This window comes from Pseudomonas rosaeacicularis (assembly GCF_057128745.1).
Genome location: NZ_JBSKHT010000011.1, coordinates 171,951 through 227,945 on the forward strand (window position 1 = coordinate 171,951; position 55,995 = coordinate 227,945).

General features: G+C 59.5%; 53 protein-coding genes (2 of these 53 running past the window's edge). 28 read left to right on the plus strand and 25 right to left on the minus strand.

Features of this window, described 5'->3' with window-relative positions; translation table 11 throughout:
• The 9 genes from ACWKWM_RS15985 to ACWKWM_RS16025 all read left to right on the plus strand — a co-directional run.
• A protein-coding gene (locus ACWKWM_RS15985) for a CoA-acylating methylmalonate-semialdehyde dehydrogenase (RefSeq protein ID WP_483847063.1) crosses the window boundary here: on the plus strand, positions 1–1,121 show its 3' portion. It extends 379 nt beyond the left edge of the window; 1,121 of the gene's 1,500 nt are visible here — the last part of the coding sequence; its start codon lies beyond the left edge, outside the window; it ends in the stop codon at positions 1,119–1,121.
• Positions 1,122–1,356: 235 nt separating this feature from the next.
• Entirely contained in the window at positions 1,357–3,294 is a 1,938-nt protein-coding gene (gene iolD, locus ACWKWM_RS15990) for a 3D-(3,5/4)-trihydroxycyclohexane-1,2-dione acylhydrolase (decyclizing) (protein ID WP_483847064.1), read from the plus strand.
• A gap of 229 nt (positions 3,295–3,523) precedes the next feature.
• Positions 3,524–4,543, plus strand: a complete 1,020-nt coding sequence (locus tag ACWKWM_RS15995) for a Gfo/Idh/MocA family protein (protein ID WP_483847065.1) — start codon at positions 3,524–3,526, stop codon at positions 4,541–4,543.
• Between the two features lie 278 nt (positions 4,544–4,821).
• Positions 4,822–5,022 (plus strand): hypothetical protein, encoded by a 201-nt coding sequence (locus ACWKWM_RS16000; protein ID WP_483847066.1) that lies wholly within the window; start codon positions 4,822–4,824, stop codon positions 5,020–5,022.
• A 73-nt stretch (positions 5,023–5,095) separates the two neighbouring features.
• Positions 5,096–6,025 (plus strand): sugar ABC transporter substrate-binding protein, encoded by a 930-nt coding sequence (locus tag ACWKWM_RS16005; protein ID WP_483847067.1) that lies wholly within the window; start codon positions 5,096–5,098, stop codon positions 6,023–6,025.
• A 70-nt stretch (positions 6,026–6,095) separates the two neighbouring features.
• A complete protein-coding gene (locus ACWKWM_RS16010) occupies positions 6,096–7,652 on the plus strand; it encodes a sugar ABC transporter ATP-binding protein (protein WP_483847068.1) in 1,557 nt (518 codons plus the stop codon).
• 64 nt (positions 7,653–7,716) lie between these two features.
• Positions 7,717–8,739, plus strand: coding sequence for an ABC transporter permease (locus tag ACWKWM_RS16015; protein WP_483847069.1), 1,023 nt, complete (start codon positions 7,717–7,719; stop codon positions 8,737–8,739).
• Between the two features lie 314 nt (positions 8,740–9,053).
• Positions 9,054–9,458, plus strand: a complete 405-nt coding sequence (locus ACWKWM_RS16020; RefSeq protein ID WP_483847070.1) for a TraR/DksA family transcriptional regulator — start codon at positions 9,054–9,056, stop codon at positions 9,456–9,458.
• Positions 9,459–9,878: 420 nt separating this feature from the next.
• Positions 9,879–11,348, plus strand: a complete 1,470-nt coding sequence (locus tag ACWKWM_RS16025) for a T6SS phospholipase effector Tle1-like catalytic domain-containing protein (RefSeq protein ID WP_483847071.1) — start codon at positions 9,879–9,881, stop codon at positions 11,346–11,348.
• A gap of 28 nt (positions 11,349–11,376) precedes the next feature.
• On the opposite strand, the gene ACWKWM_RS16030 is transcribed toward ACWKWM_RS16025, so the two are convergent.
• On the minus strand, positions 11,377–11,616 hold the full coding sequence (locus ACWKWM_RS16030; RefSeq protein ID WP_483847072.1) for a DUF2789 domain-containing protein: 240 nt from the start codon (positions 11,614–11,616) through the stop codon (positions 11,377–11,379).
• Between the two features lie 339 nt (positions 11,617–11,955).
• Here ACWKWM_RS16030 and ACWKWM_RS16035 point away from each other — a divergent pair, with 339 nt between their 5' ends.
• Positions 11,956–12,423 (plus strand): hypothetical protein, encoded by a 468-nt coding sequence (locus ACWKWM_RS16035; protein WP_483847073.1) that lies wholly within the window; start codon positions 11,956–11,958, stop codon positions 12,421–12,423.
• Between the two features lie 104 nt (positions 12,424–12,527).
• Here ACWKWM_RS16035 and ACWKWM_RS16040 read toward each other — a convergent pair whose 3' ends face one another.
• From ACWKWM_RS16040 to ACWKWM_RS16065, 6 genes are read right to left on the minus strand one after another with little or no spacing between them, the layout of a single operon-like run.
• Positions 12,528–12,893, minus strand: a complete 366-nt coding sequence (locus ACWKWM_RS16040; protein WP_483847074.1) for a Na+/H+ antiporter subunit G — start codon at positions 12,891–12,893, stop codon at positions 12,528–12,530.
• Positions 12,890–13,168, minus strand: a complete 279-nt coding sequence (locus ACWKWM_RS16045; RefSeq protein WP_483847075.1) for a K+/H+ antiporter subunit F — start codon at positions 13,166–13,168, stop codon at positions 12,890–12,892. The genes ACWKWM_RS16040 and ACWKWM_RS16045 overlap by 4 nt, the downstream gene beginning before the upstream one ends.
• Positions 13,165–13,653, minus strand: coding sequence for a Na+/H+ antiporter subunit E (locus ACWKWM_RS16050; RefSeq protein ID WP_483847076.1), 489 nt, complete (start codon positions 13,651–13,653; stop codon positions 13,165–13,167). The genes ACWKWM_RS16045 and ACWKWM_RS16050 overlap by 4 nt, the downstream gene beginning before the upstream one ends.
• Positions 13,650–15,329 carry a monovalent cation/H+ antiporter subunit D gene (locus ACWKWM_RS16055; RefSeq protein ID WP_483847077.1) on the minus strand — a complete coding sequence of 560 codons (1,680 nt, stop codon included), beginning with the start codon at positions 15,327–15,329 and terminating at the stop codon, positions 13,650–13,652. The genes ACWKWM_RS16050 and ACWKWM_RS16055 overlap by 4 nt, the downstream gene beginning before the upstream one ends.
• Positions 15,326–15,670, minus strand: coding sequence for a Na+/H+ antiporter subunit C (locus tag ACWKWM_RS16060; RefSeq protein ID WP_483847078.1), 345 nt, complete (start codon positions 15,668–15,670; stop codon positions 15,326–15,328). Before ACWKWM_RS16060 ends, ACWKWM_RS16055 begins: the two co-directional genes overlap by 4 nt.
• Entirely contained in the window at positions 15,670–18,585 is a 2,916-nt protein-coding gene (locus ACWKWM_RS16065) for a monovalent cation/H+ antiporter subunit A (RefSeq protein ID WP_483847079.1), read from the minus strand. Before ACWKWM_RS16065 ends, ACWKWM_RS16060 begins: the two co-directional genes overlap by 1 nt.
• 427 nt (positions 18,586–19,012) lie before the next feature.
• On the opposite strand from ACWKWM_RS16065, the gene tusA reads away from it, so the two are divergent.
• Positions 19,013–19,267, plus strand: coding sequence for a sulfurtransferase TusA (gene tusA, locus ACWKWM_RS16070; protein WP_483847080.1), 255 nt, complete (start codon positions 19,013–19,015; stop codon positions 19,265–19,267).
• Between the two features lie 128 nt (positions 19,268–19,395).
• Positions 19,396–20,538: a 4-phosphoerythronate dehydrogenase PdxB gene (pdxB, locus tag ACWKWM_RS16075; protein ID WP_483847081.1), complete on the plus strand. Its 1,143-nt coding sequence runs from the start codon at positions 19,396–19,398 to the stop codon at positions 20,536–20,538.
• Positions 20,539–20,676: 138 nt separating this feature from the next.
• Here pdxB and ACWKWM_RS16080 read toward each other — a convergent pair whose 3' ends face one another.
• Positions 20,677–20,853, minus strand: a complete 177-nt coding sequence (locus ACWKWM_RS16080) for a PA1571 family protein (protein ID WP_483847082.1) — start codon at positions 20,851–20,853, stop codon at positions 20,677–20,679.
• Between the two features lie 278 nt (positions 20,854–21,131).
• Here ACWKWM_RS16080 and ACWKWM_RS16085 point away from each other — a divergent pair, with 278 nt between their 5' ends.
• A complete protein-coding gene (locus ACWKWM_RS16085) occupies positions 21,132–22,910 on the plus strand; it encodes an ABC transporter transmembrane domain-containing protein (RefSeq protein WP_483847083.1) in 1,779 nt (592 codons plus the stop codon).
• A 186-nt stretch (positions 22,911–23,096) separates the two neighbouring features.
• Here the strand turns inward: ACWKWM_RS16085 and ppnP are convergent, their stop codons facing one another.
• Positions 23,097–23,381: a pyrimidine/purine nucleoside phosphorylase gene (gene ppnP / locus ACWKWM_RS16090; protein WP_483847084.1), complete on the minus strand. Its 285-nt coding sequence runs from the start codon at positions 23,379–23,381 to the stop codon at positions 23,097–23,099.
• An 82-nt stretch (positions 23,382–23,463) separates the two neighbouring features.
• The gene (locus ACWKWM_RS16095) at positions 23,464–24,012 is read right to left on the minus strand and encodes a 3'-5' exonuclease (protein ID WP_483847085.1); all 549 of its coding nucleotides are present in this window, start codon (positions 24,010–24,012) and stop codon (positions 23,464–23,466) included.
• Between the two features lie 341 nt (positions 24,013–24,353).
• Here ACWKWM_RS16095 and ACWKWM_RS16100 point away from each other — a divergent pair, with 341 nt between their 5' ends.
• Positions 24,354–25,163, plus strand: coding sequence for a substrate-binding periplasmic protein (locus ACWKWM_RS16100; protein ID WP_483847137.1), 810 nt, complete (start codon positions 24,354–24,356; stop codon positions 25,161–25,163).
• 115 nt (positions 25,164–25,278) lie between these two features.
• Here the strand turns inward: ACWKWM_RS16100 and ACWKWM_RS16105 are convergent, their stop codons facing one another.
• Entirely contained in the window at positions 25,279–25,446 is a 168-nt protein-coding gene (locus ACWKWM_RS16105) for a DUF2897 family protein (protein ID WP_483836037.1), read from the minus strand.
• 121 nt (positions 25,447–25,567) lie between these two features.
• A complete protein-coding gene (eat, locus tag ACWKWM_RS16110) occupies positions 25,568–26,932 on the minus strand; it encodes an ethanolamine permease (RefSeq protein WP_483847086.1) in 1,365 nt (454 codons plus the stop codon).
• A gap of 373 nt (positions 26,933–27,305) precedes the next feature.
• On the opposite strand from eat, the gene pyrF reads away from it, so the two are divergent.
• On the plus strand, positions 27,306–28,004 hold the full coding sequence (gene pyrF, locus ACWKWM_RS16115) for an orotidine-5'-phosphate decarboxylase (RefSeq protein WP_483836202.1): 699 nt from the start codon (positions 27,306–27,308) through the stop codon (positions 28,002–28,004).
• 98 nt (positions 28,005–28,102) lie between these two features.
• On the opposite strand, the gene ACWKWM_RS16120 is transcribed toward pyrF, so the two are convergent.
• Positions 28,103–29,230 (minus strand): glycerophosphodiester phosphodiesterase, encoded by a 1,128-nt coding sequence (locus ACWKWM_RS16120; RefSeq protein WP_483847087.1) that lies wholly within the window; start codon positions 29,228–29,230, stop codon positions 28,103–28,105.
• 434 nt (positions 29,231–29,664) lie between these two features.
• On the opposite strand from ACWKWM_RS16120, the gene ACWKWM_RS16125 reads away from it, so the two are divergent.
• From ACWKWM_RS16125 to ACWKWM_RS16140, 4 genes are all read left to right on the plus strand, one after another.
• Complete coding sequence (locus ACWKWM_RS16125; protein ID WP_483847088.1) at positions 29,665–30,600, plus strand: 2-hydroxyacid dehydrogenase; 936 nt, start codon at positions 29,665–29,667, stop codon at positions 30,598–30,600.
• A gap of 51 nt (positions 30,601–30,651) precedes the next feature.
• Complete coding sequence (locus ACWKWM_RS16130; protein ID WP_483847138.1) at positions 30,652–31,410, plus strand: SDR family oxidoreductase; 759 nt, start codon at positions 30,652–30,654, stop codon at positions 31,408–31,410.
• A 436-nt stretch (positions 31,411–31,846) separates the two neighbouring features.
• Complete coding sequence (locus tag ACWKWM_RS16135) at positions 31,847–32,536, plus strand: fumarylacetoacetate hydrolase family protein (RefSeq protein ID WP_483847089.1); 690 nt, start codon at positions 31,847–31,849, stop codon at positions 32,534–32,536.
• A gap of 97 nt (positions 32,537–32,633) precedes the next feature.
• On the plus strand, positions 32,634–33,533 hold the full coding sequence (locus ACWKWM_RS16140; protein WP_483847090.1) for a helix-turn-helix transcriptional regulator: 900 nt from the start codon (positions 32,634–32,636) through the stop codon (positions 33,531–33,533).
• A 155-nt stretch (positions 33,534–33,688) separates the two neighbouring features.
• Here ACWKWM_RS16140 and ACWKWM_RS16145 read toward each other — a convergent pair whose 3' ends face one another.
• Entirely contained in the window at positions 33,689–35,080 is a 1,392-nt protein-coding gene (locus tag ACWKWM_RS16145) for a GntP family permease (protein ID WP_483847091.1), read from the minus strand.
• Between the two features lie 133 nt (positions 35,081–35,213).
• Positions 35,214–36,521: a histidinol dehydrogenase gene (gene hisD / locus ACWKWM_RS16150; protein WP_483847092.1), complete on the minus strand. Its 1,308-nt coding sequence runs from the start codon at positions 36,519–36,521 to the stop codon at positions 35,214–35,216.
• 187 nt (positions 36,522–36,708) lie between these two features.
• On the opposite strand from hisD, the gene ACWKWM_RS16155 reads away from it, so the two are divergent.
• Positions 36,709–37,773, plus strand: coding sequence for a LacI family DNA-binding transcriptional regulator (locus ACWKWM_RS16155; RefSeq protein WP_483847093.1), 1,065 nt, complete (start codon positions 36,709–36,711; stop codon positions 37,771–37,773).
• Between the two features lie 22 nt (positions 37,774–37,795).
• Here ACWKWM_RS16155 and ACWKWM_RS16160 read toward each other — a convergent pair whose 3' ends face one another.
• Positions 37,796–38,704, minus strand: coding sequence for a LysR family transcriptional regulator (locus ACWKWM_RS16160; RefSeq protein ID WP_483847094.1), 909 nt, complete (start codon positions 38,702–38,704; stop codon positions 37,796–37,798).
• 62 nt (positions 38,705–38,766) lie between these two features.
• Between ACWKWM_RS16160 and ACWKWM_RS16165 the strand changes: the two genes are divergently transcribed.
• Both ACWKWM_RS16165 and ACWKWM_RS16170 read left to right on the plus strand, forming a co-directional pair.
• Positions 38,767–39,477 carry a CTP synthase C-terminal region-related (seleno)protein gene (locus ACWKWM_RS16165; protein WP_483847095.1) on the plus strand — a complete coding sequence of 237 codons (711 nt, stop codon included), beginning with the start codon at positions 38,767–38,769 and terminating at the stop codon, positions 39,475–39,477.
• Between the two features lie 5 nt (positions 39,478–39,482).
• A complete protein-coding gene (locus tag ACWKWM_RS16170; protein WP_483847096.1) occupies positions 39,483–39,809 on the plus strand; it encodes an antibiotic biosynthesis monooxygenase family protein in 327 nt (108 codons plus the stop codon).
• On the opposite strand, the gene ACWKWM_RS16175 is transcribed toward ACWKWM_RS16170, so the two are convergent.
• Positions 39,791–41,368 (minus strand): MFS transporter, encoded by a 1,578-nt coding sequence (locus ACWKWM_RS16175; protein ID WP_483847097.1) that lies wholly within the window; start codon positions 41,366–41,368, stop codon positions 39,791–39,793. The genes ACWKWM_RS16170 and ACWKWM_RS16175 overlap by 19 nt on opposite strands.
• Positions 41,369–41,519: 151 nt before the next feature.
• Between ACWKWM_RS16175 and ACWKWM_RS16180 the strand changes: the two genes are divergently transcribed.
• On the plus strand, positions 41,520–42,005 hold the full coding sequence (locus tag ACWKWM_RS16180) for a MarR family winged helix-turn-helix transcriptional regulator (protein ID WP_483847098.1): 486 nt from the start codon (positions 41,520–41,522) through the stop codon (positions 42,003–42,005).
• Positions 42,006–42,149: 144 nt separating this feature from the next.
• Here ACWKWM_RS16180 and ACWKWM_RS16185 read toward each other — a convergent pair whose 3' ends face one another.
• A complete protein-coding gene (locus ACWKWM_RS16185; RefSeq protein WP_483847099.1) occupies positions 42,150–43,070 on the minus strand; it encodes a DMT family transporter in 921 nt (306 codons plus the stop codon).
• Positions 43,071–43,169: 99 nt separating this feature from the next.
• Between ACWKWM_RS16185 and ACWKWM_RS16190 the strand changes: the two genes are divergently transcribed.
• Positions 43,170–44,051: a LysR substrate-binding domain-containing protein gene (locus tag ACWKWM_RS16190; RefSeq protein ID WP_483847100.1), complete on the plus strand. Its 882-nt coding sequence runs from the start codon at positions 43,170–43,172 to the stop codon at positions 44,049–44,051.
• A gap of 114 nt (positions 44,052–44,165) precedes the next feature.
• Here the strand turns inward: ACWKWM_RS16190 and ACWKWM_RS16195 are convergent, their stop codons facing one another.
• The 3 genes from ACWKWM_RS16195 to ACWKWM_RS16205 form a co-directional block, all read right to left on the minus strand.
• Positions 44,166–45,584: a short-chain fatty acid transporter gene (locus tag ACWKWM_RS16195; protein WP_483847101.1), complete on the minus strand. Its 1,419-nt coding sequence runs from the start codon at positions 45,582–45,584 to the stop codon at positions 44,166–44,168.
• Between the two features lie 271 nt (positions 45,585–45,855).
• The gene (locus ACWKWM_RS16200; protein WP_483847102.1) at positions 45,856–46,512 is read right to left on the minus strand and encodes a CoA transferase subunit B; all 657 of its coding nucleotides are present in this window, start codon (positions 46,510–46,512) and stop codon (positions 45,856–45,858) included.
• 106 nt (positions 46,513–46,618) lie between these two features.
• Positions 46,619–47,323, minus strand: coding sequence for a CoA transferase subunit A (locus ACWKWM_RS16205; protein WP_483847103.1), 705 nt, complete (start codon positions 47,321–47,323; stop codon positions 46,619–46,621).
• A gap of 129 nt (positions 47,324–47,452) precedes the next feature.
• On the opposite strand from ACWKWM_RS16205, the gene ACWKWM_RS16210 reads away from it, so the two are divergent.
• The 4 genes from ACWKWM_RS16210 (at position 47,453) to ACWKWM_RS16225 (ending at position 51,269) form a co-directional block, all read left to right on the plus strand.
• Positions 47,453–48,367, plus strand: coding sequence for a LysR family transcriptional regulator (locus ACWKWM_RS16210; protein WP_483847104.1), 915 nt, complete (start codon positions 47,453–47,455; stop codon positions 48,365–48,367).
• A 219-nt stretch (positions 48,368–48,586) separates the two neighbouring features.
• Positions 48,587–49,957 (plus strand): GntT/GntP/DsdX family permease, encoded by a 1,371-nt coding sequence (locus ACWKWM_RS16215; RefSeq protein WP_483847105.1) that lies wholly within the window; start codon positions 48,587–48,589, stop codon positions 49,955–49,957.
• Positions 49,958–50,240: 283 nt separating this feature from the next.
• The gene (locus tag ACWKWM_RS16220) at positions 50,241–50,516 is read left to right on the plus strand and encodes a hypothetical protein (protein WP_483847106.1); all 276 of its coding nucleotides are present in this window, start codon (positions 50,241–50,243) and stop codon (positions 50,514–50,516) included.
• A 150-nt stretch (positions 50,517–50,666) separates the two neighbouring features.
• Positions 50,667–51,269, plus strand: coding sequence for a LysE family translocator (locus ACWKWM_RS16225; protein ID WP_483847107.1), 603 nt, complete (start codon positions 50,667–50,669; stop codon positions 51,267–51,269).
• Between the two features lie 106 nt (positions 51,270–51,375).
• Here the strand turns inward: ACWKWM_RS16225 and ssuE are convergent, their stop codons facing one another.
• From ssuE to ACWKWM_RS16245, 4 genes are all read right to left on the minus strand, one after another.
• The gene (ssuE, locus tag ACWKWM_RS16230; protein ID WP_483847108.1) at positions 51,376–51,960 is read right to left on the minus strand and encodes an NADPH-dependent FMN reductase; all 585 of its coding nucleotides are present in this window, start codon (positions 51,958–51,960) and stop codon (positions 51,376–51,378) included.
• Positions 51,961–52,458: 498 nt separating this feature from the next.
• Entirely contained in the window at positions 52,459–53,544 is a 1,086-nt protein-coding gene (locus ACWKWM_RS16235) for a polysaccharide biosynthesis/export family protein (RefSeq protein WP_483847109.1), read from the minus strand.
• Between the two features lie 206 nt (positions 53,545–53,750).
• A complete protein-coding gene (locus ACWKWM_RS16240; RefSeq protein WP_483847110.1) occupies positions 53,751–55,163 on the minus strand; it encodes an undecaprenyl-phosphate glucose phosphotransferase in 1,413 nt (470 codons plus the stop codon).
• 12 nt (positions 55,164–55,175) lie between these two features.
• Positions 55,176–55,995 carry the 3' portion of a glycosyltransferase family 4 protein gene (locus tag ACWKWM_RS16245; protein WP_483847111.1) on the minus strand. Its footprint extends 398 nt past the window's final position, so the window shows 820 of its 1,218 coding nt (coding positions 399–1,218); its start codon lies off the right edge, out of view; the stop codon is at positions 55,176–55,178.

Consider the following 55,995-nt stretch of genomic DNA (forward strand, 5'->3'; position numbering starts at 1 on the left):
ACAATATCGGCGGCGGCATCGACAACTGGAACCTGCGTCAGCCGCTGGGCGTATGTGCGGGTGTCACGCCGTTCAACTTCCCGGTGATGGTGCCGCTGTGGATGATCCCCATGGCGCTGGTCACTGGTAACTGCTTCATCCTCAAGCCCTCTGAGCGTGATCCTTCCGCCAGCCTTTTAATGGCCCGCCTGCTGAAAGAAGCCGGTCTGCCGGACGGGGTGTTCAGCGTGGTGCAGGGCGACAAGGTGGCGGTGGATGCGCTGTTGCAGCACAAGGGTATCGAAGCGATTTCGTTTGTCGGCTCGACGCCGATTGCCGAATACATCCATCAGCAGGGTACGGCTGCCGGCAAACGCGTTCAGGCGTTGGGCGGGGCGAAAAACCACATGATCGTCATGCCCGATGCCGATCTGGATCAGGCGGCTGACGCGCTGATCGGCGCCGCTTATGGCTCGGCGGGCGAACGCTGCATGGCGATTTCGATTGCCGTGGTGGTGGGCGATGTCGGGCAGAAGCTGATCGACAAACTGCTGCCGCGCATCGACGCGCTGAAAGTCGGCAACGGCATGAACGCCGATTCGGACATGGGCCCGCTGGTGACGGCGGTGCACAAGGCCAAGGTCGAGGGTTATATCGATCAGGGCGTGAAGGAAGGCGCGAAACTGATCGTCGACGGGCGCAATTTCTCGGTGCCGGGGGCAGAGAAGGGCTTCTTCGTCGGCGCGACGCTGTTCGACGACGTGACGCCTGAGATGAGCATCTATAAAGAAGAGATTTTCGGTCCGGTGCTGGGGATCGTCCACGTGGCGGATTTTGCGGCGGCAGTGGAGCTGATCAACGCCCACGAGTTCGGCAACGGCGTGTCGTGCTTCACCAGCGACGGCGGCATTGCTCGGGCGTTTGCGCGCAACATCAAGGTGGGGATGGTGGGGATCAACGTGCCGATTCCGGTGCCGATGGCCTGGCACTCGTTCGGGGGCTGGAAACGCTCGTTATTCGGCGATCACCATGCCTACGGCGAAGAAGGCTTGCGCTTCTACAGCCGCTACAAAAGCGTGATGCAGCGCTGGCCGGACAGCATCGTCAAAGGCGCGGAATTCAGCATGCCGACCGCGAAATAACCGGAACGGCGTTTTGTAGGAGCCAACTTGTTGGCGAGATATACAACGCGGTCTGCCTGATGCCCCGCCTCGCGAACAAGTTCGCTCCTACAGACACCGCAGCGTCCAATGACTGTTTCTGTAGGGGCCAACTTGTTGGCGAGGCGATTTACCAGTCGGCCCACAAAGCTGCCTCGCGAACACGTTCGCTCCTGCAGAGTTGCTTCCTCACCTCCAATAACAACAAGGTGCGAGCATGACCACGACACGTTTGACCATGGCTCAGGCCCTGGTGAAGTTTCTTGATAACCAGTACGTCGAAGTCGACGGCGTGCAGAGCAAATTTGTTGCCGGCGTCTTTACCATCTTCGGCCACGGCAACGTACTGGGGCTGGGTCAGGCGCTGGAGCAGGACAGCGGCGACCTGATCGTGCATCAGGGCCGCAACGAGCAGGGCATGTGTCACGCCGCCATCGGTTTCGCCAAGCAACACCTGCGGCGCAAGATCTACGCCTGTAGTTCCTCGGTCGGCCCCGGCGCCGCCAACATGATCACCGCCGCTGCCACGGCCTCGGCCAATCGCATTCCGCTGTTGCTGCTGCCGGGTGATGTCTACGCCAGTCGCCAGCCTGACCCGGTGTTGCAGCAGATCGAGCAGTTCCACGACTTGAGCATCAGCACCAACGACGCCTTTAAAGCCGTGAGCAAATACTGGGACCGCATCAATCGCCCTGAGCAGTTGATGAGCGCCGCGCTGAACGCCATGCGCGTGCTGACCGATCCGGCCGATACCGGCGCCGTGACCCTCGCGCTGCCGCAAGACGTGCAGGCCGAGGCCTACGATTACCCCGACAGTTTTCTGCAAAAACGCGTGCACCGCATCGATCGTCGCCCACCGAGTCAGGCCATGCTCGACGACGCCTTGACGCTGCTCAAAGGCAAGCGCAAACCGTTGCTGATCTGTGGCGGTGGCGTGCGCTATTCAGGGGCCAATGAAGCGTTGCAGGCATTCGCCGAGCGCTTCGACATTCCGTTCGCCGAAACCCAGGCCGGCAAAAGTGCCATCGTTTCCGCTCACCCGCTGAACATGGGCGGCATCGGCGAAACAGGGAGTCTGGCCGCCAATACACTGGCCAAGGAAGCTGACCTGATCATTGGCGTCGGCACCCGCTACAGCGACTTCACCACCGCCTCGAAATGGCTGTTCCAGAACCCCGACGTGCAGTTTCTCAATCTCAATGTCGGCGCTTTCGATGTGCAGAAAATGGACGGCGTGCAATTGCTGGCCGATGCAAAAGTCGCGCTGCAATTGCTGAGCGATGCGCTGGAAAAAAATGATTACCGCGCGGCGTGGGGCGATCAGCCTAGAGAAGCCAAAGCGGCACTGGAGGCTGAGGTCGACCGGATATATGCGATCGAATACCAGACCCAGGATTTTGCCCCGGAAATCAACGACCACATGGACCCGGCCGTGCTGCGCGAATTCATCGAACTGACTGGCTCCTGCCTGACCCAAAGCCGGGTGCTCGGTGTGCTCAACCAGCGCTTGCCGACGGACGCAGTGATCGTCGCCGCAGCCGGCAGTTTGCCGGGGGATTTGCAGCGGGCCTGGCGCAGCACCGGGGTCGATACTTATCACGTTGAATACGCCTATTCGTGCATGGGGTATGAGGTGAATGCAGCGTTGGGCGTCAAGCTGGCCGCGCCTGAACGTGAGGTGTTTGCGCTGGTGGGCGACGGCTCATACATGATGCTGCACTCGGAGCTGGCGACTTCGATTCAGGAGCGGCGCAAGATCAACGTCGTGCTGCTGGACAACATGACGTTCGGTTGCATCAACAACCTGCAGATGGGCAACGGCATGGACAGCTTCGGCACCGAGTTCCGCTTCCGTAATCCTGAGACCGGGCTGCTGGATGGCGACTTCGTGCCGGTGGATTTTGCCATGAGTGCAGCGGCCTATGGCTGCAAGACCTATAAAGTGAGCAATGAGGCCGAGCTGGAAACGGCGTTGATCGATGCACAAAAGCAGACTGTTTCTACGCTGATCGACATCAAGGTCCTCCCCAAAACCATGATCCACGGCTACCTGTCGTGGTGGCGGGTGGGTGTGGCCGAGGTCTCGACCAAGGGCGCGACGGCTGAGGTTTATCAGCGGTCACAGACTGAGCTGGCCAAGGCGCGTCAGTATTGATACGAACCTGTTGGAGCGATCGGGCGGAGATCCGACTTGCCCGCGAAGTTAGCACCGCGGTTAGCCTGATGCCCCGCGTCCTCAGCTTCGCGGGCAAGCCTCGCTCCAACAGGGCTGCGGCGTGACGCGACAATTGTGGGAGCGGACAGGTCCGCTCCCACGGGATTGCGGCCTGGCGCAATTAATCGGGGCGAGATTAGACCCCAATTGAATGAACAAGGAGAGACAGATGAAAATCGGATTGGTCGGCTACGGCAAAGGCGGGCGGTATTTCCATGCGCCGCTGATCGCCAGTTTGCCCGGCGCGACGTTTGCTGGCGTGGTTACGCGTTCGCCGGAACGGCGCCAGGAGCTGTCCCGGGATTACCCCAAAGTCCCCGCGTTCGACACACTGGCCGACATGGTCGCCGCCGGTATCCAGGCAGTGGTGATTTCCACGCCCCTGGCGTCTCGTGAAGCATTGATCCTGCAAGCTATCGAACTCGGTGTGCCGGTGGTCAGCGACAAACCGTTCGCCCACGATGCCAAACAGGCGCAAGCGCTGGTGGACGCTGGCGCACGACAAAATGTCCCGCTCGGCGTTTACCAGAACCGGCGTTGGGATTCGGACTTTCTGACCGTGCGCAAACTCATCGACCAGGGCGCGCTGGGCAGCATCACCCGCTTCGAGTCCAGGGTCGAGCGCTACTCGCCCAACTCGGTGGGCAAACCCAGCGGCGGCGGAATGTTGCGTGATCTGGGCAGCCATCTCGTCGATCAGGCGCTACTGTTGTTCGGGCCGGTGAAGCGGGTGTATGCCGAGCTAGAGTTCGCTGCCCCCGATCAACCGGTCGATCACGGGTTCTTCGTTTCGCTGACCCACGAAAACGGCGTGATCTCGCACCTCTGGGGCAATTGCCTGCAGAACGCCCAAGGCCCCAGATTCCGCATTAATGGCTCGCTCGGTTGCTATAGCGTCGACGGTCTGGACGGGCAGGAAGACGCCGCGCTTGCCGGTCTCTCACCCAAATCCGAAGGCGAGCGTTGGGGCGTTGAGGAACATCGCCGCTGGGGCTGGTTCGAGCAGGGCGACCACCGCGAGCGCATACCGTCCGAGCGCGGCTGCTGGACCGAGTTCTACCGGTTGTTTCAGGAGGCAATCGAAAATGGCGGCCCGCTGCCGGTGGATGCGCGAGAAGCGGTCAAGTCTGCGGTGATACTGGATGCGGCACGTACGAGCGCAATGGAAGGGCGGGTGATCGAGTTGTGAATCGCCTGTCTGTGGGAGCGAATTTATTCGCGAGAGATGCAGCAGGCGCGGCAGATGAGTGGGGCGCGCCAACGCTTCGCGAATGAATTCGCTCCTACAGGGTATCGGTTTTCTTGAATAGAAATTAATTCTAAAAGCTGTTGAAATGGAAATTATTTTCCAATAGAGTCATTTCCAGGTTGCCGACTATCGACGTCCAGACCTGATGTCGGAGCCTTCCAACGCCAGGCCAGACGGACGACACAAAAACAAGAAAGCCAAAAAAACAGGTACCGTCGATGAACATGTTCAGATATGCCAATAGCCTCAAACCCTCCATTGCCGTCTTCCTTGATAGAGCCCTCGAAACCGTCGCCCGCGTGCTGTGTGTCCAAAGCCACGGCGTGATGGTATGCGGCCCTTACGGTGCCTCGGTCGCGCATTTCTCCAATCCGCACTTTTCCAAACCGCTGCCTTCGAGCCACGAAAGCACGCTCTGAAAACCACGTTTTGAACAATCAGCAGTCGCTACCCAATTCACTACAACAACAAGAATTTGGAGACAGACCGTTCATGAATATCAAGCTTCGTTTCACCTCCCTGGCCTTGGCACTGATGCTGAGCAGCGGCGCGACCCTGGCCGCTGATCTGAAAATTGGCGTGGCCATGTCGCAATTCGACGACACCTACCTGACTTACATGCGCGAAGACATGGGCAAGAAAGCCAAGGACATGGGCGGCGTTGACCTGCAATTCGTCGATGGCCGTAACGATGTGAACAAGCAGCTCGATCAGGTGCAGGAATTGATCGGCAAGAAAGTCGACGCCCTGATCGTCAATCCTGTAGACACCGCTGCCACCGGACGCATTACCAAGCTTGCTACCGCTGCCGGGATTCCATTGGTTTACGTCAACCGCCGCCCTGATGATCCGAAGTTGCCAGCGGGCGTCGCCTCGGTGACTTCCGACGACAAGGAAGCAGGCCGCCTGCAAATGGAATACCTGGCCAAGAAGATGGAGGGCAAAGGCACCATCGTGATTTTGCTGGGTGAGCTGTCCAACAACTCGACCCGCGACCGCACCGAAGGCGTGAAGGAAATTCTGAAAAAATACCCCGACATCAAAATTGCCGAAGAGCAGGAAGGTGCCTGGGGACGGCAAAAAGGCATGGACATCACCAACAACTGGCTGACCCAGGGGCGCGACTTCAGCGCGGTGGTTTCCAACAATGACGAGATGGCCATCGGTGCATCGATGGCGCTGAAACAGGCCGGTAAGAAACAGGGCGACGTATTGGTTGCTGGCGTCGACGGTACGCCCGACGGCTTGAATGCGGTGAAGAAGGGCGATCTGACGGTTTCGGTGTTTCAGGACGCCAAAGGTCAGGGTGAGGGCTCCATCGACGCTGCCGTGAAGATGGCCAAGAAGGAGGCCTTGCCTGAGCAGGCTATCGTGATCCCCTTCAAGTTGATCACGCCTGAAAACGTCAGCACCTTCAAATAACAACCGACGTTACGGGGGCGAGCGCTCATGGCTTCGTCCCCGGCCGCTGTCGACACAGGAGCCCGTGATCATGTTTGCTTCAGCTACTGATTCCCCCACCGCCAGAGCCGACGCCGCCGCGCTGGGCGCCGAGTCGCCTTACCTGCTGGAAATCGTCAACGTCAGCAAGGGGTTTCCTGGCGTAATCGCGCTGGACAACGTGCAACTACGGGTCCGTGCGGGCAGTGTGCTGGCATTGATGGGCGAGAACGGGGCAGGCAAATCGACGCTGATGAAAATCATCGCTGGCATCTACCAGCCGGACACCGGCGAGATTCGTCTTCGCGGCAAACCGGTCACCTTCGACACGCCGTTGGCAGCCCTGCAATCGGGCATCGCCATGATCCATCAGGAACTCAACCTGATGCCGCACATGACCATCGCCGAGAACATCTGGATCGGCCGTGAACAGCTCAACGGCTTTCACATGGTCGATCACCGGGAAATGCATCGTTGCACCGCCGCGCTGCTGGAGCGCCTGCGCATCAACCTTGACCCCGAGGAATCGGTGGGCAACCTGAGCATCGCCGAGCGGCAGATGGTCGAGATCGCCAAGGCGGTGTCTTACGATTCGGACGTGCTGATCATGGACGAACCGACCTCGGCAATCACTGAAACCGAGGTCGCGCACCTGTTCTCGATCATTGCCGACCTGCGCGCTCAGGGTAAGGGCATCATCTATATCACCCACAAAATGAATGAGGTGTTCAGCATCGCCGATGAAGTGGCGGTGTTCCGTGACGGCGCCTACATCGGCCTGCAACGTGCTGACAGCATGGACGGCGACAGCCTGATTTCGATGATGGTCGGCCGCGAAGTGACGCAGCTGTTTCCCGAGCGCGAGACGCCGATCGGCAAGCGGGTGCTGTCGGTGCGCGATCTGTCGCTCAATGGCGTGTTCGACGGCGTGTCGTTCGACCTGCACGCCGGGGAGATTCTCGGCATCGCCGGGCTGATGGGCTCTGGCCGGACCAACGTCGCCGAAACCATTTTTGGCATCACCCCCAGCACCCGGGGTGACATCCAGCTGGACGGCGTGAGCGTGCGGGTCAGCGATCCGCATTTTGCGATTGAGAAGGGGTTTGCTCTGCTGACCGAAGATCGCAAGCTCACCGGTCTGTTTCCCTGCCTGTCGGTGCTGGAAAACATGGAAATGGCCGTGCTGCCGCATTACGCAGGCCGCGGATTCGTGCAGCAAAAAGCCTTGCGCGCCTTGTGCGAAGACATGTGCAAGAAGCTGCGCGTCAAGACGCCTTCGCTGGAACAGTGCATCGACACGCTGTCAGGGGGTAATCAACAGAAAGCATTGCTGGCGCGCTGGTTGATGACCAATCCCCGCATTCTGATTCTCGACGAGCCAACGCGCGGCATCGACGTCGGCGCCAAGGCCGAGATCTATCGGCTGATTGCCTTTCTCGCGAGCGAGGGCATGGCGGTCATCATGATTTCCTCGGAGCTGCCGGAAGTGCTGGGCATGAGCGACCGCGTTCTGGTCATGCATGAAGGCGAGCTGATGGGCACCCTGAACCGCGCCGAAGCGACGCAAGAGCGGGTGATGCATCTGGCGTCGGGCCATTCCGTTCACTGACATTGCTGTGCGCCTGACCTGCTCAACGGCACACACCCGAGAAGAATAAGAAGGACGCATGAAAATGAACGCGATTCTGGACAACAAACCTGCCACGGCGCCCAGCAAGCACAAGCGCCGGCTGCCAACGGAACTCAGCATCTTTCTGGTTCTGATCGGCATCGGTCTGATTTTCGAACTGTTCGGCTGGATCGTCCGCGATCAAAGCTTTCTCATGAATTCCCAGCGCCTGGTGCTGATGATCCTGCAAATGTCGATCATCGGGCTGATCGCCATCGGCGTGACGCAGGTGATCATCACCACGGGTATCGACTTGTCATCGGGCTCAGTGCTGGCGCTTTCGGCGATGGTGGCGGCGAGTCTGGCCCAGTCTTCGGAATACACCCGGGCGGTATTTCCGTCGTTGACTGATTTGCCGGTGTGGATACCGGTGATCGCGGGACTGGGCGTCGGGCTGCTGGCAGGGGCGATCAACGGCAGCATCATTGCCATTACCGGTATTCCGCCATTCATCGCGACGCTGGGCATGATGGTCTCAGCCCGTGGCCTGGCGCGCTTCTACACCTCAGGGCAACCGGTAAGCATGCTCAATGACTCCTATACCGCGATTGGCCAAGGCGCGATGCCGGTGATTATCTTTCTGGTGGTGGCGGTGATTTTCCACGTCGCCCTGCGCTATACCAAATACGGTAAATATACCTACGCCATCGGCGGCAACATGCAGGCGGCGCGCACCAGCGGGATTAACGTCAAACGGCATTTGGTGATCGTCTACAGCATCGCTGGTTTGCTGGCCGGGCTGGCTGGCGTAGTCGCCTCGGCGCGGGCGGCCACCGGGCAGGCTGGGATGGGGGTGTCCTATGAGCTGGACGCCATCGCGGCAGCGGTGATCGGCGGCACCAGCCTGGCAGGGGGCGTGGGGCGCATCACCGGGACCGTTATCGGTGCGCTGATTCTGGGGGTGATGGCCAGTGGTTTCACCTTTATCGGCGTTGATGCCTACGTGCAGGACATCATCAAAGGGCTGATTATCGTGGTGGCGGTGGTGATCGACCAATACCGCAACAAACGCAAACTCAAACGCTGAAGTTTTGGATGCGCAGCGAAAAGGGCCTTAGAGGCCCTTTTTGTTTTGCAATGGGTTTGAACCGACGCAGTGGTGTCGAGTCAGAGGCTGGCTTGTGCTATGGGTTGAGGGCTCGAAACCTCGCCCGGCCGGGATTGCGACTGCTACTTGAGCGAATCTTGTTCAATTATGTTGCCGAGCAGAGACCCCGGCCTTAGACTGCCGCCCCTCGTAAATTGAGTGCCGGGTGGCGCTTGGAGACTATGGCGCTTTACGGCTACGCTGAGCCGCTCCTTTAATTCGCCTTAATGCACGTTTTTTTTATAGAGAAATCAATGACCAAGGAAAAGTTGCTGGCGATGCCGGCCGATGATTACATGAACGCCGAGCAGCACGCTTTCTTCGTCGAGCTGTTGCAATCCATGAAAGTCGAAATCCATGCGCGGATCGAGCAGAGCCGTATCGCTATCGAGAGCCTGGATTCCCCGGCTGATCCCGCTGACGCGGCTTCTGTTGAAGAAGAACGTCACTGGTTGGTGAATGTGATCGACCGTGATCAACGCATGCTTCCGCAATTGGAAATGGCGCTGTCGCGTATTGGCGACGATTCGTTTGGCTGGTGCGAAGACAGCGGCGAGGCTATTGGCCTCAAGCGCCTGCTGATCAGTCCTACCACCAAATACTGCATCGAAGCGCAAGAACGCCACGAGCAGATCGACCGTCACCAGCGTCAGGCTTGATGTGTCTCATCTGACTGCCTTAGGGCAGTCGGATGTTCGCTGGATCTCCCGGGTCCGGTTATCAATTCGTTGTCCGCCGCAGCACTCACTCAGTTGTTGAGACCGTTTTAACAGTGGTCCAGTGCTCGCTTTTGCATACACGCTCACACTACTTGAAGTTTTACTGACCCGCCGGCCGGGTGTTGCAGTGGCTTCAAGCAATCGTCTATTCCAGTGCAGATCGTTACCTTTAATTGTCATAATTCTATGTAATGTAAGAAATCTCTCCAATGCATGTTTATGATTTCACCAATACGTGTGGGACTTGTCTGAAGTGCTGATGGTTAGCTTGACGTTTCTCTAGTAATCCGCAAGCTGTATTAAATATGACTGGATGTTATTCAGTTTCTTATTGGCTACAGTTTGTAAGGTGCACTAAGGATGAAAAGATTTCCCGTTACTAAAACGTCAGAAGTGTCAAATAACGGCCTGCTCGCAGTGACATTGCGTATCGGCGTGTTTTTCGATGGCACCGGTAATAACCGAGTCAACAGTCAGATCGGCTCCGATTGCCGTGCAATGGCTGAGACCTACAACAATGCGCATATCCTGGAATGCGGCGGTCGGCATTCGGACCCCGGCAGCAGTTACAGCAGTGCGCTGACCAATATTGCCCTGTTGGCGGATCTCTACCGGCAACAACCTATCGCCAATAATTCCGGTAGCGGGCTGAAGGCTTATCACTCGATATATGTCAGCGGCATTGGCACAACCTCAGGCGGTCGCGATTCTGTTATATCCGGACAAAGTATGGGGCGTGGCCATACTGGCGTGGTTGCGAAAGTTGCCAAAGGCGTCAAAAAAATATCAAAGGTCATGTCGGAATTTGCTGCTCATAATCCGGGCTGTGTGATTGCTGCACTTGAACTTGACCTGTTTGGGTTCAGCCGTGGTGCCGCCGCTGCACGTCATTTGGCAAATGAAGTTTTGAAACAACATAAGGGACTGCTGAACGCCGTTGTTGAACAGCGCAAATTGCCTTTGAGCCCGCAGTTCAAGTGGGCCAATGGTTGTATCAGCCTGAAGTTGATCGGGCTGTTCGATACCGTGGCAGCGATTGGGGGCGTTGCGGATATGGGCAACGTCAGTGACTCGATCAACAAAAGAGTCAATCTGTTCCTGCCGCCCGGCTGCGCTGACGAAGTTATTCATTTAGTGGCAGGGGATGAACTGCGGCGCAACTTCTCACTGAACAGTATCGCGCCTGGCTGGACCAGAGAGATTACCGTGCCCGGCGCGCATTCCGACGTCGGGGGCGGCTACGCGATGCAAGCTCAGGAAAATGTCTTGCTGACCCGCCCTCGGCGCAGCCTGGTCAGCTTGCGCACCCTCAGTGAAGACACAGACGCCTGGCGCGAGACTCAGGCCGAACTCGCTGGTATGGATGCCCTGCAGTGGCTCGACCCTCGGGATGCCGATGGCTGCATGCGCGTGACGTGCTGGGAAAGTCACAGCCAGTCGGTACGCGGCATGAAGGAGGTGTGGGCGGCCGTGAGTCTTGAACGAAGGGTATTTGGGAATCTTTGCGGAGTGTACCTGCGCTTGATGCATGCGCTGGCCACTGAACAGGGCGCGCCGTTCGGGCCAATACCCGACGCCATGCTCTCGAGTGTGCCTCCAGAATTGCGAGGTATTGCCAGCAAGTTGATCGAACAAGGCCAGGCCGGGAACATTTCGCTGACGGAGCACGAAGCGCGTGTGCTTTCGCGCGGCTACATTCACCGTTCTGCGCACTGGAAGGCGCTGGCGGGCAAGTCCGGTCAGTGGAGCGACAGTCTGTTTGTCCATGCGCCTGCGGCGGGGGGCCGGTTAAGATTTCCAAACTGCGGACAGCCAGGCTATCCGCAGTAGCTGATTAACGGCGGCGTCGGTCAGACAGTTATTTGGCTTCGTGTAGCAGCACGTTTAGCTCGTCCACCACCGGCGCCCACTCGGCATCCAGCATCAGTTCGCCCTTGAGAAACTTCTGCTGCTGGGGCGACCAGAAGTCAGCTTCGGAGACTTTTACGTCATCAGGCAACGGACCATTTTTGTCTACAAACGCATCGATGCTGGCCTGATCCGAATCCAGGCCCAGTTGTTCGAACAAGGTTTCAAGTGTCGGCGTTGTGAGTTCCATGTCATCTCCTCGTCGGGCTTGCGGCCCGCACTGGCGTATACGGTATGTTCAGCCCTGTGTTGCATGTGAGTCGGCGCCTTCACGAGAGTTCTATGCAGTTACGGTCTCCTGAGTCACAGAGCAATACGCTCAGGCACTGCGACCACGTCTCGATAAAGACCTCACAGCGTGCAAAACCGAGCTATAAAGGACGAAAGGTATATATCGCGGATAGACTGCGAGCCGGTAGAATCCGTTCGTGCCCGCGCCCGGCACTCGGGGCGCATCGTTGGATCGCTTTCCTTTTTGTTGCCTGGCGCCATGGCCGGGTGGGTTTTTTTCAGGTTGGGAGTTTGCACATTGGCAGTAAGTAATCTGGATACCCATGCTCTTTTTGTACTGGGTGATCTGCGCGCGCAGTTGGTTAAACAGTTCCAGGCCCGTTTTGTTTATGTTCTGGAGCAGTCCCCTGATGGCATTTATATGTCGGAAATCGACACGGACACCGCGTTGGTTGTCGACGACAAACCGCGCCTTGAGCTCAAGGTCGGCGATCATTTCCGCGCCGCCGTGTTGCCCAGCCGGGAAGGCGGCAAGTTCGAATTGAAGTTTCGCGAAATCAAAATGTCCGTTTACGGTCTGGGTGAATACGCCTACGTCGACACCCCAGACGGCCACGGCATTGTGTTCAAGGAGTCGCACACCATTTTCATGGTATTTGCGGCCAAAGAGCAGATTGTCACTGGTTTGAGCAAGATCTTGAAAACCGCATCGGCCAAGGCTGCCAAATGGCGCAAGGGCGAGCTGGTGTTCAAACCCAGCGAGTAAGTGATTGAATCTGTAGGAGCGAATTCATTAGCGAGGCGGCATACCCGACACTGCGCAGCGCGGCTTCTCGCCAACAAGTTGGCTCCTACAGAAAACATCGATATTTAATTCCCTTCCTGCTGCCCGTCACTCACTTCGGGCGGCACGTCGTCGCCTGCCATGCGCTTGCGGAACAACGCGGTTCTGGCCAGCAGCAGCGTTGTGACCGGCACGGTGATCGCCAGCAGGATCGGAATCAGCCACGCGTGGATGACAGGGCCGGACTTCAGGCCCGAGAAATACACGATCGAAGCCAGCGCCACGCACCAGGCGCCCAGGGTCGAAGCGAGGGCGGGAGGGTGCATGCGCTGGAAGAAATCTTTCATGCGCAGCAAACCGATTGCACCGGTCAGCGCGAAGAGACTGCTGAGGACCAGCAGGGCCGCAGTCAGCACTTGTGCCCAGAACGGCACAGCGTCCACGCCATTCATTCGATCACCTCGCCACGTAGCAGGAATTTGGCCAGCGCGAACGAGCCGACGAAGCCGAACAGCGCGATCAACAGCGCCGCTTCGAAATAGGTGTCGCTGGCATAACGAATCCCCAGCACCAGCATCGTGAGCATCGCCAGGATGTATAGATAATCCAGCGCCAGTACCCGGTCTTGCGCGGACGGCCCCTTGAACAGGCGAATCAGCGTCAGCACCATCGCCATCGCGAAGATGAACAGGCTGACCAGGATTGCATTGGCAAGCAGGGCGCTCATTGGAAGATCTCCATCAACGGGCGTTCGTAGGCCGATTTGAAGTGCGCGATGAAGGCCGCCTCATCGTCCAGATCAAACACATGCATCAGCAGTACGCTGCGGTCCAGCGCCAGCTCCGACCAGACAGTGCCCGGCACCACTGTGGTGATCATCGACAGCGCTGCCAAGCCATTGGCGTCGCGCAGGTCCAGCGGGACTTTGACGAAGGCCGAACGCGGCGGCTTGTGGCCGGCGCGCCAAACTGTCCATGCCACCGACAAGTTGGACACAATCACGTCGCGCCCCACCACAAAGAACAGCTTGAGTGCCACGCCCGGTTTGCGCATCCGCACCGGCAACGGTCGCAGTGGCGCGAACATCAGCGGCGCCAGGAAGGCCAGCAGGGCGCCGAGCAGCACATTGCCCGGGCTGACGGAAAGATTGAGCACCAGCCACAACGCCCACAATGACAGCGACAGCAGGGGCGCCGGAAACAATCGCTTCATGGCGACACCTCCGGACTCAGGCTGGCGGGGCCGGGCAAAGTTTTCGTGGCCATCACCGAAAGCACGTATTGCCTCGGATCATGCAGCGCGGCGGCAGTGTCCTGGGTGTAGTGCAGCAACGCCTGAGCCTTGAACGTCATCACCATGCACAGCCCGAGCAGGATCGCGATGGGCAGGCATTCATAGCGACGCAACAACGGCGCCGGGCGCTCGTGGGGTGTCCAGAAGCGCTGAATGCCGATGCGGGCGAACGACAGCAACGCTGCCATCCCGGAGAAAATCAGCAGCGCGATCAGTGCCCAGCTCGCAGCACCAATGGCTTCGTCTTGAGCGACATCCAGGCCCAGTGGATTGAGCAGGGCACTGATCAGCGCCAGCTTGCCGAGAAATCCCGACAGGGGCGGCAGTCCGATAATCAACAGCGCGCAGACCACGAAGCTCAAGCCAATAAACGCCATCGTCCACGGAATCACTTGGCCGACCACCGCTTTTTGTTCGTCATCCAGGTTCGTGCCCGGCACAGGGTGCAGCGCCTCCATGGCCTTGGGCAACTGGTCAGCGTCGTCCTCAAGCGGGATCTCGTTGGCCGAACGCGAGCGTTCGACCAGCTCGGCCAGCAGAAACAACGCACTCAATGCCAGGGTCGAGCTGACCATATAGAACAGCGCGCCGGCGGTCAGGCTCGGCTGGGCAAAACCGATCGCCGACAGCAGAATCCCCGCCGACACCAGAATGCTCAGGCTCGCCATACGCTCCAGACGTTGCGCGGCGATGATCGACACGGCGGCCACCAACAACGTCGCCATGCCGCCGTAGATCAGCCAGTCGTCACCGAAGAACGCCGAGGCACCCGCTTGCCCGGAGAACAGCAGCGTCCACAGACGCAACAGGGTGTAGGCGCCGACTTTGGTCATGATCGCGAACAGGGCCGCAACCGGCGCGCTAGCCGCCGAATAGGCTGGCACCAGCCAGAAGTTCAGCGGCCACATCCCGGCTTTGGCCAGGAAAGCGACGGCCAGAATGGCAGCGCCTGCGTGCAGCAGTCCCAAATCCTTGTCGGCCACCAATGGGATTTTTACCGACAGATCCGCCAGATTCAACGTGCCGGTGACGCCGTAAATCAGCGCCGCTCCGATCAGAAACAGCGAAGACGCCAGCAAGTTGATGGTGATGTAGTGCAGGCCCGCCGAGACCCGCGCGCGTCCGGAGCCGTGCAGCATCATGCCGTAAGAGGCAGCCAGCAACACCTCGAAGAACACGAACAGGTTAAACAGGTCAGCGGTCAGAAACGCGCCGTATAAACCCATCAGCTGAATCTGGAACAGCGCATGGAAGCTGGCACCGGCCCGATCCCAGCGTGCCATGGCAAACAGCAGCGCGCAGAAAGCGATGATCCCGGTGAGCACCAGCATCAGCGCTGAAAGGTGATCGACCACCAGCACAATGCCGAACGGCGCTTCCCAGTTACCCGGCAGGTACACGCCAATGGAGCCGGTGGTGCCGGATTTTTGCACCCACATCATCAGCGTGACTGAAATCGCCAGGCCCAGCGCGGTGGACGCCAGGTTGATCTGCGCCTTGAGCGGGCGGTGTTTTTCCCCCAGCCAGAGCATCAAGGCCGCGGTAAGGACAGGCAGCAGAATCGGCGCGACGATCAGTTGATTCATCCACGTCATTCGCTGGACTCCCGACCGTCCACATGGTCGTTGCCGGTCAAGCCGCGTGACGCCAGCAACACCACCAGAAACAGCGCGGTCATGGCGAAGCTGATGACGATCGCGGTCAGCACCAGCGCCTGTGGCAGCGGGTCGGTGTAATTGAGCAGGTCCTGGGGCACGCCGTTTTTGATGATCGGCTCTTTGCCGATAAACAGGCTGCCCATGCTGAAGATGAACAGGTTGACACCGTAAGACAGCAGGCACAGGCCCATGACCACTTGAAAGGTCCGTGGCCGCAGAATCAGCCAGACGCCCGAGGCCGCGAGGATTCCAATGGCAATGGCGATGACTTCTTCCATCAGACAGCTCCTTGCACGTTGATAGGTTTAGGCAGCGACGTCGGCCGATGGCTGCGCACGGACTGGTGCGCCAGCGCGGTGAGGATCAGCAGCGTCGAACCCACCACCACGGCATACACGCCGATGTCGAAGAACAGCGCGCTGGCGACATGGATATCGCCTAGCAGCGGCAGGTTCAGGTGTGCTGTGTGGGTGGTCATGAACGGATAGCCCAGCACCATCGAGCCGATCCCGGTAGCCAGTGCAAAGAACAGCCCGGTGCCCATCCAGCGCAGCGGACGCAGACTCATCTGCGCTTCGACCCACTGGGTGCCGGCGACCATGTACTGCAGGATGAACGCCACCGACATCACCAGGCCTGCGACAAAGCCGCCGCCGGGCTGGTTGTGTCCGCGCATAAACAAATACATCGAGACCATGAAGGCCACGGGCAACAGCAAACGCACTAGCACCGCCGGGACCATCATGAAACCCAGCGCCGTGTCGCTGGCGCTGCGCGGGTTGACCAGATCGGTGACCACGTCCCGCGCGAGCAAGCGTTGTTGCGCCGGCAGCGGGATGCTTTCCTTTGGTGGGCGAAAACGCCGCAGCAGGGCGAATACGGTCAGTGCTACCACCGCCAGCACGGTGATTTCGCCGAAGGTGTCGAAGCCGCGGAAATCCACCAGCATCACGTTGACCGTGTTGGTGCCGCCGCCCAGCGCCAGCGCGCGACTGAGGTAAAACTCGGATATGGCGTTGGGCGTGGGTCGCGTCAGCATGGCGTAGGACAACAACGCCATGCCGCCGCCAACGCCCAGGGCAAGGACGAAATCGCGAATCCGCCGGGCGCGGGCTCGATTGCGCGAGCGCGGGCCTTCGGCGTTTTCGTTGCGTCGCGGCAGCCAGCGCAAGCCGAGCAGAATCAGTACGGTGGTCACTACTTCGACCACCAATTGGGTGAGGGCAAGGTCCGGCGCGGAAAACCAGACGAAGGTGACGCAGGTCATCAAGCCGCAGACGCCGACCATGGTCACTGCTGCCAGACGGTGATACTTGGCTTGCCAAGCGGCGCCGATGGCGCAGGCGATGGCGATTAGCCAGAGAATCACGAACACGCCGGAGCCCGGAATCTTCGGCCGGTCACCCCAAGTCAAGCCGCTGGAATACATCGGGATGAAGCCTGCGACCAACGCGGCGAACACCATCAGAAACAGCTGCGCCTGCAAGCGGCGCGTGGTCAGCAACCGCTCGAAACGCTGCGCCAAGCGCATGAATATCACCAGCGAACGCTCGAACAGGCGCTTGCCGTTCAGGCGCGATACCAGCGGCGGCCCGTTGAAACGTTCACGCTTGAGCGGTTTGCGTAGCAGCAGATAAAGCACGATCCCTGCGCCCATGGCCACCAGACTCATGATCATGGGTGCGTTCCAGCCATGCCAGATCGCCAGGCTGTATTCGGGTAATTCTCCGCCCACCACTGGCTGCGCGGCTGCGGCCAGCAAGGGACCGACCGATTGCGCCGGAAACACCCCGACGATGAGGCAGGCCAATACCAGAAACTCAACCGGGGCGCGCATCCAGCGTGGTGGTTCGTGCGGGGTGTGCGGCAGGTCGGTGGCTTTAGGGCCGAAAAACACATCCACCGTGAAGCGTAGGGAATAGGCGACGCTGAAAGCCCCGGCGATCGTGGCGATCACCGGCAGGGCCATCTCGACCCAATCGGTGGCGCTGATGAACACCGTCTCGGCGAAGAACATCTCTTTGGACAGAAAGCCGTTGAGCAGCGGCACACCCGCCATGGAAGCGCTGGCGACCATCGCCAGCGTCGCGGTGTAAGGCATCAGCTTTATCAGCCCGCTGAGTTTGCGGATGTCTCGGGTACCGCTTTCGTGGTCGATGATCCCTGCAGCCATGAAGAGGGACGCTTTGAACGTGGCGTGGTTGAGGATGTGAAACACCGCCGCGACGGCAGCGAGAGGGCTGTTGAGCCCCAGCAACAAGGTGATCAGCCCCAAATGGCTGATGGTGGAATAGGCCAGCAGGCCTTTGAGGTCGTTCTGGAAAATGGCCGAGTAGGCGCCGATCACCAGGGTGCAAGCCCCGGCACCGCTGACGATCCAGAACCACTGCTCACTGCCGGACAACGAGGGCCAGAGTCGGGCCAGCAGAAATACCCCGGCCTTGACCATGGTTGCCGAGTGCAGATAAGCCGAGACCGGTGTCGGCGCCGCCATCGCGTGGGGGAGCCAAAAGTGGAAGGGGAATTGCGCGCTTTTGCTCAGTGCGCCAATGAGAATCAGCGTCAGCAATACCGGGTACAGCGCATGGGCGCGGATCACGTCGCCCGATGCCAGTACGCGGTCCAGGTCATAGCTGCCGACCACGTGGCCGAGCAACATCATGCCCACCAGCAACGCCAGACCGCCTGCGCCGGTGACCATCAGCGCCATATAAGCGCCGCGTCGCGCATCGGCCCGGTGGTGCCAGTAGCCGATGAGAAGGAAGGAGAAAACGCTGGTCAGTTCCCAGAAAAACACAATCTGGATCAGATTGCCGGACAGGACCAGCCCGAGCATGGCGCCCATGAACGCGAGGAAAAAGGAGAAAAAGCGCGGCACTGGATCGTTCGGTGACATGTAATAGCGGGCGTACAGCGAGACCAGGGTGCCGATGCCCAGCACCAGCATGGAAAACAGCCAGGCAAAGCCGTCCAGGCGCAGCGAAAAGTTCAGGCCCAGGCTGGGCAGCCAGAAGAACTCTTCGCGGATTACCCCGCCGTGGGCAATCTGCGGATACCACAGTGCCACCTGAACCGCGCCGATCAAGGCGATCAGGCCGGCCAGAATGGATTCACTGTTGCGGGCGTTATGCGGTAGTACCGCTGCGATACAGCTGCCAATGAACGGCAGAAGCAGTAGAACTATCAGGGACATAGGCTTCTAATCTGCGGAGAAATGTCAAGGATCATACGTGGCACATCCGGGATCACCAAATGCCAAGGTGTCGCAGAATCCTACAAAGAACAACGCCTTTCACTGTAGGAAATTTCCATGGGGGCCACTGCGCAGCCCATCGTCGGCAAACGGAACGCCGCCCGGCCGAACTCCTAGGCCCTCCGGGCAGAAGCAGCGTTGCGATAGTCTGATGGATCAACCGGCCCTGTTGGATTTTCGTTGCGTCAGGTGCAACCCAGGCGTCTGGATTTGGGGCCGCTGCGCCCTTGTCATGAGAAAGACAGTTGCTACGCCCGTTGGTCAGAAACGGGATTGCGCAAGCCTCACTCCTGCAAAGTGCGACGTTCAGTCGTTTGGCGGCCGTCATCATTTAGGCGACAATGCCCGCCAGTTTTTGGAGCCACTTATGACTGAATCCATCGAACGCCTTTCTGCCGATGCCGTCCTGGACGCCAGCGGCCTCAATTGTCCTGAGCCGGTGATGATGCTGCACCAGAAGATCCGCGACCTGCACGCAGGGGGCTTGCTCAAGGTCATCGCCACTGATCCTTCCACCCAACGCGACATACCCAAATTTTGTGTGTTCCTGGGCCACGATTTGATCGAGCAAAACGCAGCCGACGGTGTGTACCTGTACTGGATTCGCAAAAAGCAGGATTGACCGCCCCGCGACGCGTCAGAAAAATCCACAGCTAGGGGGCAGCCCGCCCACGTCCCGATTCTCTGAGCGGTCGCACTGGCCCGTCGCGGCGCCAGCGCCTACACTGCCGCGACTTCAGGGAGCCCATCATGCGCATAGTTGCTGACGAAAACATTCCACTGCTCGACGCCTTTTTCGAAGGGTTCGGCGAAATCCGCCGTTACCCTGGCCGCACCATCGACCACGCCGCCGTGGCCGAGGCAGACATCTTGTTGGTGCGCTCAGTCACCCACGTCAGCCGTGAGCTGCTTGAAGGCAGTCCGGTGCGTTTCGTCGGTACCTGCACCATTGGCACCGATCACCTTGATCTCGATTACTTCGCCCAGAGCGGCATTCAATGGTCCAGTGCACCCGGCTGCAATGCCCGTGGCGTGGTGGATTATGTGCTCGGCAGCTTGCTCACCCTGGCTGAAATCGAAGGCGTGGACCTGCGCCAGCGCACTTACGGTGTGATCGGGGCAGGGCAAGTTGGCGGGCGCCTGATCACGGTGTTGCGCGCATTGGGCTGGAACGTGCTGGTCTGCGATCCGCCGCGTCAGGCGGCGGAAGGCGGGGATTACGTCAGCCTGGAAGAGATCATCCAGCATTGCGATGTCATCAGTTTGCATACGCCGCTGACCAAATCCGGCGACCTGCCGACCTGGCACCTGTTCGATCGCGCGCGTCTTGAACAACTGAAGGAAGGCACCTGGCTGATCAATGCCGCTCGTGGGCCGGTGGTCGACAACAAAGCGTTGCGCGAAGTGTTGCTGGCTCGCGAGGACCTGCAAGCGGTGCTGGATGTCTGGGAAAAAGAGCCCCACGTTGACGTCGAACTGGCGGAGCTGTGCGTTATTGCCACGCCGCACATTGCCGGCTACAGCCTCGATGGCCGGCAGCGCGGTACCGAGCAGATTTATCAGGCGCTGTGTGCGCACTTCGGCACAACACCTGAACTACGCCTGATTGATCTGCTGCCCAAACCCTGGTTGGCGCAGGTGACGCTGGATGCAGAGACTGATCCGATGTGGGCGTTGAACATGTTGTGTCGTGGTGTGTATGACCCTCGGCGCGATGACGCTGACTTCAGGCGCAGTCTGGTGGGCAGTGCCGACAGTCAGCGACTGGCCTTCGATGCCTTGCGCAAACATTACCCGCCCCGCCGGGAGATCGAAGGTTTGCCGGTCAGCCTCAATGGTGAGTCCGAGGCGTTGCGCCAGATCGTCACCGCTGTGGGCGGCGTAGCTCTGTAGGAGCCAACTTGTTGGCGAGGCGGCCGAGGGGATGGATCTGTCTTGACGCTTGACGCCTCGCGAACACGTTCGCTCCTACAGATTTGGGCAGACAGAAAAAACCCGGCACGCGGGCCGGGTTTTAAATGAGGTGTCGCATCAATCTTGTTTTTCAGGTTTGACCCAGGCCTTCTCGCACTCCTGACACGCGACCTGCACCATTTCCTCGGTAATCAGAACTTCTCTGCCGTCCTCGTCGAGGATCGCGCCCCCGACATTCAGGTTCGGGTTGGCTTGGACCGCGGGTACGTGATTGCTGCTTTCATGCAAGCTCATGGCCTGTCTCCTCATCAGGTTTTGCGCTTTGAAACTACTTTACGTTTGATGACCGCACCTCAACGTCTGTTGGCGCTTCAAACATTAATTCAGTTCACCAGAATTGCCGGAAATCCACCATCCCGGCATTAGATCAATCGTGTCTAGCGAGCCTGCCGTGCGGTCATAACTCAACTGACTGAGTTAATTTCTTCGAGTTCAGCGCAAGCCGACGAGCGTGTCTTGCTCTACGGGGTGTAGGCTCTGCGTTCGAGTCATTTTCCAGGGCAGTCCTCGTTATGGTTTCAGTGCTTTCCGGTCGCCAGCGCCATGCCATTCGTCTTGCGCTGCGAATGATCGCGCCTTACCGCAAACAGGCGATTGGCGCGCTGGTGGCGCTGATCGTCACGGCTGGCATCACCCTGTCCATGGGCCAGGGCATTCGGTTGATGGTGGATCAGGGTTTCATGACGCGCTCGCCCACCTTGCTCAACGAAACCATTGGCCTGTTCATGTTGCTGATTCTGGCATTGGCCATCGGCACGTTCGCGCGGTTTTATTTGGTGTCTTGGATAGGCGAACGGGTAGTGGCAGACCTGCGCAAGCAGGTGTTCGATCATCTGGTTAACCTGCATCCCGGCTTCTATGAGAACAACCGCAGTTCGGAGATCCAGTCTCGGCTGACCGCAGACACCACGTTGTTGCAATCGGTGATCGGCTCGTCGCTGTCGATGTTTCTGCGCAATGCGTTAATGGTCATCGGCGGGATCATCCTGCTCTTTTTCACCAACCCCAAACTCACCAGCATCGTGGTGGTGGCGCTGCCGCTGGTGGTCGCGCCGATTCTGATCTTTGGCCGTCGCGTGCGCAGTTTGTCGCGGGAGAGCCAGGACCGGGTGGCCGATGTTGGCAGCTATGTGTCCGAGGCGCTGGGCCAGATTAAAACCGTGCAGGCCTATAACCATCAGGCGCAGGACAAGCAGCGCTTCGGCAAGACCGCCGAAGTTGCCTTCGAGACCGCGTGCAAGCGGATTCTGCAGCGCTCATGGCTGATTACACTGGTGATAGTGCTGGTGTTGGGCGCGGTGGCCGTCATGCTTTGGGTGGGCGGCATGGACGTGATCGCCGGGCGCATCTCCGGCGGCGAGCTGGCGGCGTTCGTCTTTTACAGCCTGATTGTCGGCAGTGCGTTTGGCACCCTGAGCGAAGTGATTGGGGAGCTGCAACGCGCAGCGGGTGCGGCCGAGCGTATTACCGAATTGCTGCAGGCGCGCAGTGAAATCACCGCACCGACCAGCAATCTGCTGCAATTGCCGGCGCGGATCAGCGGGCATCTGGCTCTGGAAAACATTACGTTCGCCTATCCCTCGCGGCCTGAGCGCAATGCCATTGATGGCCTGAGTCTGGTCATCGAACCTGGGGAAACGGTGGCCTTGGTCGGCCCGTCTGGCGCAGGCAAATCAACCTTGTTCGACCTGCTGCTGCGATTTTACGACCCGCAGCAGGGGCGGGTGCTGATTGAGGGGCTGCCCGCTGATCGCCTGGACCCGCTGGACTTGCGGCGCTGCTTTGCCTGGGTTTCGCAGACCCCGGCGCTTTTTTTCGGCAGCGTTGAGGACAACATCCGCTACGGCAATGCCAACGCCACCCTCGAGCAGATCGAGGCCGCAGCGAAGATCGCTCATGCCCACGAATTCATTCAGCAGTTGCCCAAGGGTTATCAGACCCATCTGGGCGACAGTGGCATGGGTTTGTCCGGCGGCCAGCGTCAGCGACTGGCGATTGCCAGAGCGTTGCTCGCCGATGCGCCGATTCTGTTACTGGACGAGGCGACCAGCGCGCTGGATGCGCAAAGTGAACACTTGATTCAGCAGGCGCTACCGACGCTGATGCAAGGCCGCACCACGCTGGTGATCGCCCATCGGTTGGCGACGGTGCAGAACGCCGATCGCATCGCAGTGATCGATCAGGGCCGTTTGATGGCGGTAGGCACGCATCAGCAATTGATCGCCAGCAATCCGCTGTATGCGCGGCTCGCGGCGCTGCAATTCAATCAGGGGGTGGAGGAGGTGGTGTAACGATTGCGCAGTTTGATTCTGCGCGGTTCCTGTAGGAGCCAACTTGTTGGCGAGACGGCCAATGCGGTGCGTCAGGCAGAACGCCTGGCGAACAAGTTCGCTCCTACAGACATGCAATGCGCTTATTGGTCTGTTTGACACACCGCATTCGCAGCTTCGCGGGCAAGCCTCGCTCCAACAACTATGTCAGTGGTACTCACACAGATATGCGGTGTCGACTTCGACTTTCAGCTGGAATTTGCTTTCGCCCGGCACTTCAAAGGATTCACCGGCGGCGAAGGTTTTCCAGTCGCTGCTTTCCGGCAGTTTGACGGTCAGCGAGCCTGAGACGACCAGCATGGTTTCAGGTTGGGCGGTGCCGAATTCGTATTCGCCCGGAGCCATGACGCCAACCGTCGCGGTTTTGCCTTCAACAGGCGTGAACGCGATGGACTTGACCGTGCCGTCGAAATATTCGTTGACCTTGAGCATGAGGGGTCTCCTTGAAAGGGCTGGAAAGGGCCCGACAGTATGCCGAACGTACAAAAGGTCGTCATCCGCTTTGATCAATGCGTCACGGTCTGGCAGGAATGATCAGCGGCAGCAGCCTTGCCGTATTGCGCGCATCGTTCAGGGCGCGATGTTGCTGACCGTTGAAGTGCATGCCCGCCAGTTGCAGTGCACCGTTCAGGCCGGGGGCCTTCTGCAACTGGCGCGCCTGGGCAAAACGCTGCTTGAGATTGAGATGGGGAAAGGTGCCCAGCGCGCTGGTCATTTGCTGTTCGCGCCACTGCACTTCGAGTTGCAGCCGGTCGTAGTCACCCCAGCTAGCCCATCCGTCCAGCTTGTTCTGGTGATGCCCCAGCCAGCGTTCGAACATCGGCCAGACCACACTGAACGGCGCGGCACTGTCGATATTGCTCTGGCTGATGTGGGTCAGTTCCTTGCAGAACGGGGTCAGCAGCGGGCGACGCTGGGGTCGCACGAAGCGCTCGAAATGGTCCACCTCGCGCCCGTCCCGATTGACCACAGTGGCGCCGATTTCGATGATTTCCATTTCTGCTACCGGCCAACCGCCTTCTTCGGTGGTCGCCTCCAGATCAATCACCAGCCAGTGCGCCATGTCGAACTCCAATTTCAAGCCAGTACGCAATGGACTGGAGCGTAGTCATATTCGGCGCGTGCCGTCCAACCGCAACGTGGTAATCGCATCTGTAGTCCATGAATGGGACTCACCGGGGTGGAGATGATTTCGCCTGAGACGGATTTTTTGTCCGGCATCCGCTAACCCACCGTACGAATGAGTAAATGCCGTACGAGTGGCTAAATAGAGGGAAAGTTAATTTGCACTTATTTGATCGTTGTCTAATTGTGTCGAAACGCCTAGCTTAGCGAGACTCGATTCGCCAGAGGTGCTTTGTCTTGAGTTCTACGCCCGTGCGGATGCCTGCTAAACCCGCTTCCATGACCCTGTTCCACACTCTGATTCTGGCGTCTGCGTCGCTCTGGGCGTGTCCGTCAGGCGCGGCTCAAGTGGTGCGCATTGGTGCAGCGCATTTTCCGCCGTATGCGATTCGGCCTGAGCGCGGGGAAAAGTCCGGCCTGCTCGCTCAAATGATCACGGCGCTCAATGCCATGCAAAGCGACTTTCAGTTCGAAATGGTGCCGACGTCGATCCCTCGCCGGTTCAGGGATTTCGAGCAGGCGCGCTTTGACATGGCGATTTTCGAAAACCCCGATTGGGGCTGGAAAGGTATTCCCCACGTTGCAGTCGACATGGGCCTGGAAGACGCGGAAGTGTTCGTCACCCACCGGATCAATGGTCGCGATCAAAGCTACTTCGATCAACTGGAGGGTAAACGTCTGGCCTTGTTCAACGGGTATCACTATGCGTTCGCGCAGTTCAACGCTGACCCCAAATACCTGAGTGATACCTACAACGCGACGCTGACGTATTCCCACGACAGCAACCTGTTGATGGTCCTGCGTGATCGGGCCGAGATCGCCTTGGTCACTCGTTCGTATTTGAGTACTTTTTTAGCGGCCAACCCTGGCGAGGGGAATGAATTGCTGGTGTCGGAACGAATCGATCAGGTTTACCGGCACTTCGCACTGCTGCGTCCGAACGCTCCGATTACCGGCGCCCAGTTCAATGCGCTGCTGCAACGGCTGCGTGACGACGGGCAAATGTTCAAGATCTTCCAGCCGTTCCGGATTGCAGTGATCCCGCAAGCCAGTCATCGGGCCATGGCGTTTGATCTGGATCGGGACTAGAGAAAGCGTGATGCAGGAGCGCGCTTGACCTCGATGTTTTCTGCCAGACATATGAATGTCGATTGGTAGATCATCATCGCGGGCAAGCGCGCTGCTACCGTTGGAAAATTATCGATTAGCGATCCCGCGCTTCCTTGGCGTCCATTTCTGCATTGCGCTCATGGACGCGCTTGAGTTGTTCGTCGGTGAGGGGCAGTTTCTTCGCCGAATCTTTCAGCATCAACAGGCCACCGACGATCGAACCGATTGCAATTACTAGAATTAACCAGGCATACCAGGGCATTTGGGCTTTCCTCTTGTGATACCAGTTGGAGCAGCGAAGCTGTCCAGTGGTTCAATTGTAGGTGCCCGACGGGCCCGCGTCGTGGCGCGGCCCCGTTTTCCTGGGTGCGAAGGCCTGCGTTTCAAAGTCCGGTGAGCATCGCGTCGGCAGGCGCGGCGGCGCGAGAGTGGGCCGTGAGGAAGAAGTAAACGAAGCCCCCCGCCATGAACGCCAGGAAGATCAAGCCGATCAGGGCGTTGAACCACGCCATGGCGATCAGGCAAACCACCGCCAGCACCAGTGCGATGCCCGGCACGATTGGGTAACCCGGTGCGCGGAAAGTACGCTCCAGCAACGGTTCGGTTTTACGCAGTTTGAACAGGCTGAGCATGCTCATGATGTACATGACGATGGCGCCGAACACCGCCATGGTGATCATGGCCGCGGTCAGGGTCATGCCGCTCAGGTTGATCAGCCCATCGCTGTAGATCGCGGCGATACCGATGATGCCGCCGGCGATGATTGCGCGGTGCGGCGTTTGAAAGCGCGACAGTTTGGCCAGTGAAGAAGGCAGATAACCGGCGCGCGCCAGGGCGAAGAACTGACGCGAGTAGCCAAGAATAATCCCGTGAAAGCTCGCCACCAGACCGAACAGGCCGATCCAGACCAGCATGTGCAACCAGCCAGAGCTTTCGCCGACCACGGTTTTCATCGCTTGTGGCAGTGGGTCGTTGATATTCGACAGGGTGCGCCAGTCGCCAACGCCACCTGCGAAGAACATCACGCCCATTGCCAGCAGTACCAGGGTGATGATGCCGCTGATGTAGGCTTTGGGGATGGTGCGCTTGGGGTCCTTGGCTTCTTCGGCGGCCATCGCTGCGCCTTCAATCGCCAGGAAGAACCAGATCGCGAACGGGATGGCTGCAAACATCCCGGAGATCGCGCCAGGGCCGAAGCTGTCTGAACCGGCCCAGCCGTTCAGGGCGAAATTACTGAAGCTGAAGGCCGGGGCAACTACGCCCATGAACACCAGCAACTCCAGCACGGCGAGCACGCAGACCACGAGTTCAAAGGTGGCGGCGAGCTTCACGCCCAGAATGTTCAGCGTCATGAACACGATGTACGCGCCGACCGCAGCATGCTTGGGGTCCAGGCCCGGGAATTGAACGTTCAAGTAAGCGCCAATGGCCAGGGCAATGGCCGGCGGAGCGAACACGAACTCGATCAGCGTCGCCAGCCCGGCGATCAATCCGCCTTTTTCACCGAAGGCTCGGCGGCTGTAGGCGAACGGTCCACCAGCATGAGGAATGGCGGTGGTCAGCTCGGTGAAACTGAAGATGAAGCAGGTGTACATCGCGGCGACCATCAGTGAGGTCACCAGGAAACCGAGTGTCCCGGCGACGCCCCAGCCGTAGCTCCAGCCGAAGTATTCGCCAGAGATGACCAGCCCGACGGCGATCCCCCACAAATGCAGCGTGCCCAGCGTGGGCTTTAGTTGCGTATTCATGCGTCTCTCCCTGGATTCATTGATTCATCGGGCATCCCGCTGCAGTGGTCATGCCAGCACGTGGCGGGTATGTCGTTATGTTTCAAAAGCCGTCGCTTGCAGAACGTTTGTTGCAGAATGTAAGCGTAGACGAGCAGGATTGGTGCGCGGGATGCTCGCCGGGAGTGCGAAAAGACACGGTATTTGTTGGAGCGAGGCTTGCCCGCGAATTCGATGTCATGAGTGATAGATCCGTGGTGCATGTACCAAAGCCTTCGCGGGCAAGCCTCGCTCCAGCAAGGTCGGGATCGCGCATTTACCGATTACCGGCCCCCGCGCGCCGACATGTTCGGCTACAATGCGCGCCGATTTCGACTTGCCAGAGAACCCGCTCATGTCCGTCTGCCAGACCCCCATCATCGTCGCCCTGGATTTCCCTACCCGTGAAGCCGCGTTGAATCTGGCCGATCAACTGGACCCCAAGCTGTGCCGGGTCAAAGTGGGCAAGGAGCTGTTTACCAGTTGCGCATCCGACATCGTCGAAACCCTGAACAGCAAGGGCTTCGAAGTGTTCCTGGACCTCAAATTTCACGACATTCCCAACACCACCGCCATGGCGGTCAAGGCGGCAGCGGAAATGGGCGTGTGGATGGTCAACGTCCACTGCTCCGGCGGCCTGCGCATGATGGCGGCCTGCCGTGACGTGCTGGATCAACGCAGTGGCCCCAAACCACTGCTGATCGGCGTGACCGTGCTGACCAGCATGGAACGCGAAGATCTGGCCGCCATCGGTCTGGATATCGAGCCTCAAGAGCAGGTTTTGCGGCTGGCTGCTTTGGCACAGAAAGCGGGAATGGACGGTTTGGTGTGCTCGGCGCTGGAGGCCCAGGCGCTGAAAAGCGCGCACCCTTCGCTGCAACTGGTGACGCCGGGGATTCGCCCGGCCGGCAGTGCGGTCGATGATCAGCGCCGCATCCTGACACCGCGTCAGGCGCTGGATGCAGGCTCCGATTATCTAGTGATCGGTCGCCCGATCAGCCAGGCGGCTGATCCGGCAAAGGCGTTGGCGGCGGTGGTGGCCGAGTTGGCGTAAGGCAGGCCACCCGGTCCTGTAGGAGCCAACTTGTTGGCGAGAAGGCGCTTCGGTATTCCTGATATGCCGTCTCGCGAATAAATTCGCTCCTACAGACTTTAAAATCCGCTGCGCTTCAAAATCGCCTCCATGCTCTCCTTCGACGGTCGCCCATAAAACTTCAACAGCTCCGAAGCCCGGTTGGTGAAGAAGCCGTCAACGCCGTGGCTGCTGATTTCCTTGAAATCCACCTCGTCATCGACCGTGTACGGATGCACAACCATCCCGCGATCGTGGGCCATTTTGTTCATCCACGGCTGCACCAGATCCATATAACTCTGATCGCCGCCGTTCTTCAGCGCCGACGCTGGGCCCGTGCCCACCGCACCGTGCTCTTTGGCCCAGTCCATCCACGCAGCAAATTCCTCTTTTGATTTCACCTGTTGGCCTGCGTAAAACGTCGCTTTGTCCTTGGCGCCCGAGGTTTTGAACGTCGCATCGGAACTGGCCTGAATCGAGCCGTCACCCAACCACAGCAGCAAGACTTTCGGCACGTTCGGCATGCTTTTCTGCAGTAATTCCAGGCTTGGTTTCTCGAATGTCTGCAGCACCACGCGGCCCGGTATGTGGGCGGTGTTGACGTAGCCTTTCTCGGCAGCCGGACGCTGACTCAACCAGCCCCGTTGTTCGAGCTTCTTCTGCAGATCCGCTTCGATGCCGGGAAACTGCGCCGGGACTTTGGTTTCGATGTACAGCCCCGGCTTGTTCTTGCCGCCTTCGGCGATGTCTATCACTTCATCCAGGGTCAGGATCTTCAGCCCAGCGTAGCTGGCGCGCGCGCGATCCGGATACGCTTTGTTGAACCACGAACCTGCGTCCAGACGCTTGATCTCTTCCAGGGTGAAACTGCTCAGCAGCTGCTTGGCGCGGTCCGGATACACGTCGGCAACGTTGGTGGTACGTTCCAGCGTGTCATCGTGTAGCGCGATCAACACGCCGTCCTTAGTGCGCTGGATATCCATCTCCAGATAGTCAGCGCCCAGCTCCCGGGCCAGCGTGTAGGAGGGGATTGTTTCTTCCGGCGCATTGAACGACGCGCCCCGATGAGCAATGACCGCAGGCCACGGTACGCCGATTTTCTGTGCAATGGCTTTGCCCGGTTCGTCGGCGGCGACTGCCAATGCGGACGACAACATCACACCGGCCAGTGCAGCAGTGCTGAGCGTTCTGGAAATTCCTTTCAACATGGTTTCAACGTTCCTTATGTACATGATGGTGTCATGACGGGACACGACTTCGTTCAAGTCAGCGGCCCAGGGGATAAGGCAAAGCATTATCAGCTACGCCACCTGCGGGCAACCCGCATGTCGTTGTGGGTGAGAATCTGTCGCTGGGAATGCGCCTGCCGAATGCTTGAGGCAAAGCCCTGTTCAGGTTCGGCAAAATGATCGTCAGGTATCGAGCGGGCTGATTGCAGTTTGCAGTCCTGAGTGTCACGGCCTTGAATGAAGACACGTTGTCGGGTGTGTGACGGTTTTGCTTATCAACAGTTCTTTGGCGAGTCGTTCCAAATCCTTAAGGGGTCTTGTGCCGATATAACGTGAAATTTGCACGTTCGACCTGCCCAACCGCTCTAACTCGCGCTACTGTCTGCCCATCATTTTTTCTGCGGAGCAGGGCAATGTCAGCGACGGTTTTGGTGTTGGTCGAGAGTGTGAACGAGTATTTGCCGATTCTTGAGGCCAGCGGGTTCCGACTGATTCTGGCGCCCACGCCGGCTACGCGCGCTGAGGCGGTGGCAACCCGGGGTGATGAGATCACGGCGGTGCTGACCCGAGGGCCATTGGGGTTCTTCGATGAGGAAATGGCAGCGCTGCCCAAGCTTGAGATCATTTGCGTGATCGGTGCTGGCTACGAGCAAGTGGATTTGCCAGCGGCAGAGGCCCGGGGCATCACCGTGACTAATGGTGCTGGGGTCAACGCGCCGACGGTAGCAGACCATGCGATGGCGCTGCTGCTGTCGATGGTCCGCGACATTCCCCTGGCTGACGCATCGGTACGCCGCAGCGAATGGCGCAAGGTGACGCGACCGACTTTCGCCGGTAAACGCATCGGGATTCTCGGCCTGGGCTCGGTAGGCATGGCCATCGCCAAGCGTGCGCTGGGTTTTGACATGCAGGTGAGTTACCACAGCCGCAAACCGCGCACCGATGTCGATTTCGAATATTGCGAGACGCCGCTGGCGCTGGCCCAGGCGTCGGATTTTCTGATTGTCGCAACGCCGGGCGGAGCAGGCACGCGGCATCTGATCGACAGCGCAGCGCTGGACGCTCTGGGGCCAGACGGTTTCATCGTCAATATCGCCCGCGCCAGCGTGATCGCCACTGACGACTTGATCCAGGCGTTGCAGCAAGGGCGCATCGCCGGAGCCGCGCTGGATGTGTTCGACGACGAACCACAGGTGCCGGACGCGCTGAAGACCTTGAACAATGTCGTGCTGACGCCTCATGTGGCGGGCCTTTCCCCGGAAGCATCACGCGGGACCGTGCAACTGGTCGCCGATAACTTGCTGGCCTATTTTGCGGGCGAACCGGTGCTGACGCCGGTGCACAGTTGATTGTGATTTCCCATCCTGTCGTTCAATAAAAACAAGGAACCCTTTATGTCCATATCCCCCACGTTGAAAGTCGCACTGGTCACCGGTGCCGGCAGTGGCATTGGTCGCGCCGTCGCTGAGCAACTGCTGCAAGATGGTTTCGCCGTGGTGCTTGCCGGGCGCCGGATCGAACCGCTGAATCAACTCGCTGAACAGGCCAAAGCGGCGGGCCAACAGGCGTTGGCGGTGTCCACCGATGTGCGTGATCCGGCCAGTGTCGAGGCGTTGTTCGCGCAGATCGAACAGACTTTCGGGCGGCTGGACGTGTCGTTCAATAACGCAGGGATTGGCGCACCCGCAGTGCCGATGGATGAGTTGTCTTTCGAGCAGTGGAAGAACGTTATCGACACCAACGTGACCGGGGTTTTCCTGTGTGTGCAGGCAGCTTTCGGTCTGATGCGTCGGCAGGTGCCGCAGGGCGGACGGATCATCAACAACGGCTCGATTTCATCGCACACGCCCCGTCTTTTCAGCTCGCCATACACCTCCAGCAAGCACGCGGTGCTGGGGCTGACCAAAAGCACAGCGCTGGATGGTCGCCCATACAACATTGCGTGCGGGCAGATCGACATCGGCAACGCGCTGACAGAAATGACCCAACGCATGACCCAAGGCGTGCTGCAGGCCAGCGGCGAACTGGCGGTGGAACCCACCGTTGATGTGCGCCACGTCGCAGAAGCGGTGAGTTATATGGCAGGGCTGCCGTTGTCGGCCAACGTGCTGAACATGACCGTGATGGCCAGCAGCATGCCGTTTGTGGGGCGCGGTTGACGCGGTGATCGACGACCCTTGGGCACGACGGCAACTTATTGGCGAGCTCACGGATACTTGGCGTAGCTAATTACCAACAGACCCGTGGGAGCGGACCTGTCCGCGAATAGGCCAGTACATTCGCCATATGTGCTGCGCCTGATACATCGCTTTCGCGGACGGGTCCGCTCCCACATGGGATCTGACGCGCTGCTGTTTTTTCGGCCTGACGCACACACTCTGTTGGCGAATGGGCGGCACTCCGAGTTGCCCGAAGCGAGCGCCTCGTTTTTATCTGACACTGCGCGTCGTTAGCTTCGCGGGCAAGCCTCGCTCCAACACGGGGCGGGCCAACTCCGTTGTTCCGTCCAAAACCCTGTGGGATCTGTCCAAACCGCAGCGCGGAAAACCGCCCACACTGGCGTCATTCCGATCACTGTTCATTTGAGGAGCACCCATGAGCGAATTCGTCATCGCACCTGTCGCCACCCCATCGCTGGCTGTCGAAGGCACGTCCAGTCGTTTTCCGATTCGTCGTGTGTTCTGCGTGGGCCGCAACTACTCCGAACACGCCCGTGAAATGGGCCACGACCCTGACCGCGAACCGCCGTTCTTCTTCATGAAGCCGGCCGATGCGGTCGTTCCCGCCGAAGGCAACATTGCCTATCCGCCGCTGACTCAGGACCTGCACCACGAAATCGAACTTGTCGTGGCCATCGGCAAAGACGGCGTCGACATCAGCCCGGAAAATGCCCTGAGTCACGTGTGGGGTTACGGCGTGGGTCTTGACCTGACCCGCCGCGATTTGCAGGCGCAGGCCAAGAAAATGGGCCGCCCTTGGGAGTTCGCCAAAGCGTTCGACGCCTCCGCACCGGCCACGCCGCTGTTGCCAGTGAGCAAGATCGGGCACCCCGCCAAAGGCTCGATCTGGCTGGACGTGAACGGCGAAAGCCGCCAGCGCGGTGATCTGTCCGATCAGATCTGGGCTGTTCAGGACGTCATCGCGTATCTGTCGCAGTCGGTTGGTCTCAAAGCCGGAGATTTGATCTACACCGGCACGCCAGCGGGCGTCGGTGCGCTGAAAAAAGGCGATGTGGTCACTGCCGGCGTCGAAGGCATCGCCGAGCTGACCGTCACCATCGGCTGATCCTCCTTGTTGGTGTGACACCCAAATCGCTTGGTCCGACTGCCGCCGTTGCCCTAACATGCGGCGGTCAGATCCGGCGATATCAGGTGTTTGAGCGATGACCAGTCAGTCCCGCATTCCCACGTACGGCATGCAACAACGCAGCGACCGCATGGATTTTTACATCCGTGACAAGTTGGGTCGCCCGGCCCTGACCTCGCCCCATCGCCACGAATATTTCCAGATCCAGATCAACCTCGGCGGCGATACCGTGCAGCACATCGGCGGCGCGATCCGGCCGTTTCCGCGCAACACCCTGGCGTTCATTCTTCCCCACCGGTTGCACGTGATTCCGCACCCTGATGACGGAAACTTCGTCGTGATCAACTTTTCCCAGGAATTTCTCCTGCAGCACTTGCAGTGCGATCCTATGGACCTGGAAGACATCGCCATGGCGAAGGCGCCGGAACTGGCGCCGTTTCGTTTTCAGGAACACCTTGATTTCATCTTGGATGATGAGGAATTCGCCAGGGTCGAGGCGCTGTTGGTGCAGATGCGTGTGGCGGATCGCTCGCGACAGCTGGGCAGTGGTTCAATTTTACGGGGCTATCTGTTGCAGCTGATCGGTATGGTCTGCAACGTGTTCGAAGCGCAGTTGCTGGCACTGGCATCCAGCAAGGCCGAAAGAAAAGGGCGCCGCGACGCGATGGGTCGGGTGATCGAGTACATCCGAACGCACATTGCCGACCCGGCCATGACCCTGACCGATGCGGCGGCTGCGGCGTTTCTCTCGCCCAATTACCTGACGCACCTGTTGCGCAAGGAAACCGGCAGCACGTTTTCCGAACTGGTATTCGAACGCCGCATGCGTCTGGCACGTACTCATCTAATGAACAGCGACACACCTTTGAGTCATGTCGCTGAAATTTGCGGGTTCGCCGATGAAGCGTATTTCTCGCGGCGCTTCCGCAAGGCCCACGGAGTCCCGCCGGGGCAGTTTCGGCGGGAGCAACGCTGAAAGACGGTGGGAGGAGCTTGCTTGCGATTGCTACTCGACGCCCAAGAGACGTAGCGCATGTATTGGCCGCCTCGCGAGCAAGCTCCCTCCTACAATGGGTCGGCAGTCCGATGCCAGATGATTGCGCGCTTGCCTCGCGAAGACCCCGTCCGCCCTTACACCAGCCCCGTCGTGTAATACACGCCAATCACGAAAAACGCCGCCAGCACTTTGAAAATGGTCATGCCGAAGATGTCCTTGTAGGCCTCGCGATGGGTCAGTCCGGTCACCGCCAGCAAGGTGATCACGGCGCCATTGTGCGGCAGCGTGTCCATTCCCCCGGCCGCCATCGAGGCGACCCGGTGCATGACTTCCATCGGGATGTGCGCCGCATTCGCCGCTGCGATGAAGGTGTCCGACATGGCCGCCAGTGCAATGCTCATCCCGCCGGAAGACGACCCCGTGATCCCGGCCAGAATGTTGATGGTGATCGCCTGATTGATCAGCGGGTTGGGAATTGCCTTCAGCGCATCCACCACCACCAGAAACCCTGGCAGCGCCGCAATCACTGCGCCAAAGCCGTATTCCGACGCCGTATTGAGCGTCGCCAGCATCGCGCCACCCACCGCCGTCTTGCTGCCATCGGCCAGTTTGCTGCCGACCGTGCGGAACGAGAACACCAGCACCGTGATGATGCCCACCAGTAACGCAGCTTGCACTGCCCAGATCGCTGTCAGTTTGGCGACGTCCGTCTGGATCGGCGCTTTCAGGCCCGGTAAGTGAATGCCATAAGAGCCGCCATACCAACCCGGAATCCAGTGGGTGAACAGCAGGTTCATCACGCCGACCAGAATCAACGGCAGCAATGCGATCAGCGGATGCGGCAGCTTGATTGCCTCTGGCGTTTCCGGCTCGTTGCGCAGGTTGGTGCCATAGCCTTCCCCGGCGCGGGCAGCTTTACGGCGCTGGTATTCCAGATACGCCATGCCGCAACCGAGCACGAATAAAGAGCCCAGCAACCCCAGCCACGGCGCTGCCCAAGAGGTGGTGCCGAAAAAGGTGGTGGGGATGATGTTTTGAATCTGCGGCGTGCCCGGCATCGCGTCCATGGTGAACGTGAACGCGCCAAGGGCAATCGTCGCCGGCATCAGGCGCTTGGGAATATTGCCCTGACGGAACATTTCTGCTGCAAACGGATAGACCGCAAACACCACCACGAACAGCGAGACACCGCCGTAGGTGAGCAGCGCGCAGACCAGCACAATTACCAGGATCACTTGGCTGCTGCCCAGCAGGCCGATCACCGATTTGACGATGGAGCGCGAAAACCCCGACAGCTCAATCAGCTTGCCGAACACCGCACCGAGCAGAAATACCGGGAAGTACAGTTTGATGAATCCGACCATCTTGTCCATGAACAGGTCGCTGAACACCGGAGCGACGGCAGTCGGATCGGTCAGCAACACCGCGCCGAGGGCGGCCAGTGGCGCGAAGATGATTACGCTATAGCCCCGATAAGCAGCCAGCATCAGAACGCACAGCGCCAGAATGGCGATGAAAACACTCATGGGAAATCCTTCAAAGCGGCGCTGCGAGCAGCTATCGAGCCTCATTAGGCGCGACAGTCAGCTCGCAGTCGGTGATTGTTTTTATTGTCGTGCGAGCCGTTGAGCGCCCGCGTTCCCGCAAAGAACGTGATGCTTACTGCGCGGCACCGCCGTAGGGCACATCTTTGTGGCCGTAACGGCGCACCCGGATGTTCGCCTGCTCGCCATGGCCGACGAACCCTTCCAGCGCACACAGACGCGAGCAATATTCCCCCACCATCGAGGACGCTTCGTCGGTCATGACCTTCTGATACGTACAGGTCTTGATGAATTTTCCGACCCACAGACCGCCGGTGTAGCGCGCCGCTTTCTTGGTCGGCAGCGTGTGGTTGGTGCCGATGACCTTGTCGCCGAACGAGACGTTGGTGCGCGGGCCGAGGAACAGCGCGCCGTAGTTGCGCATGTGGGTGAGGAAGAAATCCGGGTTGTGGGTCATCACCTGAACGTGCTCGAACGCCAGACCGTTGGCGATGTCGAGCATTTCCTGCTCGTCTTCAGCGACGATGACTTCGCCAAAACTTTCCCACGCCCGGCGGGCGATATCGGCGGTAGGCAGAATCATCAGCAGACGCTCGATTTCAGTCATGGTCTCGCGGGCAAGCTTCTCGGAGGTTGTCAGCAGGATCGCCGGTGAATCAGGCCCGTGTTCGGCCTGGCCCAGCAGGTCCGTGGCGCACAGCTCGCCGTCGACGCTTTCATCAGCAATGACCAGGGTTTCGGTCGGCCCGGCAAACAGGTCGATGCCAACGCGACCGAACAGCTGGCGCTTGGCTTCGGCAACAAAAGCGTTGCCCGGGCCGACCAGCATGTCCACCTGTGCGATGGATTTGGTGCCCAACGCCATGGCGCCAATGGCCTGGATGCCGCCCAGACAGTAGATCTCGTTGGCGCCGGCCATGTGCTGCGCGGCAACGATGGCCGGGGCCGGTTTGCCGTGGAAGGGCGGGGCGCAGGTGATGATGCGCGGCACGCCTGCAACTTTGGCGGTGATCACCGACATGTGCGCCGAGGCCAGCAGCGGGTACTTGCCGCCGGGCACGTAACAACCGGCTGCGTTCACCGGGATGTGTGTGTGACCAAGGATCACGCCGGGCAGGGTTTCCACCTCGATGTCGACCATGGAGTTGCGCTGATGCTGGGCGAAGTTGCGCACCTGGGTCTGGGCGAACTCGATGTCCTTGAGGTCGCGATCGGTGAGCTGGTTCATGCACGCCTGGATTTCGGCATCGGTGAGGCGGTAGTCGTCACGGTCCATCTTGTCGAACCGGATCGCCAATTCACGCACTGCCTCATCGCCACGGGCCTCGATATCGGCCAGCAGATTTTCAACGGTGTCGCGCACTTCACGGGCGGCAGTTTTGATGACTTCTGCTTCGGCGCCTTGTTTTAGCCACTTAGCCACGGTGTTCTCCTGCGAGGTTGTTTTTATTGAAATCTGGAGGTTTGCATACGTATGCAATGACGGCGATGGTAATCCATGATTTTGTAACTTGCAAAGCCCTTATCGTTGGTTGAAAGGATTTGATTGATCGGCTGTCGCGTAACCGATTGGCAGGTATGATCATTTTTTTTTCGGCGTTCGAGGCGATATGTCAGACCACACGGAGCGAGGACGGCGTCCGGTCACGGCCCACGATGTGGCCAGGCTGGCGGGGGTTTCCCAGTCGGCTGTATCCCGCAGTTTCACCAAGGGCGCCAGTGTTTCACCCGACACCCGGCGCAAGGTTGAAGAGGCGGCCAGCAGCTTGGGCTATCGTCCCAATCTGGTGGCGCGGTCGTTGATCACCCGACGTTCGAACCTGATCGGGGTCGCCATCCCGAGCATGGCCAATCCGTTTTATTCGCGGGTACTGGAGTCTTTGTCGGCAGCGTTCGAGCAGTTGGGCTATCGGATATTGCTGTTTTCCATGGCCAATAACGAAGATTCCGACCCCGTGCTGGAAGAAATTCTGCGCTATCAGCTGGACGGTCTGGTCCTGGTTTCCGCCAGTCTGTCGTCGCGATTCGCCGAGGAGTGCCGAACCATCGGCCTGCCGGTGGTGTTGTTCAATCGCACCAATGGCAGTACTGCGGTATCCAGCGTGACCAGCGACAACCTCACCGGCAGCCGGACCATCGCGCAGTTTCTGTTGGCAGGCGGGCATCAGCGTCTGGCGTTCATCGCGGGGAAGGAAAGCTCTTCTACAAACCGCGATCGTGAGGCGGGATTTACCCAGTACTTGCTGGAGCGGGGTGGGGAAAAGCCGCTCCGCGAAGTGGGCAACTACACCTTCGAAGGTGCGATGACCGCCACCCGCCGATTGCTGTCAGCGGACGTGCCCCCGGATGCGATTTTCTGCGCCAACGACTTGATGGCCATGGCGGCAATCAACGTGTGCCACGCATCAGGTGTGCAGCCGGGCAAGGATGTGTCCATCGTCGGCTTCGATGATTTGCCCCAGGGGCAATGGCCGATTTTCGGGCTGACCACTTTCGTGCAGCCGCTGCCCGAGATGATCGGGCGCGCGGTCAGCATTATTTGCGCGCAGCTGGCCGATGCTGCGACCCCGGCGATCCAGGAGGTGCTGCCGGGGCGATTGATCGTGCGAGAAACCGCACGCTTGCCGGACGATGGGGTGATTGAAGTCAACGGCGAGCGGGTGTGGATGCCTTGAGGTCGCGGCTGAGCGCTTGTGGTCAGCCCGTTTGGATCGCCTGGGTCAACTCGCTGAACAGAGCCGACACTGACCGTAACGCCCGGCAATCTGGCCGGGTCAGCAGCCACAAGGCTGAATCATGACCTTCAAGTGGTCCGCTCAAGCGCTGCAGCGCGCTTTGGTGCAGCAAAAAATCCGGCAGCGCCGCTACGCCCAGTCCCGCCCGTACCAGTTGTGCCACCGCCAGCATGGAGCTGCATCGATAAGCCAGATTGACCCCTGGCAAATGCTGACGCCGCCAAGTCACGGTGGGGTGGTCCGGGAGGAACTCGTCCGGCGCGATCCAGTGCATGCTCTCCAGATCTGCATGGCCGATGCGTTGCACATAGTCGGCGCTGGCGCACACGTGATAGGACACCGTGCCGAGTCGCGTGCCTACCAGATGCTCCGGCGGGCGATTGGTCAGGCGCAGGGCGATGTCGGCGTCGCGACGGCTTAGATTGGCAAAGTTGCTGGAGGTGTTCAGCTCCAGTTTCAACCCTGGATATTCCGGCATGAAGCGAGCCAAAGCCGGCAGCAACAGGCTTTGCAACACCGCTTCGGTACAGGTGAGGCGGACGGTCCCGCTGACGATTTTATGACCGTGCTCAAGGCGGATCTGCGCCAATTCGAGTGCCTGCTCGGCGCTGTGGGCCTGTTGCGCCAGCTCCAGCGCGACGCTGGTTGGCTGATACCCCGCGCGGCTTTTTTCGAACAGCGCCGTACCCAGTGATGTTTCCAGTCGCCGCACCGAGCGAAACACTGTGGACACGTCAACCTTGAGCCGTTCTGCCGCCCGGGCCAGGGTTTTGCCGCGCACCAGTGCGAGGATCAACGCAAGGTCCGAATGAGTGATGCGATAGTGCGTGGCTGCATTGATCACTTGTCTAAACGCCAATTTTGATTGCATGGCCACAAGCTTATAGTCCAGCCCACACAAGCGGCAAAGCGTTTTAACATCAGGGAGCGGTCATGAAGCAACAGCAGGTCATACGTATTGCACTGGTCGGTGATTTCGATCAAAACGTGCTCGCACATCAGGCGATTCCAGTGGCCCTGAACCGGGTTGCAGACGAACGGGGTATCGCCCTTGAGTTCCATTGGCTGCCCACGTGCGAGATCGGCGACGGTCATGGCCTTCGCGTTTTCGACGGCATCTGGTGCGTACCCGCCAGTCCGTATCGCGACATGGATGGCGCGTTGACTGCCATCCGCTTTGCCCGGCAGGAGCAAATTCCCTTCCTTGGCACTTGCGGCGGTTTCCAGCACGCGCTGCTGGAGTTCGCGCGCAATCAATTGGGATGGACCGACGCAGAACATGCCGAGACCGCGCCGGACTCCGACCACGCAATTATCACGCCGCTGAGTTGTTCGCTGGTGGAAGCGTTTGCGCCAATCCGGCTGACAGCGGGTTCGCAAATTGCCGAGGCGTATGGCGCGCTGGAAGTCCAGGAGCGCTACCGATGCCGCTACGGGCTGCGCAAGGAACTGGAAAGTGCGATGTTCGCCGGGCCGCTCAAGGTGTCTGGTCATGATCTCGATGGCGAGGTTCGTGCGATTGAACTCCAGGGCCATCCGTTCTTCGTGGCGACGCTGTTTCAGCCAGAACGCGCAGCGCTTGAAGGGTTGACGCCACCGCTGGTGAAGGCATTCGTTCAGGCCTGTGCGGCTCATGAGGGCTGAGTACGATGATCGCCGATACTTTTGCTGTCCCGTATTACGCCGTGGTTTTTACCTCGATTCGCTGCGAGGAGGACGCCGAAGGCTACAACCTGGCGGCGCAACAGATGCTCGATCTGGTTTTCGGCCAGCCGGGCTTTCTTGGCGTGGAGTCGGCCCGAGGGGAGGGAGGGTTGGGCATCACGGTGTCGTACTGGACCAGTGAAGCGGCAGTTGCAGCCTGGCGCGACCACCCCGAGCATAAGGCGATTCGCGAACGCGGGCGCTCGACATGGTATCAGCGCTGCACGACGCGAATTGCCAGGGTGGAGCGCAATTACAGCTTCTGCACCTGAGGCGTACCCGGACTCGGCGCTTTGACATGCCGCGGCGTCGGCGCGGTATCGGCGCTGCGCACCAGCAGCCAGGCGAGCACCGACGCCGTCAACGTGATGCCTGCCGCGACAAACAGGATCGCTTGATAGCCCGAGCCAAAGCTGTGCAGCGCCAGTTGATGCAAATCTGTGTCGCTGGCCAGGGCGTGTGCGCCGCCGCTCAGGTCTCCGGCAGCGATGCTGCGGGTGAGATTCAACGCATCGGCCGACGAACCCCCAGGCAAACCGGCCTCCAGGCTTTGCGAAACTGTATGAAACAGGATCGCGCCCAGCGCTGCAAAGCCCACGACAATCCCGCTGAAACGCACGGTGCCGGATATCCCCGAGGCCATGCCCGCACGTTCTGGCGGAATGACGGACATGCTGACCTTGGCCGTTTCGCCGTTGAGAATCCCTGCGCCGATGCCAGCAATCAGCAAACCGCCCACCATCGACGGGTAATCGAATTGCGGGCAGGCGATGCCAAGCCACGTCAGGCCAACCCCGATGGTCGCCAGACCCGTAGTCAGCAGTCCGCGTCCACTGAATCGATGGGTCAGGTGCGCGGCGACGATGCGCGGCACTACAAACAGTGGCACAGCCATTGGCAGCATCATCAGGCCGGCGGTTTGTGGGCTGAACCCCAGGCCGCTTTGAAAGTAGATCGGCAGGTACGTGAACATCGTCAACAACCCCGCAGCGAACGCCAGGCCTGAAATGTTGGCGCCAATGTAGGTCGGGCGACGGAAAAAACTGAGGTCGAGCATCGGGCGTTGCTGCTTGGATTCCACCAGTAAAAACAGCGTAAACAACGCCGCCGAGCAAGCGAATTCAGTCAGCACGCGGTGGCTGTCCCAGCCTTCATGATTGCCGGTGATCAGCGCCAGCGTCACCAGAAACAGGCTGCTGCTCAATGTCACTGAGCCCGACACATCAACTTTGCGCGCGTGAGGGTCTTTGGATTCATCGACGGCGTACAGAGTCAGGGCAATCATCGCCGCGCCGATGGGCACGTTGATGTAGAAGGCCCATTCCCAGCCGAAATGCTGGGTGATAAAACCGCCCACCACCGGGCCCAGCGAGGTCGCGATGCCAATCACCGAACCCCAGAACGCGAATGCTCGCGCGCGGTGTGGACCACGGAAGGTGTGGGACAGGGTGGCCAGCGCAGAACTGAGCAGTATCGCCGCGCCGATGCCTTGCAGTGCCCGCGCGCCGTTGAGCAGGCCGACGCTGGTGGCCGCGCCGCAGATGAACGACGCAACGCCAAACACCAGCAGTCCGATCACCAGCATTCGCTTGCGCCCGTACCGATCCGCCAACGCGCCTGCAGGCATCACGAACGAGGCGAACGTCAGGGTGTAGGCGCTGATCACCCATTCGATGTCGGCAAAATCGGCGTGCAGCGAATGGGCGATAGAGGACAGCGAGACCGCGACGATGTTGGAGTCCAGGTTGATCATGAACGACGGAATCGACACGCACAGCGAAATCAGAAAACGCTGAAGTCCATCGACGGGGGATACGTGTTCAGTGGTCATGAGCGGGGTCTCGGGGCGTGCGAAAGGTGTTTTAGCGGTATATGCTCCTATTTCAATTTGCGGGGATATGCCAGCATTGGTCAAGCGTTAATTCCACGGACCGCCTGAAGAACAGGATTTACGGACCGATGGACAGGTTGGAGGACCACTCATGAATGACGAACAAAAGGGCCGGGTGCAGGTGCCGGAAGGGCTGCGCATCCCGACGCAGGTGGTGTGTCACGCCACGCATCTGCGCAAGGCGACTCGCCGTATCACCCTGCTCTATGACGCCGCGCTGGCCCCGAGCGGTTTGCGCTCCACCCAGCGCTCGATCCTGATGCAAATCGCTCGCGGCCAGGGGTCGAGCATGTCCGAACTGGCGGCCGCATTGGTCATCGACCGCTCGGCGCTGGCGCAGAATCTTAAGCCGCTGGAGCGCGAAGGGCTGCTCGCGGTGAAGGTCGATCCGACGGACAAACGCAGCCGTCTGGTGACTTTGACGCAGGCAGGCATGAACAAATTGTTGGAGTCTCAGCCGATGTGGGAACAGGCCCAGGCCAGTTTCGAGAAGGGATATGGCGTGGATCAGTCCCAGCTATTACGCGAGGCGCTGGCTGCGGTGACGGCGGGGGAGTACGACCAGATCGAGAGCTGAGCCCAATCCTGTAGGAGCGAATTTATGCGCAAGGCCGCAGGTGCCTGTTGGAGCGAGGCTTGCCCGCTAAGCACGATAACGCGGTTTGTCTGTTGAACCGCGTCGCCAACTTCGCGGGCAAGCCTCGCTCCAACACATGTCGTTTTATTTGGCGATCACCGTAGCCCGCAATCCCGTTTGCGGCCCACTGCGCCGCCCCGTCTGCAACAGATAAACTCCGCCAAGAATCGCACCAATCGCCAGTAGATCCATGCCATGGACCGGCTCGCCAGCGATGAAAACGCCCATCAGCAGTGCGATCACGGGCGGGATGTACGTCACTGAGGCGGCCACCACAGCGCCCAGTTTCTCGACGATGAAGTAATAAAGAATGTACGCAACCCCGGTCCCCAACAGACCCAGGCCCAGCGACACGCCGAGCATGGCTTTGGGGCTTTGGGCGATGCGCCCGATGCCGCTCCAGTCGCTGACCACGGCGATCACCAGCAGCGCCAGACCGATCTGGTACGTACACAACGCCAGTGGCGAGATATTGAGCTCGGTCACGAAGCGTTTGGCGTAGACGAACGAACAACCGACGCTCAGGGAGCCCAGCACCATATACATCACTCCCGGCACCGAAATGGCCCCGTCGCCGCTGGCCCACGGGCGAGCAATCAACAGCACGCCGACGAACCCCAGCAGGACCCCGACGGTCATCCGCGCATTTAGCTTTTCTTCGCGCAGAAACAGGAACGCGCAGACGAACGTAAACAGCGGAATGGCGCCACTGAGCAGCCCCGCGACGCTGGACAGCAGCAACGACGTGCCCTTGGCGTAGAAGTAGTAACACACCACAGTCGCCAACAGCGCCATGACCAGAAAGTGGTGGGCATGGCGCAGATGGCTCCAGCTCAGGGCGCGCTTAGTCAGCGCGAACACTAGAATCGGCAGGAACCCGAACACCATCCGCAACAACACGATTTGCGCCGGGGAAATCCACTCTACCGCCCATTTCATAAACATGAAGTTGGTGCCCCATATCAGGCCGAGCAGCGCGAACGCGAAGTAGGCGATATTTTTCATGGGGTCGGCAGCCTTAGGGTTGAAAGAAGGCGATTGTGCGTTTGCCGGCGATGGGCTACAAACGATCATCCTTGCGCCGTGCAGTAGAAAATCTACGCCATGAACACTTCGCCCCCGTTAAAAGCGTTGGCTTGTTTTGACGCAGCCATGCGCCACAACAGTTTTTCTCTTGCAGCCAATGAACTGAATGTCACGCCCGGCGCAGTTGGCCAGCAGGTACGTAATCTGGAGCAGTGGCTGGGCGTATCGCTGTTTGTCCGACACATCCGCCAGATCCAGCCCACGTCGGACGGGCTGGCGTACTGGGCACGGATTCAGCCAGCGCTGGCGCAGATTATCGATGCCAGCCAGGCCCTGCGTGACCGGCACAACGACAACGTCTGGCTGACCATGCCGCCTAGCCTGGCTGCCAAGTGGTTCGCGCGGCGCATGGCCAACTTTCTTGAAACCCACCCCGGCATTTCGCTGCACCTGAGCTCCTCCACCGCGCTCACGGATTTCTCCAGTGAGCGAGCGGATCTGGCGATACGGCACTTCGACGGGATCGCCCCCGAGCTGGACGTTCAGTTGCTGCATCAGGATGACGCCAGGGTGTATTGCAGCCCGACCTACGCTCGCCAGCTGAAATTACGTGCCCCCGCTGATTTACGTGGAGCGACCCTGCTTCACAACACGTTGCACCCCCATTGGCCAGAGTGGCTGGCGCGGTTTGCCGGGATTGAAATCCACGAGGTGGCGCAGATTGCCGGCATCCATTTTGATCAATCACTGATGGCCATCGAGGCCGCGCGGCGGGATCAGGGGGTGGTCATCACCAGCGATTGGCTGACCGAGGAAGAGATCGCGAGCGGGGCGTTGATCGAACCCTTCGAGCAGCGTTTGCCGCTGTCGAAGGGCTATTACGTGGTGCAGCCCAAACACGCAATCTCACGCCCGACGGTGCAGGCGCTTAAAGAGTGGTTGATCGGTCAGGCCCGCTGAGTATTAGGCCGTCAGAGAAAGCCCTCGCGAACAAGTTCGCGCCTACAGATGATTCGACCCACGCGGTTCATAAGGCAGGCCCGATCTGTAGGAGCCAACTTGTTGGCGAGGCGCCTACGGCATTACCGGCGGGATGTACGCCAGTGTCGTGCCCAGCGCCCACAGTAAAAACAGCACCAGGGGTGTGTGCACCAGCAATTGCACGAACGAGAATCCGATCAAGTCCCGGGCTTTCAGGCCCAGCACGCCGAGCAGCGGCAGCATGTAGAACGGGTTGATCAGGTTCGGCAACGCTTCTGCGGCGTTGTAGATCTGCACCGCCCAGCCCAGGTGATATTTCAGGTCGTTGGCGACCTGCATCACATACGGCGCTTCGATGATCCATTTGCCGCCGCCCGACGGAATGAAAAAGCCAAGGATCGCCGAGTACACGCCCATCAGCAGCGCGTAGGTGTCGTGAGAGGCGATGCTGGTGAAGAACAGGGAAATGTGGTGCGCGACGGTCTGCGCGTCGCTGCCTTTGACGGTGGTCAGCAACGCGGCAATCGAGCCGTACAACGGGAACTGGATCAGCACGCCCGTGGTGGTCGGCACCGCGCGGGCCACCGCATCAAGAAAGCTGCGCGGTCGCCAGTGCAACAGCGCGCCCACCATGATGAACAGGAAGTTGTAGGTGTTGAGGCCGGAAATCGCCGTGATCGCAGGCTTGGTCGAGAACTCGTTGAACAGCCAGCCTGACGCCAGAATCACCATCAGGATGATCAGCAAAGGGCTGTATTCCAGCCATTCGCCAGGGCGGGTGCGCGGCGGCAAGGGCGGCAGACTGAAAGCCGGGTCGATGCCGCAATCCTTGGCGTCGCGGGCACTGTTCGGGCCGGGCGCGGTGGCGTAGGCGACGATGATCGAGACCACTACCAGCGCCAGCAGCATGACGCCGGACTGCCAGAGGAAGATGGTTTCAGTGAACGGAATGACACCTGTGATCGCCAGGATCGACGGTGGCAGGCTGCCGGGGTTGGCTTGCAGTTGCGCAGCCGACGATGAGAGACCCAATGCCCACACAGCGCCGAGACCCAGATAGGCCGCGGCACCGGCCGCGCGGTAATCCATCTTCAGATCGGTTCGGCGGGCGAGGGCGCGCACCAGCAATCCGCCGAACACCAGCGACAGGCCCCAGTTCAGCAGCGACGCGACCATGGAAATCAACGCGACCCAGGCCACGGCCGAGCGGCCGTTTTTCGGGATGCGCGCCAACCGGTCGATCAACTTGACCGCAGGCGGCGAGCTGGCGACCACGTAACCGCCGATGACCACGAAGGCCATTTGCATGGTGAACGGGATCAGACTCCAGAAGCCGTCACCGAAGGCTTTGGCGGCATCGGCCGGTTTGGCGCCGACCGCCAGTGTGGCGACGGTGACGATCACCACGGCCAGCGCAGCGAACACCCAGGAATCAGGAAACCAGCGTTCGGCCCATCGAGCACAACGCAGGGCAAAGCGGGCATAGCGGCTTTCTTCGATTTCGGCGGCCACGTGTATTACCTCTTGGAATTATTGTGTGGGTGCTATTGAGATAGCTGTTTTTAGTGTTGGCAGTGGTGCGAAAAGGGTGTGTCTCAGATACAGCAAAGCCCCTTCATCGCTGAAGGGGCTGATGTCGCAGAATCTGTGGGACCGCGCGATCTGTGTAGGAGACAACTTGTTGGCGAGCCAGGCACTGCGCAGTTCCAGGCTCATCTCTCGCGAACAAGTTCGCTCCTACAGTTTTCGTTCGTAAACGGTTTGGATCAGGGGACGGCGTTGATTAAAACGTCATCTCAATCACGTCATCCGGCACGATCAATTTGCCGGCGGTCTTGGCGATGATTTCTTCAACGGTTACGCCCGGTGCGGTTTCACGCAGGATGAACGCACCGTTTTCGATTTCCAGATAGGCCAGGTCCGTCAGCACTTTGCGGATGCAACCAGCACCTGTCAGCGGCAGGCTGCAGCGTGGTAATAGCTTGGATTCGCCGTCTTTGGAGGCGTGGGTCATGGTGACGATGATGTTGTCGGCGCCAGCCACCAGGTCCATCGCGCCGCCCATGCCCTTGACCAGCTTGCCGGGGATCATCCACGAGGCGATGTTGCCTTCGACGTCGACTTCGAACGCGCCCAGCACGGTCAGGTCAACGTGGCCGCCACGGATCATGGCGAACGATTGCGAGGAGTCGAAGATCGACGCGCCTTTGCGCGCCGTCACGGTCTGCTTGCCGGCGTTGATCATGTCGGCGTCGATGGTTTCTTCGGTGGGGAATTCGCCCATGCCGAGCAAGCCGTTTTCCGACTGCAGCATGACGTCGATGTCGTCCGGCACGTAGTTGGCGACCAGGGTCGGGATGCCAATGCCGAGGTTCACGTAAAAGCCGTCTTGCAGTTCGCGCGCAACGCGCTGTGCCATTTGTTCGCGGGAGAGTGCCATGATCCTGGGTCTCTTTTATTGTGTCCGGCCTGAGTCGTCCGGAGTATTCCAAGTGATTAGCGCCTGAACAAAAGCGCGTCGAGTGCGGCGAGTGGCTACCTGTCTCTTAGCGTGCTTCTTTGAGCGTCCGTTTCTCGATGCGTTTTTCGAAAGTGCCCAGGATCACGCGGTCCACATAAATGCCGGGGGTGTGGATCTCGGTCGGCAGCAGCACGCCGGGTTCGACGATTTCCTCGACCTCCACCACGGTGATCCGACCCGCAGTGGCGACCACCGGGTTGAAGTTCTGCGCGGTGTGGCGGTAGACCACATTGCCAAAATGGTCGGCTTTCCAGCCTTTGACGATGGCGAAGTCGCCGGTGATGGCTTCTTCCAGGATCACGTTGCGGCCGTTGAACTGACGCGTTTCCTTGCCTTCGGCGACAGGTGTGCCGTAACCGGTGGCGGTATAGAAAGCGGGGATGCCGGCACCGCCTGCGCGCATTTTTTCAGCGAGGGTGCCTTGGGGAGTAAGTTCGACTTCCAGCTCGCCGTCGAGCAACTGGCGCTCGAACAGCGCGTTTTCGCCCACGTAAGAGGCGATCATTTTGCGAATCTGGTGATCTTCGAGCAGGACGCCCAGACCAAATCCATCGACGCCGCAGTTGTTGGATACAACGGTCAGGCCCTTGACGCCACGGCGTTTGATCTCGGCAATCAGGTTTTCGGGGATACCGCAGAGGCCGAAGCCACCCGACAGCACTGTCATGTTGTCGGTCAGCCCGTCGAGGGCCTCTTCGTACGTTGCAACTCGCTTGTCGAGTCCAGCCATGGTAAGTCCCGCCTTCTTTGTAGTTGTGTCCGACAATTTGGCTGCCGGATAGCGTTCATCGCATCTTCTCTTGGCTTCAGTGATTTGTTAATTTTGTTTTTTTCATAGATTGATAAGAAAACCAAATATATGAATGTGAAGCAGCTTCGTGCGTTTCTGGCGGTTGCGCAATGCCTGAGCTTTGCCCAGGCCGGTGAGCGGCTGCACCTGTCGCAGCCCGCTTTGAGCCTGACCATCAAGGCACTGGAGGAAGACCTTGGTGGGCAACTGCTGACCCGCACCACGCGCAATGTCAGCCTGACGCCCGAAGGCGAAACCCTGCTACCCATTGCCCGCCAGCTGCTGGCCGACTGGGACAACACCGAAGAGCTGTTGCGTCAGCGCTTCACATTGCAACTGGGCAAGGTCTCGGTGGCGGCGATGCCTTCGTTTGCGGGCAATCTGCTGCCGGCGGCGCTGAAGGTGTTTCGCCAGCGCTATCCCCGGGTCAACGTCGCGGTGCATGACGTGATCAACGAACAGGTGCTGGAAATGGTAGACCATCGGCGAGTGGAGCTTGGGATCGGTTTCGAGCCGGAATCAAGCAATACGCTGTCATTCACGCCTTTTTACATGGACCGTTTTGTCGCCGTGGTGCCACTGGATTCTCCGTTGGCCGAGAAGGGCGTAGTGACGTGGGATGAGTTGTTGCACCACGACTTCATCACCCTGCAACGACCGTCGGCGGTGCGGTTGTTGTTGGAACAGGACCTGCACACCCAGCATGGCAAGTTGTCGGTGGCATTTGAAAGTCACCAACTGTCGACGGTGGGCCGGATGGTTGCAAATGGTCTGGGCGTGAGCGCGGTGCCGTCGCTGTGCATTCAGCAAATGCAGGAACTGGGCGCGAGGTGCATTGCGCTGGAGGGGCCGATCATTGAGCGGCGGATCGGGCTGATGACCTTGGCCGATCACAAGTTGTCGGCAGCGGCGCAGGCGTTGCGGGATGTGTTGATTGAGAGCGCGCAGCAATCAGCTGATGCGCAGAGAACCACTGGGAGCTGACGAGCCGCCGAAGGCTGCGAAGCGGTGTGTCAGGAAAACGCGATCGCAGCCTCGCGGCGCTCGGCAGCTCCTACGGAATCGGCGTGGAAATCCAATCCCAGAGGCCTCGCTGTCAAAAATTTCACTGCGGCGCAATGGCGCATCCGGTATCGTTTGGCAAATTGCTACCAATTGTTTCGACCTCGTGTTGGTTAACACCAAACGATAAGGAGTTCTCTGTTGGACGCTTCTTCTGCTGCCTGGGTGTTTCACGACACCCGACTGATTGTCTGCTGCCTGATCGCAATTGCCACCATCATCGTCCTCATCAGCGCGACCAAATTGCCGCCGTTTCTGTCAATTCTGGTGGGTACGTTCATTGCCGGGATCGGCGCCGGCCTGCCTGCTGAAGCAGTGGCCAAGGCGTTCAGCAAAGGGGCGGGCGGGATTCTCGGTGAAGCCGGGATCATCATTGCGCTGGGTGCGATGCTCGGAGCATTGATGGCCGAGTCCGGCGCAGCGGATCGCATTGCCTCGACCCTGCTGGGGATTGGCAAAGGCAAGGCGCTGCCCTGGGTGATGGCGCTGGTGGCGATGGTCATCGGGCTGCCGCTGTTTTTTGAAGTGGGACTGGTGATGATGGTGCCGATCATCTTCGTCATGGCTCGGCAATCCGGGCAGCCGTTGCTGAAGATCGCAATCCCGGCGCTGGCGGGGATGACCACATTGCATGCGCTGATGCCGCCGCATCCTGGGCCCTTGATCGCGGTCAGCGCCTTGCACGCCGACCTGGGCCTGACCATGTTGCTGGGGTTTTGCATCGCCGTGCCTGCAGTGATTTTGGCCGGTCCGATTTACGGCAACTGGTTGTCCAAACGCCTGCACATCGAAGCCCCGGCTGAACTGGGCGAGTTGTTCTCCGCCAAGCCTACTGCCACCCGCCAGCCGAGCTTTCTCGTGTCGCTGCTGATCATCTTGTTGCCGGTGATTCTGATGCTCGGCAGCACGTTGGCGAAAGTCGCGCTGGAGCCGGAAAGCAATGTCGCGCTGACCCTTAAATTCCTCGGCGAGCCGTTGGTAGCGCTGGGTATCGCGGTGTTGGCGGCAGTGATCTGCCTGGGCTGGGCCAATGGCATTTCCCGCGAACACGTGGGCGGTACGCTTCGCAAAAGCCTGGCGCCGATTGCGGTGCTGCTGCTGACCATCGGCGCAGGCGGCGGCTTGAAGCAGACGCTGCTGGATGCGGGCGTGAGTCAGACCATCAGCAAAGTCGCAGAAGGTGCGCACATGCCGTACCTGTTGCTGGCCTGGTTGATTGCCGTGGCACTGCGTCAGGCAACCGGCTCCGCAACCGTCGCCACCACCACTACAGCGGGGATTCTTGCGCCGATGATGGCGGGGCTGGAGGCCACTCAAGCCTCGCTGGTGGCGCTGGTGATTGGCGCGGGCTCGGTGTTTTTCTGCCACGTCAACGATGCGGGCTTCTGGATGGTTCGCGAGTATTTCGGGCTGGAATTGAAGCAGACGATCTGGGTCTGGTCGGTGCTGCAGACCATTGTTTCGGTGGTGGGGCTGATCGGCACGTTGCTGTTGTGGCATTTTTTGACCTGATAAAGCCAGAGCGGCTGGGTGATCAACCTGTGGGAGCGGACCTGTCCGCGAAGAGGCCAGTACATCCCGTGCATGTTTACGGGCTGATACATCGCCTTCGCGGACAGGTCCGCTCCCACGGGATTGAGGTGTATTCCGGCATTTGTGCGATGCCGGATTTTTGCAGTCCGATGAAGGTTTCGTTCAGGTAGGCAATAGCCACTATCAAGACGGGTGATTTCTGCTGAACGAGGCTGCGGCGTAGCCTTGGCTCATTCCAGAAACGAGCCGAATGGAGGCTCCCATGAACCGTCTTGCTACCCTTGCCCTATTGCTTTCAGTCGCTGCTGTTTCTGGCTGCGCCGCTGACCATCATCCCGAATTGCGTCCTTACACCGCTGAAGAAACCCACCAGCTTGCCCTCGAAGATTTGAACCGTCGCGGTTTGTCCTACGAGGAATACCAGACCCGCAAAACCCAGTTGATGGAGCAGCCGCAGATCCAGCGCGCTCATGAATTCGACAATCGTGGCGAGGCCAATGCGCAAGTCTCTGGGCAGACATCGGCCCGTCAAGGCTGAAAAGCGAGGTTAGAATCCATTAGAAACAGTTCTGTGATGATGACTAAGTGTTCAGAACTGTATGGGTAAAAGTCAGCGTCACTGTCCATGTGTTTGCAGCCGTGGCTTCGATAGCCTCAGGGCTTGTTTTCACAGCCCAATGGACTGCCCATGTTTACCGCTGATCTGCTCATCGCCTTCGTTTTATTTGCCTTCGTTTCATCTGTCACGCCCGGCCCTAACAACACCATGCTGTTGTCTTCCGGGGTGAACTTCGGTTTCAACCGTACCATCCCCCATATGCTGGGTATCAGCTGCGGGTTTGCCGTCATGGTCCTGGCCGTAGGTCTAGGGCTGGGCGCGGTATTCAAAGCCTATCCTGTTCTCTACACCGTGCTGCGTTACGCGGGCGCGGCATATCTGTTGTATCTGGCGTACAAAATCGCGACGTCTGGACCCGTCACGGATGCGACCGACAAGAAAGCCCGGCCGATGAGTTACCTCGGCGCGGCAGCGTTTCAGTGGGTCAATCCCAAGGCGTGGGTCATGGCGATCGGCGCAATCAGCACCTACACACCCATGAACGGCTACTTCAGCAATGTGGTGATCATCGCGTTGGTGTTCGGCATCGTGAATTTGCCAGCGGTCAGCATGTGGGCGGGATGCGGCAGCTTACTGCGTAACGTACTGCGCGACCCGTTCTGGCTGCGGGTGTTCAACGGTGTGATGGCGGCGTTGCTGGTGGTGTCGTTGTATCCGTTGTTGCAGGGATAACCCGTCGACTGACGTTGAATCTGGAGGAGCGAACTTGTTCGCGAGGCGGTGCGTCAGGCGGACCGCATTGTATGTCTCGCCAACAAGTTGGCTCCTACAGACGTGATTACAGCGCAAGCTTCAGATGCCCACCCGCTGCCTTGTGCCTTGCGCCAGCACGGTGCTGCAGGCTCAGCTGAAAATGCTCGAGCCCTTCATGCAGACGTTCGGTCAGGATGTCGTCCAGTTCGCCGCCTGATTCGTGTTCGTCGTTGTAGTTGATCTGGCTGTCGATGGCGTAGATGCCGTGCAGCACTTCCTGGCACTTGAGCGCAGACAGCACCGGTTTCAGCGCATAATCCACCGCCAGCATGTGAGCGATGCTGCCGCCGGTGGCCAGCGGCAATACCACTTTTCCGTGCAACGAGCGCTCAGGCAGCAAATCGAGCAGGGTTTTCAGCGCGCCGGAAAACGACGCCTTGTACACCGGCGTGCCAATCAGCAGGCCGTCTGCCCGTTTCACTGCTTCGATGAAAGCCACCACGGCGGGGCTGTCGAAGCGTGCGAACAATAGGTCTTCGGCATTGAAATCATGAATGCGCAGCGCCTTGACCTCGACGCCACGCTCCTGCAGCCAGCGCGCTGCATGTTTGAGGACCACACCCGAACGGGATCTCAGCGCCGGGCTGCCTGAAAGTGAAACTACCAACATGCTTAATATTCCTTGAATCAGGTCACCGCTGTGCAGACACAGGTCGTGCAGGGAGCATTGAGCGCGGATGTCGTGGTTGTTTTCAACGCTGTCCCGTTCATAGCAGCATGCATGCCAGTGTGGTTGAGGTGACGATACCGCCTGAAAAAAGGGGGCAAACGGTGCATTGCCAGGAGCAGGCCAGCGCGGCGATCTGCTCAAAAGCCCGACAACTGTTGATCAGGTGTTTCTCCAGCAACACTTTCGCTGAATGGATTGACGACTGCTGCGCAGCCGATCGCGGCCTCGCGTTGCTCGTACGCTCCTACAGGGATTTTTGGCGATCCTGTTGGAGCGAGGCTTGCCCGCGAAGAACGATGACGCGGTGTGCCGGTTGAACCGCGTCGTCAGCTTCGCACCACCCAAACTCAGAGCAAAAAAAATCCCCGCAGTCGGCGCCTGCGAGGATTTTGCTGTTGCTTGTGACTTGTCGCTTGAAACTCGCCGCTTACAGCTGCCTCAGTTCCTGAACATCGCACCAGTCTGGACGATGTTGTTGGAGCCCAGCAACTGGCTGATGAAGCGGTTCCAGCGGGTGATGTTGGCCGGGCCGACGAAGACCACGTCCTGTGCTTCCAGCTCGAACTGTTTAGCCAGCAGGTAGCCGGTAGGTTTCTCTGCGTTCAAATGGTAGACGGTCGAACCGTGCATGGCGTCCTGCCCGCCACGGATCACATACACCGCATCACCGTTGGCCGCATCGGGGCTCAGGCCGCCGGATTCGCCCAGTGCTTCAAGCAGCGTCACGCTGGTGGTGCTGAACGAAATCGTGCGGGGATTCAACACCTCACCCAACACGTATATCTTGTTTTTCGAGTTGCTGTTGAGGTGCAGGTAGTCGCCGTCTTTCAAGAATATCTTGCTCAGCTGCGAGTCCTTGCGGTTGAGCGAGTCGACGTCGATGACGTAATCCTTGCCGTCACGACGCAACGTCAGCCCGGCCAGATTGGCATCGGTCAAGTCCAGACCTGCCTGACTGATGGCCTGTACCAGGCTCAGCGGGATGTTGGTGATCGGCTGCGGACCGGCTGTTCTGAAAGAACCGGACAGCAATACGCGCTGGCTGTTGTAACGCAGGACTTTGACGTCGACCTTGACCTCGGTGTACTGCGGCAACAGGCCCATGCGCAATTGCTCGCGGATCTGCGCAACGGTTTTGCCAGCAGCTTGCACACGACCCACGTACGGGAAGAACACAGTGCCGTCGTTCAAGACTTCCCGGCTGTTGGCGTCCAGCTGCTCGGTGGAGCCTGGTGCGGTCAACTCAGGGTGTTCGAAAACGGTCACCAGCAAGGCGTCGCCCGGGCCGACGATGTATTCAGGGGTCTTGTAGTTCAACAGTTCCGGCGGTAGCGGTTTTGCCAGAGAGGCCGCACGCTGTTGTTGCTGTTGCAACGTGGCCGGAGTGATCTTGATCAGTGTGACGTTCGGACCGTCCGGGTCCTTTTCGGTGACTTCATCCAGGGTCATGTGCTGCCCGGGGGCAAAAGCACAGCCTTGCAAAATCAGACTGGAAAGCAGCACAACAGCTAACGTTACTTTCATATTGATGATCCTTCCTAATAGGTGCGTTCTGGCACCACAGTGATTTCATTGCATCCCTTACCAACACCGAACTTCTGATTACAGGCACTCATGCAGGTGGTCACCTCCTGCCGAGCGTCGTGCGCGTCGGCCGTTCTTTATTGTTCTGGCTGAATGTGTGTTGTGGCTGATGGCGTGTTTCGGAGCGTTGCCGGCTTTGCGCGTCACTAAAAAGCGTTCTTGTTGACGAAGCCTTTGAAGAGCGTCAGCAGGATGATTTTCATGTCCAGCCAAACCGACCAGTGCTCGATGTACTGCAGGTCGAATTCCACGCGTTTCTGCATTTTGTCCAGGGTGTCGGTCTCGCCGCGCCAGCCGTTGATCTGCGCCCAACCAGTGATCCCCGGCTTGACCTTGTGCCGCAACATGTAGCCCGAGACCTGCTTGCGGTACTGCTCGTTGTGCGCCACCGCATGAGGCCTTGGCCCGACGATGGACATTTCGCCGCGCAGCACATTGAAAAACTGCGGCAGCTCGTCCAGTGAGGTGCGCCGCAAAAAGGCGCCCAGCGGGGTGATGCGACTGTCGTTGCGAGTGGCCTGAGTGACCACGTCGCCGTTTTCCTGAACACTCATGCTGCGAAATTTCCAGACCATGATGGGCCGTCCATCCAGCCCGTAGCGGCGCTGGCGAAACAGCACAGGGCCTGGCGAGGTCAGCTTTATCGCCAGTGAAATCAACAGCAGCGGCAGGGCGATCAGGGTCAGGATGATGCTCGACAGCACCACGTCCTCGACGCGCTTGACCATGCTCCAGGCGCCATCCATGGGTGAGTCGAAAATACTGATGCTCGGCAGGCCGTTGATGCTTTCGCTGCGTGCATGCAACAGCTCGAACATGAACACATCGGGGATCACGTAGACCGAGGCAGTGGTGTCGCTCAGGCCCTTGATCAACTCCTGCAACCGCGCCTGGCTGTCCAGGCTCAAGGTGATGTACACCTTATCGATCCGGCCTTCGCGGGCGTCGACGATCAACTGATCCAGATCACCCAGCACCGGAATGCGGCGCCCGATGCGTGCCAGGTCCATCTGCTGCGGCTGCTCGTCGTAGAAACCCAGCAGATCAAGCCCCATCCATGGCGCGCTTTCGATGGACTTGGCCAAGCGTTCCCCACAATGTCCGGTGCCCACCACCGCCACCCGGCGAGTATTGAACCCTTGACTGCGCAGCCCATGCAGCAGGCTGCGAATCCCCAGACGGTAACCGCACAGGGCAACCAGGACACTGGCGAACCAGGTCATCTGGCCGTTATCGGGCATGTCAGCGTGATTGAGCAGCAGGTAATCCACCGACAACAGAATGACGAACGTTAGGCCCCAGTAATTGAAAACCTTGAGCAGCTCGCGAACGATCCGCTCGCCGCGCCAGGACCCGTACAACTGGTGGTATTCCCCCAGCCAATGGAAAACCATCACCGCCAGCAGGATCTGTGTCCACGTCTCCGATGTCATCGGGGTGTCGGTGACCAGACTCTGGCAATAGCCGCCCAGCACGATCACGGCCAGGTCCAGCAGACGATGAGCCACCGATAGCGACGATTGATGTGCCTTGAGGATGCCGCGTAAGGGGGTTCGCATGACGATGCTCGCTCAGACAGATTTGATCGGGACGACCCGGCCAGTCAGCTCGTTGCTGACCAGAACCGGCACGGCTTGTGGTTGGCGGTATTGCGCAGGGACACGTGCCTGACGCGCCATGCTCAAACGCACCTCGACAAACTGACGCATCTCGGTTTCAAAGCGCTCCTGGGAGAAACGCTCGGCGTTATTGCGGCACGCCTGGGCGGTGATTCGCGACTGCGAGGCTTCGAATTCCGTGACCGCTGCGACCAGCGATTCCACGGTCTGCTGTTGATAGAACACGCCTGTGGGCTGCGGATGATCCATGCCGCAGACGGTTTCCAGCGTGCCGCCCTTGCCGTACGCGATCACCGGGGTGCCGCAGGCCTGGGCTTCTACCGGGCTGATGCCGAAGTCTTCTTCGGCGGCAAAGACGAACGCTTTGGCGTTGCGCATGTGCTCCAGCAATACCGGGAACGGCTGGTAGCCCAGCAGGGTGACGTTGGGTGCGTTGATCGCTTTGGCCTTCTCCATTTCCGGGCCGTCGCCGATCACGATCAGGCGCTTGTCGGGCATGGCGGCGAAGGCTTCGATGATCATCGGCATGCGCTTGTACGGCACCATGCGCGAGGCGGTGAAGTAGTACTCCTGCTTGTGCTCTTGCAGGGTGAAGCCTTCGGTGTTAACCGGCGGGTAAATGACTGTGGACTCGCGGCGGTAGGCTTTGGAAATGCGCCCGCCGATGAAGTAGGAGTTGGCGATGAAATCATCGACGCCTGCGGCAGTGCGCTGATCCCACATGCGCATGTAGTGCAGGATCATCCGCGCGACCTTGCTCTTGAGGCCAACG

Bases quoted from the DNA above. Each gene is read 5' to 3' on its own strand.
- pyrF (WP_483836202.1), top strand. From the start codon at position 27,306: ATGTCCGTCTGCCAGACCCCCATCATCGTCGCCCTGGATTTCCCTACC.
- ACWKWM_RS16060 (WP_483847078.1), bottom strand. From the start codon at position 15,670: ATGGAAGAAGTCATCGCCATTGCCATTGGAATCCTCGCGGCCTCGGGC.
- ACWKWM_RS16145 (WP_483847091.1), bottom strand. From the start codon at position 35,080: ATGAGTGTTTTCATCGCCATTCTGGCGCTGTGCGTTCTGATGCTGGCT.
- ACWKWM_RS16165 (WP_483847095.1), top strand. From the start codon at position 38,767: ATGAAGCAACAGCAGGTCATACGTATTGCACTGGTCGGTGATTTCGAT.
- ACWKWM_RS16240 (WP_483847110.1), bottom strand. From the start codon at position 55,163: ATGCGAACCCCCTTACGCGGCATCCTCAAGGCACATCAATCGTCGCTA.
- ACWKWM_RS16190 (WP_483847100.1), top strand. From the start codon at position 43,170: ATGAACACTTCGCCCCCGTTAAAAGCGTTGGCTTGTTTTGACGCAGCC.
- ACWKWM_RS16030 (WP_483847072.1), bottom strand. From the start codon at position 11,616: ATGGAACTCACAACGCCGACACTTGAAACCTTGTTCGAACAACTGGGC.
- pdxB (WP_483847081.1), top strand. From the start codon at position 19,396: ATGCGCATAGTTGCTGACGAAAACATTCCACTGCTCGACGCCTTTTTC.
- ppnP (WP_483847084.1), bottom strand. From the start codon at position 23,381: ATGCTCAAGGTCAACGAATATTTCGACGGCACGGTCAAGTCCATCGCG.
- ACWKWM_RS15995 (WP_483847065.1), top strand. From the start codon at position 3,524: ATGAAAATCGGATTGGTCGGCTACGGCAAAGGCGGGCGGTATTTCCAT.
- ACWKWM_RS16095 (WP_483847085.1), bottom strand. From the start codon at position 24,012: ATGGCGCACTGGCTGGTGATTGATCTGGAGGCGACCACCGAAGAAGGC.
- ACWKWM_RS16065 (WP_483847079.1), bottom strand. From the start codon at position 18,585: ATGTCCCTGATAGTTCTACTGCTTCTGCCGTTCATTGGCAGCTGTATC.
- ACWKWM_RS16045 (WP_483847075.1), bottom strand. From the start codon at position 13,168: ATGAGCGCCCTGCTTGCCAATGCAATCCTGGTCAGCCTGTTCATCTTC.
- ACWKWM_RS16025 (WP_483847071.1), top strand. From the start codon at position 9,879: ATGAAAAGATTTCCCGTTACTAAAACGTCAGAAGTGTCAAATAACGGC.
- ACWKWM_RS16080 (WP_483847082.1), bottom strand. From the start codon at position 20,853: ATGAGCTTGCATGAAAGCAGCAATCACGTACCCGCGGTCCAAGCCAAC.
- ACWKWM_RS16180 (WP_483847098.1), top strand. From the start codon at position 41,520: ATGAATGACGAACAAAAGGGCCGGGTGCAGGTGCCGGAAGGGCTGCGC.
- ACWKWM_RS16205 (WP_483847103.1), bottom strand. From the start codon at position 47,323: ATGGCTGGACTCGACAAGCGAGTTGCAACGTACGAAGAGGCCCTCGAC.
- ssuE (WP_483847108.1), bottom strand. From the start codon at position 51,960: ATGTTGGTAGTTTCACTTTCAGGCAGCCCGGCGCTGAGATCCCGTTCG.
- ACWKWM_RS16160 (WP_483847094.1), bottom strand. From the start codon at position 38,704: ATGCAATCAAAATTGGCGTTTAGACAAGTGATCAATGCAGCCACGCAC.
- ACWKWM_RS16020 (WP_483847070.1), top strand. From the start codon at position 9,054: ATGACCAAGGAAAAGTTGCTGGCGATGCCGGCCGATGATTACATGAAC.
- ACWKWM_RS16105 (WP_483836037.1), bottom strand. From the start codon at position 25,446: ATGCCCTGGTATGCCTGGTTAATTCTAGTAATTGCAATCGGTTCGATC.
- ACWKWM_RS16210 (WP_483847104.1), top strand. From the start codon at position 47,453: ATGAATGTGAAGCAGCTTCGTGCGTTTCTGGCGGTTGCGCAATGCCTG.
- ACWKWM_RS16010 (WP_483847068.1), top strand. From the start codon at position 6,096: ATGTTTGCTTCAGCTACTGATTCCCCCACCGCCAGAGCCGACGCCGCC.
- ACWKWM_RS16220 (WP_483847106.1), top strand. From the start codon at position 50,241: ATGAACCGTCTTGCTACCCTTGCCCTATTGCTTTCAGTCGCTGCTGTT.
- ACWKWM_RS16140 (WP_483847090.1), top strand. From the start codon at position 32,634: ATGACCAGTCAGTCCCGCATTCCCACGTACGGCATGCAACAACGCAGC.
- ACWKWM_RS16100 (WP_483847137.1), top strand. From the start codon at position 24,354: ATGACCCTGTTCCACACTCTGATTCTGGCGTCTGCGTCGCTCTGGGCG.
- ACWKWM_RS16235 (WP_483847109.1), bottom strand. From the start codon at position 53,544: ATGAAAGTAACGTTAGCTGTTGTGCTGCTTTCCAGTCTGATTTTGCAA.
- ACWKWM_RS16185 (WP_483847099.1), bottom strand. From the start codon at position 43,070: ATGAAAAATATCGCCTACTTCGCGTTCGCGCTGCTCGGCCTGATATGG.
- ACWKWM_RS16000 (WP_483847066.1), top strand. From the start codon at position 4,822: ATGAACATGTTCAGATATGCCAATAGCCTCAAACCCTCCATTGCCGTC.
- ACWKWM_RS16040 (WP_483847074.1), bottom strand. From the start codon at position 12,893: ATGAATGGCGTGGACGCTGTGCCGTTCTGGGCACAAGTGCTGACTGCG.
- ACWKWM_RS16135 (WP_483847089.1), top strand. From the start codon at position 31,847: ATGAGCGAATTCGTCATCGCACCTGTCGCCACCCCATCGCTGGCTGTC.
- ACWKWM_RS16085 (WP_483847083.1), top strand. From the start codon at position 21,132: ATGGTTTCAGTGCTTTCCGGTCGCCAGCGCCATGCCATTCGTCTTGCG.
- ACWKWM_RS16175 (WP_483847097.1), bottom strand. From the start codon at position 41,368: ATGACCACTGAACACGTATCCCCCGTCGATGGACTTCAGCGTTTTCTG.
- tusA (WP_483847080.1), top strand. From the start codon at position 19,013: ATGACTGAATCCATCGAACGCCTTTCTGCCGATGCCGTCCTGGACGCC.
- ACWKWM_RS16055 (WP_483847077.1), bottom strand. From the start codon at position 15,329: ATGACGTGGATGAATCAACTGATCGTCGCGCCGATTCTGCTGCCTGTC.
- ACWKWM_RS16050 (WP_483847076.1), bottom strand. From the start codon at position 13,653: ATGAAGCGATTGTTTCCGGCGCCCCTGCTGTCGCTGTCATTGTGGGCG.
- ACWKWM_RS16170 (WP_483847096.1), top strand. From the start codon at position 39,483: ATGATCGCCGATACTTTTGCTGTCCCGTATTACGCCGTGGTTTTTACC.
- ACWKWM_RS16225 (WP_483847107.1), top strand. From the start codon at position 50,667: ATGTTTACCGCTGATCTGCTCATCGCCTTCGTTTTATTTGCCTTCGTT.
- ACWKWM_RS16200 (WP_483847102.1), bottom strand. From the start codon at position 46,512: ATGGCACTCTCCCGCGAACAAATGGCACAGCGCGTTGCGCGCGAACTG.
- ACWKWM_RS16005 (WP_483847067.1), top strand. From the start codon at position 5,096: ATGAATATCAAGCTTCGTTTCACCTCCCTGGCCTTGGCACTGATGCTG.
- ACWKWM_RS16125 (WP_483847088.1), top strand. From the start codon at position 29,665: ATGTCAGCGACGGTTTTGGTGTTGGTCGAGAGTGTGAACGAGTATTTG.
- ACWKWM_RS16015 (WP_483847069.1), top strand. From the start codon at position 7,717: ATGAACGCGATTCTGGACAACAAACCTGCCACGGCGCCCAGCAAGCAC.
- eat (WP_483847086.1), bottom strand. From the start codon at position 26,932: ATGAATACGCAACTAAAGCCCACGCTGGGCACGCTGCATTTGTGGGGG.
- ACWKWM_RS16155 (WP_483847093.1), top strand. From the start codon at position 36,709: ATGTCAGACCACACGGAGCGAGGACGGCGTCCGGTCACGGCCCACGAT.
- ACWKWM_RS16120 (WP_483847087.1), bottom strand. From the start codon at position 29,230: ATGTTGAAAGGAATTTCCAGAACGCTCAGCACTGCTGCACTGGCCGGT.
- iolD (WP_483847064.1), top strand. From the start codon at position 1,357: ATGACCACGACACGTTTGACCATGGCTCAGGCCCTGGTGAAGTTTCTT.